The sequence below is a fragment of the Nonlabens ulvanivorans genome (assembly GCF_000732625.1).
Lineage (GTDB): Bacteria > Bacteroidota > Bacteroidia > Flavobacteriales > Flavobacteriaceae > Nonlabens > Nonlabens ulvanivorans.
Genome location: NZ_JPJI01000032.1, coordinates 1038084 through 1095754, shown reverse-complemented (window position 1 = coordinate 1095754; position 57671 = coordinate 1038084). Strand labels below are relative to the sequence as shown.

Below are 57671 nucleotides of genomic sequence, written 5' to 3'. Positions count from 1 at the left end.
CGTACAATATAATCGCCGTCAACCTATGGATTCTATACAAACCAGTGCAGACCGTGCTTTTGTAAATGACATCTACTGGCTATTACCAGAATTTAAATTCATCACAGATAGTGGTACAAAAATCGTTGAAAAAAGCAACGCTGTCGCGCCTATTTCAAAAGACACACTTGATATGTTTACCATTGTGTATAGCAATGATGGTGGTTACACACCTGGCGACGCATATGATGTTTACTATGATAAAAAACACAATTTGAGAGAATGGGTTTATAGACAGCAAAATGATACCACCATAGGTATGATGACCACATTTGAAAAATTTGATACCATCAACGGTATAAAAGTAGCAACAGATCATCGTACTCCAGACCGCATGACACGCATTCATTTAACTAACATAGAGTTCAACAAATAATGGAATTCAAAACTACCAGAGATTACGCATTACAATTAGATCAAGACGATTCTTTATCTCGCTTTCGCGAAAGCTTCCATATACCAAAACATACCGACGGAACAGACTCCATATATCTATGTGGTAATTCCTTAGGCTTACAACCTCGCCAGACCAAAACCTTTCTGAATCAAGAACTAGATGACTGGGCAAAATTAGGTGTAGAAGGACACTTTCATGCAGAGAATCCTTGGATGCCTTATCACGAGTTTCTTACAGAGACCACCGCACAAGTTGTAGGTGCAAAACCGCACGAAGTGGTGATTATGAATACGCTTACAACTAACCTTCATTTAATGATGGTCAGTTTTTACCAGCCTAAAGGCAAGCGCACTAAAATAATCATAGAGGCAGATGCTTTTCCTAGTGATCGCTATGCCGTTGCGTCCCAAGTCCAATTTCACGGACACGATGATAAAGAAAATATTATCGAGTGGTCACCTAGAACTGGCGAGCATACACCAAGATTAGAAGATCTAGAATCAATTCTTAAAGAACAAGGCGATACCATTGCCTTAATTATGGTAGGTGCTGTAAACTATTATACAGGCCAGTTTTTTGACTTAAAAAAAATTACAGAGTTAGGCCATGCTGCTGGAGCCATGGTAGGTTTTGACTGTGCGCATGGTGCTGGTAATGTAGATTTGCAGTTGCACGATTCTGGAGCCGACTTTGCCGTATGGTGCACTTATAAATATATGAATTCAGGTCCTGGAAGTTTAGGTGGTTGTTTTGTACATGAACGTCATGCGAGTAATAATGACTTACCACGATTTACAGGTTGGTGGGGACACAATAAAGACACACGATTTAAAATGCGTGACGACTTTGAACCTATGCACGGTGCCGAAGGCTGGCAATTATCCAATCCACCAATATTAAGTATGGTAGCCATAAGAGCAAGTCTGGATTTATTTGCTCAAGCAGGTTTTGAAAATTTGAGAAAAAAATCTATCCAATTAACCAACTATCTAGAATACCTAGTAGGCGAATTAGATGGTGACCGCATATCGATTATCACACCTAGCGAACCAAAAGATCGTGGTTGTCAATTATCCCTAGCCGTTAAAAATGCTGACAAATCATTGTTTGACGCCATTACCTCAAAAGGTGTGATTGCCGACTGGCGCGAACCAGACGTGATTCGTATCGCACCAGTGCCTCTATACAATAATTATGAGGATTGTTGGCGATTTGTGGATGTGTTGAGATCAGAGTTATGATAAAGTGTTCAAAGTTTAAAGTTCAAAGTTTTAGTTTCATAGTTGTAATGGTATTGACCAGTATAACTTTTATCGGTTGTCAACCTAATTCTGATAGAGTCTTTAATAAAGTTAAGCAATTGGCAGGATTTGAAAAAAATTATAAGCCAGAGTTGATTCAGTATGGAAAAGAAGAAGGTGTTATGGAAACTATTTTCGAATACTCTATTTTCACGATTGACTCTTTAAGTTTTAAAGAGTTAGAAAAATCCATTAATAGTAACTCAAAAATTACAAAAGGGAAGTATTATTTAAACATAGAATTAGATAATTACATCATAGAAAACAATTTAAAAATTTTGAATTTGAACAATTCTGTTATTTATGAAAATCTGTTCGATGAAATTTATCAAGTATACCTTCTATCAGACAGAAAATCTTTTGTCGTGTGTAGAATTGACTAAAGAATGAGATGTAAATATGTTTTTGGTTTTAGGCGAGACAAAGAAGGTCAGTTCTAGCGCAGTCGAGAACAGCTTCTAATCCTGATAAACCATGAAGAATCTCAATCAAAAAAAGCCCGACTTCAGTCGGCGTAATAAAAGAACGCCGCAGGCAACAGAACCATTTCATAGCGCAGACTTAAGTCTGCCAGCAATGAGAATAAATAGCAAGAAGATAAATGCAAATAAAGATAATAACCAAGAAATACAAACTGCTTCAAAGGCTTCAAAACGCAGCACTTCTAGGAATGGTTATATGTTTTTTGCTATTTATATTTAAAGAAATAGAATGGAAATATTCAATGTTTATTTTGATGTTTGCAGTGAGTAGTTTTGCTTTTCTGGCTTTTGTTTCATTATTCATTCAAATACTTAAGCTTAGATTCATTAAGAAAAGGCAGATTGATATGTCTATTGTTCAAGAAGTAACATGGAATGTTGATACCGAAACAACGAAGTCTGAAGTTCACTTAAACGACTTAACTTACACCAGAAATTACATCACATTAGACAATAACAATTTTGAAATAAAAGCCAAATCGGCTTTTATTCTAGGTAATAATAATCTTGAGTTAGTACGACTAACTCATTTAAAAACATCGACTTTTGAATCTAACCCAAAAGATTTATTGTCATTTTTCAATTAGGAATACAAATAATGAAAACAACTAACAAAAAAACCAAAATACTCATCACTGGAGCAGGACTTTGCGGTTCTTTATTAGGACTGCGTCTGGCACAACGAGGTTATCATGTAGATATACTCGAGAAACGTCCCGATATGCGCAAAGCAGTTGTTGATGGTGGTCGTTCTATTAACTTAGCACTTTCTGATCGTGGACTGGCTGGTTTAAAACTAGTAGGTCTGGAAGAAAAAGTTCGCGAGTTGTGTATTCCTATGCATGGTAGATTAATACATGATGTAGAGGGAAACACCTTTGCTTCTAACTATAGTGGTCGTGAAGGTGAGTACATCAATTCTATATCACGGGAAGAACTTAACAAACTGTTACTCGATGAAGCCGATAAGTACGAAGATGTTCAAATAGACTTTGATGACGCGGTAACATCTGTAGATTTAAAAAACGCATCAGTCACCTATCACGATTCTGAAACCGATACCGAGAAAGAATGGAAAGCAGATATCGTTCTAGGAACTGACGGTGCAGGATCTGTGGTACGCAAAGCGATGATGAAACAGCGAGACTTTTTGTTTTCGCATAGTATGAACTGGTTACCGCACGGTTATAAAGAATTGAACATTCCGCCTACAGAAAATGGGAAATGGCGTATCGAGAAAAATTTCTTGCACATATGGCCACGTGGTGGTTTTATGTTGATTGCTTTACCTAATCTCGATGGTAGTTTCACGCTTACTTTGTTCATGCAATATGACGGCGATGGACCAGCATTCAACAAGATTAAAACTGACCAAGAAATCACCGATTTCTTCACGACTTATTTTAAAGATGTGATGGAACACATTCCAGATTTGATAGAGCAATACCATACAAATCCAGCTCCGCCATTAGGAACAGTGCGTTGTTCACCATGGACGGCTTATGGAACTAGTTTGATTATGGGTGACGCTGCTCACGCCATTGTACCTTTTTATGGTCAAGGAATGAATGCGAGTTTTGAAGACGTAGTCGTTTTTGACGAGATGTTAGACCAACACGAGAATTGGTCAGACGCATTCGATGCCTTTTCAAAAACAAGAAAACCAGATGCCGATGCTATTGCAGATCTTGCTTTGGACAATTTTGTAGAGATGAGAGACAGCGTGGCAAATCCTAACTTCCAGTTGAAAAGGCAAATCGAGATGCGTTTAGAAGCAGCTTTCGCGAAAGCGGAATACCAATCTAAATACTCACTCGTAACTTTCCCTGAAGAAGGAATAAGCTATAGAGAGGCTATGCTTAAAGGACGAGCGCAAGACAAAGCAATTTTATGGTTGCTAGAAAACGACCAAATAAAAGTAGAAGACGATTTAAACGATTTATTAAAATCCATCCAGCAAAAGACCGAAGAGGTGTTGTGGCTGCGAGGATAATTTAAAATAACAATAATGGCAGTATTAAAAGATAAAGCAACACCTAGAGGAAAATATCCACATATCAAGCGCGTGGGCGATTTCTTATTTGTTTCAGGAACCAGCAGCCGTAGAAAAGACAATACTTTTGCAGGCGTAGAAGTGGACGAGATGGGAACGACTAACCTCGATATAAAAGCACAAACCGCAGCGGTTTTAGAAAACATAGATGCGATCTTACAAACGGAAGGAGCGTCGATAAAAGATGTCGTTGATGTGACTACATTTTTGGTGAATATGAACGACTTTGGTGGTTATAATACAACTTACGGTGAGTTCTTCGATTACGACGGACCTACTAGAACAACCGTTGCAGTGCATCAATTACCTCATCCGCATTTACTGATTGAGATTAAAGCGATGGCTTATAAGCCGATTTAAGTTTAAACCTAAGGATAAGTTTAAATTGAATAATTTTTATAAGCTGTAAAGCGCAAATAAACTATAGAAAATAGTGGTAAGGGCGAAATTAATTCCGTCCAAAATAGATGACGAATCCGCCCAAACCAAACCAAAAGAACATGGACATAAAAAACTTCATCAATAACAGTGAGCACATTCCATTAAGTGGATTGTGGTTGGATAATTATGAACCAGCAAGCGGTCAGGTTTATGGACAGATTCCTAATTCAAATGAAGATGATATTGAAAAAGCCTATCAAGCGGCAAACGCTGCTTTTAAAGATTGGTCCACTACCAGTATTGATGAACGTTCCAGAATCATGTTGCGCATCGCAGATCTAATAGAAGAAAACCTAGAACAACTCGCCGCAGCAGAATCTCGTGATAATGGAAAACCCTTATGGCTTGCTACAGCAGTAGATATTCCACGTGCTTCTTCAAACTTCCGTTTTTATGGAAACGCGATTACGCAGTATTCAAGTGATGCTCATGAAAGCGTAGGCAAAAACACGATGAATTTTACCATGCGCAAACCTATAGGCGTGGTAGGATGCATATCTCCATGGAATTTACCTTTGTATTTATTCAGCTGGAAAATTGCTCCGGCGATTGCAGCAGGAAATTGTGTGGTGTCAAAACCTAGTGAGGTCACGCCAGCAACGGCATACTTGCTTGGTGAGATTGTAAAAAAAGCAGGATTACCGGCTGGTGTCCTTAATATAGTACATGGTTTAGGCGGTAGTTGCGGTCAGGCCATTGTAGCTCATCCAGGCATTAAAGCCATTAGTTTTACAGGTGGAACCACTACTGGCGAGCACATCGCTAGAACGGCAGCGCCTATGTTTAAAAAATTATCGTTAGAATTAGGTGGTAAGAATCCTAACATCATTTTTGCCGACTGTGATTATGATAAAATGCTCACCACGACCCTACGATCTTCTTTTGCAAATCAAGGGCAGATCTGTTTGTGTGGTAGTAGGATCCTAGTGGAACAATCACTCTATGAGAAATTCAAGACAGACTTTGTTGCTCGTGTACAACAACTCAAAGTAGGTCCTCCTAATCAGCCTGACTCCAAAGTAGGTGCTGTAGTCAGTGCTGCTCATAGAGATAAGATTTTGGATTATATCGCTTTCGCGAAAGCGAATCCCGAAGAATACACCATAATATCTGGAGGAAATTCGATTCTTATAGAAGGTCACGAAGGTGGCTATTATCTAGAACCTACGGTCATAGAAGTCCAGTCTAATGATTGTAAATTGAACCAAGAAGAGATTTTTGGACCAGTGGTAACCATCATGCCGTTTAAGGATGAAGCGCATGCACTAGAACTCGCAAATGGTACTCGATATGGATTAAGCGCCACATTATGGACGAATGATTTGAGCCGCACCATGAGAATGAGCAATGAACTAGAAGCCGGTATCGTATGGGTAAATACCTGGTTAAATCGTGATTTACGCACACCTTTTGGCGGTGTTAAAGACAGCGGTGTAGGTCGTGAAGGCGGATTTGAAGCCTTGAACTTTTTTACTGAGCCTAAGAATATTTGTATTGAATACTAACTACCACACGATCATCATAGGCGGCGGCGCAGCAGGATTTTTTACAGCAATCAACCTTGCTGAGCGATTGCCTGAAGCTAAAATCGCAATTCTTGAACGAGGGAAAGATGTACTTCAAAAGGTACGTATTTCTGGTGGTGGACGCTGTAATGTCACTCATGCCGAATTTATTCCTAAAGAGCTATCGTTGAATTATCCGCGTGGTGAGAAAGAATTATTAGGTCCATTCCATAGTTTCATGACTGGAGATACTATTGCATGGTTTGAAGAACGTGGCGTGACATTGAAAATAGAAGAAGATGGACGTATGTTTCCTACTACAGATTCTTCACAAACGATCATTAACTGTTTTCTTGAGCTCGCACAAAAATTCAACATAGAAATTTTAACCAGCCATAATGTAACTTCCATAAATAAAGAAGAAAACTGGAACGTATATACTAAAGAAGAACAATTTGCTTGTAAAAACCTAATAATCACTGCTGGTAGTAGTCCTAAAGTTTGGGAGATGATGCGTGAATTAGGTCATTCCATAGAAAGAGCTGTTCCTTCTTTATTTACCTTTAATATAGTAGACAAAAAAATCACAGAGCTTGCAGGAATTGCGCTTGAAGCAACGGTAGAAATCCCACAATTGAAATTAGAATCTCAAGGTCCTTTATTAATAACGCATTGGGGCTTTTCTGGTCCAGCAATTTTAAAAATGAGCGCTTGGGGCGCACGAGAATTAAATGGATCTGATTATAAGTTTGATGTGGTTATAAACTGGCTCAATTATATTACTACACAAGAATGTTTTGAAACCTTAGTAGCTCAGCGTTCTAGCAAAAGACAGGTCGGGAACGAGTGGTTATTTGATGTTCCTAAAAGGCTTTGGAAGTTTCTAGTGGAAAGCATCAACCTCACAGAAAAAAACTGGGCAGACTGTTCAAACAAAGATTTACAAAACCTCGCAACAGTTTTGACCGCAAGCACTTTTTCTGTAAATGGTAAAAGTACTTTTAAAGAAGAGTTTGTCACCGCTGGTGGTGTGGATTTAAAAGAAATCAACTTTAAAACTTTTGCTTCTAAAAAACAGGAAAACCTTTATCTCGCTGGTGAGGTTCTCAACATAGATGCCATTACTGGTGGTTTTAATTTTCAAAATGCCTGGACTGGTGGATGGATCATTGCGCAATCGATTGATGATTAAATTTTTTACTCTAAATTCTACAATTCTTTGTTTTTTTAGGTACTTTAAGTCTCTAAAAGCATCTTATGATTTTAAAAGATATTCACCAATATATCTGCATCCTTTTGCTATTTGCTGGTAACTCATATTTCACTTATGGTCAAACCGATAATATTAAAGAACCTTTATCAGGAGAAGTAAAATCTATAAGAGTTACTATTGAATTTGTTAATGACTCCATTCAGAATTTAAAACTTTTTAGTATTGATAATGATTATGGACATACTGGTTTCATAAGTCCTACGGCTGTAAAAAGCAACTTTAATTCTATATGGCATGAAACTACAGCAACCCGTTATTTAAATTACTATCAAGAAAGAGATAGAAAAGACAGAATCATTAAAGAGTTATGGCTTAATAAAAAAGATGAACTTGTAGAAGATTATAGATATTTCTACAACGATAACTCCAACTTAAAACAAGAAGAGAATACTTCCGAATTTGAAAAAAAATTTGCGATTGAAAAATTTTGCGATTTTCAAAAATATTATTTTGAAGAAAATCTGTTAATCAAAAAAACAGAAGAGGATTATTGGAAGGATAAGGAAGATTTTGAGACATATATTTATGATAAAAATAAAAAGCTTATCAATAAATTCAGATATTACTCTGATCCTGGAAATAGAAATCTTATGGATGGAGAGCTTAATATTTATGAAGACACTTTACTAGTTAAAACTACTCCTTATGATTATAGTAATTCTCAATATGATCAAGGTCGTGAGTATACCTATGACGGTAAACACAGATTGACAGAAATCTATCAACTACTTTACTACAAATGGGTTAGCGTAGATGACACTTTGAAAAGAATATACTCCTCAATTCCTTTAAAAAAACTTTACTGTACGCATGAATATGATGACAAAAACAATATCGTTAAAGAGATTTTTTACAACGATGATAATAACAATAATGATTCTATAAACCATTTCAAAACAATAGAAAGGCAGTTCAAAAATAATCTAGAAGTAAACATTAAAACCACTTATTCTATTACGAAAGACGAGCTTTCGGTTTCTTTAATTGAAAAAGAATTTGATGATTCTAATCGCATCATCTCTTACCTCAGATATTTTAAAGATGTTCTCAATGCTGAAAGACATTATGCTTACAACTCACACAACGACGTGATATCAATTCAATTAGTACGTTATGATGAGTCAAATGCAATCACTAAAAATAAGATAGATTTTAAATTTGAGTACGATTCACATGGCAATTGGATTCAACAAGTAAAATCAGTTGATGGTCAACCACTTTTTATCTGGCATCGCAAAATCGAATATTATAATTAAGACATTACCGAAACCGATTGCGCAATCTTATTCAAAACTCATCATTTTAAAAAATCGCTTTTCTTAACTTTAGCTTTCAAAAGAAAGACATTGAACAAGAAAACGATATTAATGATTCTCGATGGATGGGGAATCACTCAAGACCCAAAAGTTAGCGCCATCGCTCAAGCACAGACTCCTTTTATAGATAGTCTATATGATAAATATCCACATGCAACACTGCGCACAGACGGCGAGCACGTTGGATTACCAGAAGGGCAAATGGGAAATAGTGAAGTAGGCCACATGAATCTAGGTGCTGGCCGTATTGTCTATCAAGATCTAGCCAAAATCAATAAAGCCATTAAAGAAGATACGCTTAAAGATGAGCAGGTTCTTGTTGATGCACTCGCTTTCGCGAAAGCGAATTCCAAAAAAGTTCACTTCTTAGGGTTATTATCTGATGGTGGAGTTCATGCGCATATAGACCATTTAAAAGCACTATTAGATGTAGCTGAAAGTCATGAAATAGAAGATGTTTTTATACATGCCTTTACTGATGGACGCGATGTAGACCCAAAGTCTGGCGCAGGTCACATTGCAAATCTGGAAAAACATATCTCAGGAACTAATGCACAACTGGCAACTGTTACAGGACGTTATTTTGCCATGGATAGAGACCAGCGATGGGATCGTGTTAAAAAAGCATATGATGTTATTGTTCACGGAATGGGACAACCATCACACGATGCTACTAATTCTATTAAAGAGTTTTATAATCAAGGTGTCACTGATGAATTTATTGAACCTATCGTGGTTCTTAATGGAACAGAACCTGTAGCTACTGTTGAAGATGGTGATGTTATCATATTCTTTAACTATCGTACGGATCGTGGTCGTGAGTTAACTCAAATGTTATCTCAGCAAGACTATCACGAGCAAAATACTCATGCGCTAAATTTATATTATGTGACCATGACAAAGTATGATGATAGTTATAAAAATGTAAAAGTCATCTTTGAAAAAGATAATTTAAAAAACACTCTAGGTGAGGTACTATCTGCTGCTGGTAAAACACAAATACGTATTGCCGAAACTGAGAAATATCCACATGTGACTTTCTTTTTTAATGGTGGTCAAGAAAAACCATTTAAAGGAGAAGAAAGAATTATGTGTAACTCTCCTAAAGTAGCAACCTATGACTTGCAACCCGAAATGTCCATCGATTGTGTTTCAAGTAGTATCATACCCGAAATTAACAGACAAGCTGCAGATTTTATATGTCTTAATTTTGCAAATCCTGATATGGTAGGCCATACAGGCTCTATGGAGGCTGCAGTAAAGGCGTGTGAAGCTGTTGATCAAGCAGCACATGATGTCATAACAGCTGCAATGGAACAAGATTACACCATTATTGTTATTGCTGATCATGGAAATTGCGAGGTAATGCTTAATCCTGATGGATCTGTAAATACTGCACACACGACCAATCCGGTACCTATTATTTTAGTAGATAAAGATTTAAAAGAAGTTAAGGACGGCATCTTGGGTGATATAGCTCCTACTATATTAAAGTTAATAGGTGTTAAACAACCTGAAGAAATGACTCAAAATTCGTTACTTTAACCCTATGAAAAAGATTATACTATTATTAACCGTAATACTGTTAGCTAGTTGTGGAACACAAAAAGCAACAACAGAAAAAGAAGCAAGTGTTGCTCAACCTGAAGTACCAGCAACACCAGAACCACCTAAAACACCAGTTTTAGTTAATGGGCATTTATCTGGTGTTCAAACTAAGGATGCTTTTATGCAAGAGCCATTTTCAACATGGTTCACACCACGTTATAGCGCATACAGTCTCGACGAAGAAACAAAAAACACGCTAGCCGATGCTATGAAAGATGTTGAAATCAGAGCTTATATGGGAACCTGGTGCGGCGATTCAAAACGTGAAACACCTATGTTTTATAAACTATTAGATGAAGTAGGTTTTAAAGAAAAAAATCTAACACTAATTACTGTAGATAGATCAAAATCAAAACCAGAAGAATTAGTGTCTGGTTATAATGTAGTAAGAGTACCAACTTTTATCTTTTATCGCGGTGGACAGGAAATAGGTCGATATGTAGAACGACCAAGAGAAAGTCTAGAAAAGGATATTTTAAAAATAGTAACTGGAGTGCCTTATAAACATTCTTACGATAATTAAATGACAACTTTAAACCCAGCAAATGCTGGGTTTCTTTTTAAGAAGAATTATGAGCGCGATAAATCTGAATGAAAAACTCACCTTATTTCAAGAAACCTGGACTCCTAAGATTATAGGCGAGCTTAATGGGCAACAAGTAAAACTTGCAAAACTTAAAGGTGAATTTGTATGGCATCAACATGAGAATGAAGATGAACTTTTCTATGTGGTGAAAGGTCAATTAATCATTGAACTAAGAGATCAAACGATTACTCTTAAAGAAGGAGAAATGTACATCGTACCACGCGGTGTAGAACATAAACCTATTGCGCATGAAGAAGTTCATGTCATGCTATTTGAACCTGCAAGCACAGCACATACTGGCGATATAGAACATGAGTTAACTAAAGATGAGTTAGACTGGATATGATTTCAAAAATCAGCCTTATTATTCTTTAGTGTTCTTTACGCTTACTAAAACAAGCTTTCCTATGTGTTTTTAATTTTGATTTTTAAAAGCATCGCGTTTGGAATTGCTATTTTTGCACTTTATTACAATCTATGATAGTTACTAAAACTCGAGAAGAATTAGAAATAATGCGTCGTGCTGCACTTATGGTAAGTAAAACACTTGCTATGGTTGCTGCCGAGATCAAACCTGGTGTTACTACTTTAAAATTAGACACCATGGCCGAAGAATTTATACGCGATCATGGAGCTATTCCAGGATTTAAAGGTTTATATGATTGTCCTAGTACACTACTTATTTCACCTAATGAAGAAGTAGTACACGGTATACCAAAAGATGTAGAAATAAAAGATGGTGATGTACTATCTGTGGACTGCGGTGCCATCGTAGACGGGTTTTATGGAGATCATGCTTATACATTTGCAGTAGGCGAAATTCCTCAAGAGACGCAAGATTTATTAGATCGCACTAAAAATTCTTTGTACTTGGGTATTGAGCAATTTCGTGTAGGGAATCGTGTAGGTGATGTAGGCTATGCCATCCAGAATTATTGTGAAGGATTTGGTTATGGTGTAGTACGTGAACTAGTAGGTCATGGACTAGGTCGCACCATGCATGAAGATCCACAAATGCCTAATTATGGAAAACGTGGGCGCGGGAAGAAATTTGTAGAAGGAATGACTGTTGCTATAGAACCTATGATTAATCTAGGTACTAAAGACATCAAGCACTATCCAGATGGATGGACTATTAAAACTCGTGACATGAAACCTAGTGCACACTTTGAGCACGATATCGCCATTGTAGATGGAGAACCTCGTTTATTAAGTACGTTTGATTATATCTATGAAGTACTAGGAATTACTTCAAACGAAGAAGATCCTTATCGCTGGAAAGATTAAGTAAGGAGTGATATAGGATCAACGATAAATGAAAAAACTCTTCAAATTCTTCCTCAACCTTATCCCAAGGCCATGGCTTATTAGCTTGAGCTATTGGGTGCGTCCGCTAATGGCGTGGTGGTATCGTGGTGATCGATATACAGATCCTATAGATGGGAAATCTTTTAAAAGCTTTTTACCTTATGGCTACGGAATCGTGAGAGAAAATGTCCTTTCTCCTTCTACTCTATCCTTAGAACGTCACCGTTTACTTTGGTTGTACCTTAATAGAGAAACAGACTTACTTACTCGTCCACAATCGCTATTGCATTTTGCACCGGAACAATGTTTTTATAAACGCTTCCGCGAAAGCGAAACTATAACATACACCACAACAGATTTACTTTCTCCACTGGCAGATGTCAAGGCAGATATTTGTAACCTACCGTTTGAAGATAACAGTTATGACTTCATACTATGTAATCATGTTTTAGAACATATTCCTGATGATGAGACTGCAATGAAAGAATTGTATCGCGTCTTAAAACCTGGTGGAAAAGCCATTTTACAAATTCCGTTAGAAAATGACCGAGACGTAACCTTTGAAGATGATTCTATAACAGATAAAGAAGAACGCGCTAAGATTTTTGGCCAGTATGATCACGTTAGGGTTTATGGAATGGATTATTTTGACCGTTTAAAATCCATTGGATTTCAAGTGGATGCCGTTGATTACACAGCACACCTGTCTACAGATGAAGTGGATAAATACAGACTAGCAAAAGGAGAATTAATCCCTGTAGTGACTAAATCTGTGGTTTAATATATTGATTAAAACCTGGCGTGAGTTCAAATCGCAGCATTCCATTATCATCAATATACATTATAATAACCTCGATTTCTGGTATGTTTTTGAGCAGTACTCTAGATTTTTCTAATGGCATTGCCATAAGAGCTGTCGCATAGCCATCTGCTAGTGTACAATTATTTGCAATGACATTAACACCTATGACCTGTGATGGTTGAGCTAGTCCGGTTATAGGATTTACGGTATGAACGTACTCGATTCCCGTCGCCTCATCAACTTTATACTTGCGATAATTTCCACTACCTGCCATGGCTTTATCTTCTAAATTAATAGCCATAAGAGTCTTAGTTCCTTGAGCGCCGCTTTTAGGGTCATTAATACCGACTAGAAATGGTGCATCCTTTTCTAGATTTTTACCTTTAGTAATTACCTCACCACCTACCTCTACAATATAATTCTCAACTCCTTTTTCATCCAGCATTCTAGCGATATAATCTACTAACGTACCTTTGGCAATGGCATTATACTCTAGAAACATTCCTGGCTGTGTAGTTGTCACGTGGTAACCTTCATCAATTGCAGTTTTTTGTATATCCATTTTATAAAAACCTACAAACTGTAATAGACTATCAATTTGTTTTTGTGATGGAATACTAGTTTGTTCACCATTTGCTCCAAATCCGTAAGCGTTTACTAAGTTTCCAACTGTAGGATCAAAGTATCCATCAGTCTTGCGATAGATCTCTTGAGCAGCATCAAAAACTTCTTTAAATGCCTTACCTACAACAACAGTAGAATCTCCATCATTAATTCTATTTATATCAGATCCAGGTACCCAAGTAGACATGCTTTGATTAAACATATCAATTATTGCGTCTATATCTTCTGTAAGCTCCAGCGGCACATCATGAAAAGCTTTAATTCCATAAGTGGTGCCTATCGCATTGCCTACAAAAGTTTGCGGTGCGGTTAGTTCCTGTTTTTTTTCACAAGAGATTACTATAAGGATAAGTAATAGAATTAGTTTTTTCATTTGATTTCAATTAGGCCTGCAAAATTAATGGTATAATCTTCTTCGTGATGTACTGGTATTTCGTAATTTTTTGAATTAGCTAGCCCTACACCAGCATAATAAGTTCGTGCTTTAAATTTAATGCCATGATCTTTAAGTTTATTCATAAATACTTGATCATACTCAACTGGGTTTGCAGGATAAGAAATCGCTCGTACTACTACAAAATGTAATGTTTTATCCTTGAGTGCCACAAACTGTGGATTCTTTTTAGGCTTAGAATTTATAGATATAAATTCAAAACCTAATTCTTCCATTTCCTTACCTACGATATTCATCGCTAGTTGATGCAGTTCTTGTTCTGTAAGTGGTGTCATACTACAAAAATAGTCACTAACTCATCAATAGACTATAAAGGTTTACTTAAAACCACGAGCGGCTTATTAAAAATCTAGATATGACTATATTTAGGCACAAACTGACTCTGCACCTATGAAAAGAATAGCACTATGCGCACTCTTTACAATTCTTATGTTTTCCTGTCAACAGAAAAATGAAACTATCATAACTGACAATTCTGTAGCAAAAACAGACAGACCACTTACAGAATACGTCAACACCTTCATAGGAACTGGTGGACATGGGCACACTTATCCTGGCGCGACGATGCCTTTTGGAATGATGCAATTGAGTCCAGACACTAGACTCGATGGTTGGGATGGATGTAGTGGTTATCATTATACAGACGATGTGATTTATGGATTCTCACATACTCATTTAAGCGGAACAGGAGTAAGCGATTACGGCGATATTCTTTTGATGCCTACTACAAAGCCTACTCTACACAACGGTGCCGATGGAAAAGAAGGCTACTCTTCAAAATTCTCTCACGATAATGAAAAAGCAAGTCCCGGATATTATGAAGTGCATCTGGACGATACTGATATAGACGTGCGATTAACAGTTACAGAACGTGCAGGAATGCATGAATATCGCTTTCGCGAAAGCAAGAACCAATACGTCATCCTAGACTTATTACATAGAGATAAATTACTAGAGCATGATGTACAATTCTTATCCGATACTGAGATTACTGGAAAACGATATTCCAGCGCATGGGCTACTAAGCAAATGCTCTATTTCTATATAAAAACATCGCATCCTATTAAAAACTGGAATCGTAAGTACATAACTACACCAGAAATTGAAGCCCTAGAACTGGACAATCCCGATAATGAACCAGTCACCATCAAAATAGGAATAAGTCCAGTAGATAAAGAAGGAGCAAAACGCAATCTTGAAGCTGAAATAGGTGAAAAAAAATTTGACACCATTAAAAAAGAGGCAAACGATGCTTGGGAAAAACAGTTAAATAAAATCGTTATTGAAGATGATAATCACGATAACAAAGTAAATTTCTACAGCGCTCTATATCACACCATGATTGCTCCAAATTTATATCAAGATGTAGATGGTCGTTACAGAGGAATGGATCTAGAAATTTACGAAACACAAGATTTTGATTACTACACAGTATTTTCATTGTGGGATACTTATCGAGCTGCTCATCCATTATATACCATTATTGAACAAGAACGAACTAATGATTTTATCAACACCTTTACTGCTAAATATAAGGAAGGTGGCATTATGCCCATCTGGGATTTGAGCGGTAATTACACCGGCTGTATGATAGGTTACCACGCCGTACCTGTAATAGCCGATGCTTACATGAAAGGAATACGCGACTATGATGTAGACCTAGCTTTTGAGGCTATGAAACACAGTGCAACTAGAGATAAATTAGGCTTAGATTCTTATAAATCATTAGGATTTATTCCCGTAGAATTGGAAAGTGAGTCTGTTTCTAAAACGCTAGAATATGCTTATGATGACTGGACCATTGCACAACTGGCTCAAGAATTAAAAAAACCTGACGATTACAAAACTTATATTCAAAGAGCACAGTATTACAAAAATCTATATAATCCAGCCACAGGTTTTCTTCAAGGTAGAATGCGCAATACCTGGTTTGCACCGTTCAAGCCTGAAGAGGTGAACTTTAATTACACTGAGGCAAACGCATGGCAGTATAGCTTATATACTCCACAGGACATCTCTGGCCATATTAAATTAATGGGAGGAAATGCGGCTTATGAAAAACATCTAGACGAAATGTTCAATGCATCCATGAAAACTTCAGGACGTCATCAAGCAGATATTACTGGTCTTATAGGTCAATATGCACATGGCAATGAACCTAGCCACCATATGGCTTATCTGTACAACTATGTAGGCAAACCGTATAAAACCCAAGAGAAAGTTTATGAAATATTAACCTCACTCTATCACAATGCGCCAGATGGAGTGTCTGGTAATGAAGACTGTGGACAGATGAGCGCTTGGTATGTACTCAGTTCGCTAGGGTTTTATCCGGTGACTCCAGGATCAAATGAATATGTGATAGGAACACCTCTTTTTGACAAAGCGACGATCAATCTGGAAAATGGAAAGCAATTCACTATAGAGAAGCATGGTGATGGTAAGTATATCGCTTCCGCGAAAGCGAATTCTCAACCACATTACAACTCTCACATAACTCACGATCTTATATTGAATGGTGGTACGCTAGCGTTTGAGATGAGTAACGAAGCAACCGATTGGGGAACAGTTCAAGAAAACTGGCCAGTATCTTCTATTAAAGATGAACTTATTATCACACCTCCATTTATAGAAAAAGGTAAAATCGCATTTGCAGACTCTACCGTCATTCATTTAAATCAGGTTAATGAAAATGCAACTATGTTCTACTCCAGAGATGAGTCTGCATGGCAAGAATATAAATCCCCTATTACTTTATATAATGCGGGAACATTATCTGTGATAGCTCGTATGGAAGATAAAAAAAGTCCAGTGGTTACCACCGCTTTTTATAAATATGATAAAAACATGAAGGTGACTCTTGAGCATTCTTATGCAAACGAGTATAGCGCTGGTGGTAATAATGCATTAATCGATGGCATGAGAGGAACTGAAGATTTCCGTTCTGGAGCCTGGCAAGGAACTCAGAATGAAGACTTAAATGTGACTATAGATTTAGGCAACCCTAGAACAATTAGTAGTATAGAAGTAGGTTTCTTAAAAGATCAACGCAGTTGGATTTTCTGGCCTAAGACTGTAACTTTTGAATTCTACAATGAAAATGGTGAAATGGTAAAAAACATAAATCGTAATTTACCAGAAACAGGAAAAGAAGAAGTGTCTAAAGTCTTTAGACCTCGCCTAGAAACTCCTGACATTCAGGATAAAATTAAGTTTATTAAAATGAAAGCCATCACATATGGAAAACTACCTGAATGGCATTTGGGATATCCTTTTGACGGTACCTCATGGATTTTCATAGATGAAATTAACGTAAACTAAACCAGATTGAAAAGAAGACAATTTATAAAAAAAACAGCTCAAGGTAGTGCTGCGTTTACGTTGGGCGCTACATTACTGTCGTGTGTAGAATCAACAAATAAATCGATTATGACAAATAAAACAGCACCTGTAGCTATTTGCACTTGGGGTTTTACAAAAGCAAATCAAGCTGCTGGTGAAGCATTAGAATCTGGTATGGCAGCACTTGATGCAGCAATCAAAGGTGTAGCTGTAGAAGAAGAAAACATAAAAAACACCACAGTAGGTAAAGGAGGCGCACCAGATCGAGAAGGTAACGTAACCTTAGATGCCTGTGTAATGAATTCAAACGGTGATTGTGGTGCTGTAGTTTGCGTTGAAAATATTACTAATGTTGCTGCATTGGCTAAAGTTGTCATGGAAGAAACTCCACACGTCATGTTAGCTGGTAAAGGCGCCGAAGAACTGGCGTATAAAAATGGCTTTCAAGCAGAGCAACTACTTACCGATTCTTCAGAGGCTGCTTATAGAGAATGGCTCAAAACTAGCGAATACAAACCTATTATTAACATAGAAAATCATGATACTATAGGAATGCTATGCATGGATCAACATGGTGATATCGCTGGAGCTTGTACCACATCTGGACTTTCATATAAAATGAAAGGTCGTGTAGGTGATTCTCCTATAATTGGGTCCGGTTTGTTTGTAGACAATGAGATAGGTGGCGCCGCTGCTACTGGAATGGGTGAGGAAATCATGAAAACCGTAGGTAGTTTTTTAATTGTTGAATTGATGAGACAAGGTAAAACACCACAAGAAGCTTGTGAAGAAGCTGTACAACGCATCGTTACCAAAAATAAAAACATAGAAAATTTTCAAGTAGCTTATATCGCTCTCAATAAGAAAGGGGAAACTGGCAGTTACTGTATTCATCCTGGATTTGCAATGATGCAGTATAAAGATGGTACTAATTCACGTATAACATCAGCAGCAACACTGGACTCATAGAAACATACCAATGAAATCAAAAGATAATTACAACACAGCATTTGCCTTTTTGGCGACCTTATTTTTTATGTGGGGTTTTATAACCGTTTTAGTGGATGCCTTAGTACCTAGATTGAAAGATGTATTTGAATTAAGTTATGGACAATCCATAATGGTACAACTAGCATTCTTTGGAGCATTCTTCTGCTTTGCCATACCATCAAGTTTTTTACTTGAAAGAATAGGATATCAACGTGGAATTGTGATAGGACTATGTATTATGGGAATAGCTTGTATACTATTTTATCCAGCTGCAAGCATGAGAGAGTTTTGGATATTTATTACCGCTTTTTTCACATTGGCAGCTGGGATTACCTTATTACAGGTAGCTGCAAATCCTTATGTCACACTACTAGGTGATGAGAAAACAGCTTCAAGCAGACTTAATCTATCACAAGCGTTCAATAGTTTCGGAACCTTATTAGCACCTATAATTGGAGCTTTATTTTTACTAAGTGATACCGTAATGGACAGTAAAGCGATTGAGAAACTCAATGAGTCAGATCGCTTAGATTATTATGCGAGTGAGGCATTAACGGTTCAAGAACCATTTATCATAATCGCACTCATACTATTTGCACTTGCCGCTATTTTTGGTTGGAAAAAACTACCTTCTTTAATTAAAGCAGCTCCAGTTGGTGGATACTCTCAACTATTAAGTAATAAAAAATTCCTATTTGGAATGTTGGGTATATTCATGTATGTAGGAGCTGAAGTTTCAATCGGCAGCTTTTTGGTCAATTATTTTCAAGAACTCGATGTAATAGAAAACATTAAAAACAACGAGTTTTTAAGAGGTCTATCTTCGTTTCTGTTAGTCGGTAAAGACATTGATAAATTAGATGCTAAAGCTGTATTAGGATCGTTTGTAACGCTATATTGGGGTGGAGCGATGATTGGTAGATTTATTGGAGCTTTTTTAATGCGTTTTATTAGTAGTGGCAGATTACTTATGATTTTCGGATTACTTGCTATAACAATGATAGTTATATCAGTGAGCAGTAACGGAACGACTGCCATGTTTACCATACTAGCGGTAGGACTATTTAACTCGATCATGTTTCCTACTATCTTCAGTCTAGCTTTAAATGGACTAGATAATTTAAAAGCACAAGCTTCAGGATTACTAGTAATGGCAATTGTCGGTGGAGCTATTATACCAAAGCTTATAGGAACAATAGCTGATGCCATGAGTACTGATGAAGATGGTAATCTAACCGGTCAAGGACTAGGAATTGCTTTTCTATGTCTCACATTTTGTTATGGTTATATCGCCTATTATGGCTTAACGAAAAGAAAAGTATAAAAACCGACTATAGATCATTATCTATAAATCAGTTTGACCTAGCACAAATAACATATTCACTGAACAATCTGTAGGTCAGAGACTCTTAATAATGAGGATATCTCGATTCTATAAAATAAAAAACCCGACTATAAAGTCGGGTTTTTTATGATTGAGATAAAATTGATTATTATCCTCCAAAGTCATCAAATCTGATGTTCTCATCTGGAATTCCAAAATCCTCACCCATTTTTTGAACCGCTTGATTCATCAATGGTGGACCACAGAAATATAACTCAATATCTTCTGGTGTATCATGATGATTTAAATAGTTTTCAATTACACAGTTGTGAATGAAACCTACAAATCCATCACCTTCACCATCTATACCGTCTTTTACTTTCCAATTATCTTCTTCTAATGGTTCAGACAATGCAAGGTAAAATTTGAAATTAGGAAAATCTTTTTCTAATGCTCTAAAGTGATCCAAGTAGAATAATTCTCGTTTAGATCGACCACCATACCAATAAGTCACTTTTCTACCAGTCTTCAAAGTACGGAATAAGTGATACAAGTGAGAACGCATAGGCGCCATTCCTGCTCCACCACCTACATAAAGCATTTCTGCTTCAGATTCGTTGATAAAGAACTCTCCATAAGGACCTGATACTACAACTTTATCACCAGGTTTCTGGTTGAATATGTAAGAACTAGCAACACCAGGATTTACATCCATCCATCCGTTCTTTGCTCTATCCCATGGCGGCGTAGCAATACGTACATTTAACATAATATCACGACCTTCTGCAGGGTAAGAAGCCATAGAATATGCTCTTTCAACAGTTTCCGGGTTTTTCATTACAAGTGGCCATAAGTTAAACTTATCCCATTCTGCTTGAAATTTGTCTGCTGTATCATGCTCTTCTGGGTGAGCTGTGATATCCATATCTTTAAAATTCACAGTACATTCTGGAATTTCGATTTGAATATATCCACCAGCTTCATAATGCATATCTTCTGGAAGACGCACTACAAATTCTTTAATAAAAGAAGCAACGTTATAATTACGAACTACTTCTGCTTCCCATTTCTTAATACCAAAAACCTCTTCAGGAATCTCAATCACCATGTCTTGTTTTACCTTAACCTGGCAACCTAATCTCCATCCTTCGGCGATTTCTTTACGTGAGAAATGTGGCTCTTCAGTAGGAAGTATTCCTCCACCACCTTCTTTTACTATACACTTACACTGGATACATGTCCCACCACCACCACATGCAGATGGTAAGAATAGTTTATTATCACCTAATGTACTTAATAAAGTACTACCAGATCCAGTCGTTAAATCTCTTTCTCCATTCACGTTAATGGTCACTGGACCAGATGGAGATAATTTTTGCTTTACTACTAAAAGAAGCGTTACTAATAACGAGGTTAATAGTAAAAACGCTGCTACTGTAGCAATAATCGTTCCCGTAGTTCCTGCTGCTAATATCATTCTATTACTGGTTTACTTGTGTTAGTTTGTCTTCTAATGCAGTCGCTTGTATAGTCAACTCATTACTTTCATCTACCGGCATTACAGATAACTCATTTGTATCTGATTTTTCCTCTTCATCACCGCCTGTTAACATTCCACCAAAGCTCATAAAACCGATGGCCATTAATCCAGTAATAATAAATGTAATCCCTAGTCCTCTTAACGGAGCTGGCACAGATGAATAGCGTATTTTTTCACGTATCGCTGCAATAGCTAATATTGCTAAAAACCATCCTATACCAGAACCTACACCATAAGTGGTAGCTAATCCTAAAGTAGCAATCTCTCTAGATTGCATAAATAATGATCCACCTAATATCGCACAGTTTACTGCAATAAGTGGTAAAAATATACCTAGTGAATTATATAGTGATGGCGAGAATTTCTCTACTATAATTTCTACTAATTGCACCATGGTAGCAATAGTTGCGATAAACATTATAAAAGATAAGAAACTTAAGTCATAAGAAGCGTACTCTGCCCCTAACCACTTTAAAGCTCCAGGCTGCAATATATACTGATCTAGCATCCAGTTTAACGGTACCGTAATCGCAAGTACAAAAATTACAGCAGCACCTAATCCAACTGCAGTAGATACTTTCTTAGATACAGCAAGGTATGAACACATCCCTAGGAATGTAGCAAACACCATATTATCTATAAAGATTGATTTGAAAAATAATTCTATATGTTCCATATTGTATGTTTTGAATACGCTTTCGCGAAAGCGTAATAACCTATATCTAGTCTTCTATTAAAGCTTTATTTCTACTACGTTGCACCCATATAATTAGACCTACAACAATTAACGCCATAGGAGATAATAGCATGAAACCATTATTCTCATATCCTATCGCATATAATCCAGTCTTCTCTATTGGATCTCCTAGCACTGCATAACCTAATAAAGTTCCTGAACCTAAAAGCTCTCTAAAGAAACCTACCAGAATTAGTATAAATCCATATCCAGCTGCATTACCTATTCCATCAAGGAAAGATCTCCATGGACCATTACCTAAAGCAAAAGCTTCAAAACGTCCCATGATAATACAGTTTGTAATAATCAATCCTACAAATACTGATAGCGTTTTACTTAACTCATAAGCATATGCCTTAAGTACCTGATCAACAATAATTACCAATGCTGCTACAACTACTAGCTGTACAATAATTCTAATTTTAGAAGGAATAATGTTTCTCATTAAAGAGATCACCACGTTACCTACACCTAATACAAAAAGTACTGAAATAGACATTACAATCGATGCCTGCAACTCTGCAGTAATCGCAAGAGCAGAACAGATCCCTAATACCTGAATAGTAATCGGGTTATTATCTAATAATGGATCTGATATTAGCTTACTATCTTTTTTTGATAAAAGTCCCATATATCTATTTCTTTAAAGTTTTAAAATAAGGTACATAAAGACCTAAGTCTTTTTTAATCATAGCAGTTACACCATCACCAGTTATGGTTGCGCCGGCTATCGCATCTACCTCATAATCGTTTTTATCATTATTCTTAGGATCTGCGTTACCTTTTGCTACGGTAATTCCTTTAAAAACACCGGAGTCGTTCAATAAATGTTCGCCAGTGAAGTCATCCATAAAATAAGTTTGCTTGATATTAGCACCTAGACCAGGTGTTTCTCCTTTATGATCAAAGTAAGCGCCTTGAACAACCATATCTTCATCAACAGCTACATAACCCCATATGGCATCCCATAGACCTTTACCTCTAATAGGTGCTACATATAAGGTTTTACCTTCTGGGTTTTTACCAACAAACAATGGCAACAAACGTGTACCTTCGGTCTTTTGAAGATTTTGTTGTTTTTTTACGTCTATTAAATAAGGCTCTTGGTTAGCCTCATCCATGTATTCTTGACGAGTTTGCGTTTTAACAATGCTACCATCTTTAAAAGTAAGTACTAATTGCTCAGTCACATTCTTTTTAAATTCTTCTGGAGCTTCACTAGCATCAATAAATACAGCAGAGCTACCTTCGTTATTATTAATACCTAGAGCATAAAGTATATTTTGCTGCTTTTCTATTTTCTCGTTTTGAGCTATTGCAGGGCTTAAGCTAGATGCTAAAAAGGCCAATATTCCACCTACCACGATTACCATTCCTACGGCAAAGAGTAAGGTATATGAATTTTTATCAGTTCTATTTTCCATAATTAAGCTGCTTTAACTTTTAAACGCTTCATTCTTTTCTTTACGTTACCTTGAACTACATAGTGATCAATTGTAGGCGCAAAAACATTCATCAATAAAATGGCAAGGAATACTCCTTCTGGATAAGCTGGATTAAACACGCGTATCATAATTGAAATGAACCCAATTAAGAAACCATAAATCCATTTACCCTTATTAGTTTGTGAAGCGGTTACTGGATCTGTCGCCATAAATACAGCACCAAAAAGGATAGAACCTATGATTAAGTGTTGCCAGAATGGAACACTCATTAATCCATAAAATTTACTAGAATCTGTTATGATTCCTGCATCAACCACACCGTTAAAGATCAATCCCATCACTAGTGCACCAACAACAGTACTCAACATAATTCTCCAGCTTCCTATCTTAGTAAAGATTAAGAACAATGCTCCGATAATTATTAAGAATTTAGAAGTCTCACCAACTGATCCTGGGATTAATCCCCAGAACATATCCCAGTAATCGTAAGCAACTGTGCTATTTTGAGCATAAGATCCTAGAATCGTTTCTCCAGATATTGCATCTAAGTTACTTTGTCCAGCAGCAATCATTTGATCGCGTTCTACTGCACCATGCACCCAAACTTTATCTCCAGACATCCAAGTAGGATAAGCAAAGAATAAGAAAGCTCTTATAGTTAATGCTGGATTCAAGATATTCATTCCTGTTCCACCAAAAACTTCTTTACCTATTACTACTCCAAATATTACTGCTACCGCTAACATCCATAACGGAATATCAACAGGAACTATTAATGGAACTAGCATACCTGTTACTAGATATCCTTCTTCAACCTCGTGACCTTTGATAACTGCAAATAAAAATTCTACTGCCAGACCTACTCCATAAGAAACAGCTACAAGTGGTAAAATTGTCCAGGCTCCAATTAGTAAGTTATCAATCGTCCAAAATGATGCTCCTAGGAAACCATTTGCACTTTCAATCATTCCTTGAGCAAGGTAATGCTGGTAACCAGCGTTATACATACCAAAAATCAAACATGGCACTAGAGCCATGATCACTGTATTCATAGTACGTTTTAAATCATCTGCCGCTTTGATATGTGTCCCATTGTGGGTCACCTCATTAGGCAAGTATAGAAAAGTATGGAGTGCGTTAAACGCAGGAGCCATCTTCTTCCCTTTATACTTTTCTTTTAAGTCGTGTAATTTGCTTTTTAAACTCATTATCCTATCTCTTTAAGCATTAAGTCTAATCCTTCTCTAATTATCTTTTGATGCGGTTGTTTAGACACACAAATAAATTCTGTCACCGCAAAATCTTCTGGCGCTACTTCGTACATACCCAAAGCCTCCATTTCATCAAGATCTTTATACATACAAGCCTTTAAGATTTGCATAGGATAAATATCTAAAGGAAATACTTCTTCATAATTACCAGTAACCACAAACGCTCTGTGTTCACCATTTGTATTGGTATCTAGGTCGTATTTCTTCTTAGGATTTAACCATGAGAAAGTTAAAGCTCTAGATGGAGAAATTTTATCAAAAACAGGTTTATTCCAACCAAATAATTCATAATCATCACCTTCTGGAATTACCGTAACAACATTGCTGTAATAATCTAAAACACCAGACTCACCGACCTGCTTACCTGAAAGAACATTTCCAGAAATCACACGGTGATTAGCTCCTTTTTCAATACCATTTTTATAAATAAAAGTATCTAAAGTAGCTCCTATTTTTGTTGTAAAGTATCTTGGGTTTTCAACAGAAGATCCTGCTAGAGCAACAACACGCTCTGCGTTGAACTTACCCGTTAAAAGCAACTCACCGATAATCACCAAATCCTGTGCTGCTACAGTATAAACCGTCTCACCTTTGTTAATAGGATCAATTTTATTGATAAGAGTACCTACATTACCACTAGGATGTGGTCCAGAAACCTTATGCAGTTCAACACCACTTAATCCAGTAAAGATAGAATCAGAGTTTTTTGCAACTCCTACATGAACCTTACCATCAGTAAGCATTCCTAAGGCAGTAATAGCTGTCTGTAGTTCTTTTTCCTTACCTAAAAGCGCAAAATTTAAATCTGCTGCAAGCGGTGCGCTAGCGTGACCAGAAATAAAAATAGCTTTAGGAGTAAGTGTTGGATTTGCAACCACGTCATAAGGACGCTGCTTTACAAATGACCAACAACCTGACGCGAGCAAGTGATTTTTAACCTCTTCAGCTTTTTTACCAGACAAGTTAAATGTGCCATGATTGACGTAGTCTTGGTTAACATCTGCTTTGATCTTAAAGGCATCGATACGTCTTTTAGGACCACGTTGCACTTCTACGATCTCACCAGATACTGGAGATACAAATTTCATTGACTCGACAGACTTGTTGTAAAACAAAGTCTCACCGGCTTTTACGTGAGTACCTTCTCTAGCTACTAGCTTTGGAATGATACTGTGAAAATCTTCAGGTCGTACATAATAAAAAGATGAAGCAGCAGCATTATCAAGCTCTTTTTGAGCAGCTCCTACTAACTTAATATCGAGACCTTTTTTAATTCTAATGTCTTTTGACATAGGATGATGGATTTAGTCCTTTTAAAAATCGTGCAAATTTACGCGATAATGCGCAGATTATTGGATGCTGATTTTATTTAGAATAATTCTTAATAGAATAACTCCGTAAGTTTGGCATCGCTTTCGCGAAAGTATTAACAACATACACAATAAACGTTATATTTATCACGTATTTAACCATCTATGAAGTCGTTTTTTATTTTAGTCTTTACAACACTATCCGTTGTTTTTATCGCTCAGTCACAAACTTTAGAGGATCTTGTTAATGATCCCGACTATATAAAGTCAGTAACATTCAACAAAGAACCAGAATATATGCTTCCCGTGTTTCAAATGGGAGAAACCGTGGCGTTAGAATTTGATGACGTCATAGGTGATGAGGCAGATTATTACTATCAGTTTGAACACTATGATTATAACTGGCAACCTAGTCGTTTATTTAAAAATGAGTTTCTAGACGGTATTGATGACATGCGCATCTTTGACTACCGTAATTCTTTTACCACTTTACAATCTTTCTCACATTACACTTTATCGATACCAAATCAATTTACGCGTGGTTTTAAGGTAAGTGGCAATTACATGATTCACATTTACAATGATAACAGAGAACTCGTTTTTTCAAGAAAATTTATGATCATGGAAGAAAAAGCTCAAGTAGGTGTAGAAATTAAAAGAGCAAGAGATATTAAATATATTAACACTCAACAAAGAGTACAATATACTGTAGACTCTCAAGAAATTAACTTCATTAATCCAGCTGATAATTTGAAAACAGTTATCATACAAAATTCGGATATTCAGACCGCTCTCTATGACATTAAACCACAATTTAATCTAGGAAACAGGCAGGAATACAGGTACGATACAGAAACCTCTTTCTGGGCAGGAAACGAATATTTAAATTTTGAAAATAGAGACTTTAGGTCTCCTAACCAGAATATAGATTATGTGCGCAAGAAAGATTTATATGAAGCATATCTATTTGTGCACAAACCTCGTTACGGTAATGAATATACTTTTTTCCCAGATATTAATGGAAACTATCTAGTGACCACATTAGATAATGAAGACAACGCTGTTCAAGCAGAATATGTAAACATTCACTTCTCGCTTTTACCGACTTTTAATCTACCGCCAGATGCCAGTATTTACGTAATGGGAAATTATAATGCTTTTCAATTGCAGCCAGAAAACATGATGATTTACAATGAGAAACGTGGCATGTATGAAGCAAAGATTTTACTTAAACAAGGATTTTATAATTACCGTTACACGGTAGTTTATAATAATGGAGAACAGGATCCTGGATTTATATCAGGAAATCTATGGCAAACTGAAAACATCTACACTGTGCTGGCATATTATCGCGAGCCAGGCGGACGATATGATCGTCTTATAGGTCAAGGCGCAGCGAGTAGTGAAGAGATTAGGAATTAGTATTATTTATAATAGGTAAATTGATAATTAAGGAAGAAGTTTTTGTCTAAATCATTCTGACCAAAAACTTGTGCGTAATTCAGGTGATTTGTTATATCCATTTGTCCATTAACTGACAAATTATAGGATTCAATTTTGTAATCTTTAGATTCCTTATCTGATATTTTTGCTCTCGCCATAAATAATCCACTATTACAATCTAAAAACTCACCTTCGTCATCAACAGCTCCTAAACTTTCTAGCTGAATATAAAATCCATCTTTTAAAAATCTTAGTTCCTTATTTTTTAGTGAAACTGACAAATCTTTATTATCACCAGTAATTATATTAAAAGTTTCCGAAGAATAAATTAGTTCCCCTAAACTATCGCCATCTACCTTGAAAAAATTAAGTCGAATAAGCAATTTGGAATTCTTATAAATTTCTTTTTGTTTCTTTGACATTCCTGAATGTCTATCAAAAGGTAACTTAATTGAAGAAATTCGTTTATTTAAAAGTTGTTCATTAGGCACAACTTTAGTGAACACATTAGTATGACATGGTAGAATTTGACTTCCTAATTTCTTAGAATCTTTCAATCCTTTGGTAGTTTCAACTATTCTTTCGTCAGATACAATTACTATTGGTGATAAAACATAATCTACAGGTTCTAAATACAATACTTCTTGAATCTCATTCTTTTTAACTTTCTTCGATTGGTATCCTATTGATGAAATTGTAATCATAGTTTCCAAATTAAACTCTTTGAGATCTATCATTCCATTTTCATTACTATAAACAGCTATAGAGTCTGCTACAAAGTTTGCAAATGGGATAATTTGCTTTGAATTTTTGTCTATAACTGTGGACTTTTGAGAAGTCCCTATGCTTATATAAAACAAAAAAAATAGTAAAACGTATGATTTCATAATTTGATAGTTTAAAAAAGGCGCATTTTACTGCGCCTTATTAATAAATTAATAATTCTTAACGATTAGCACTAATGATTCTTGGATTACGTCCTGGAAGTGCACCTGTACCGTATTGATCGCAAGGCTGAGTTCTTCTCCAAAACAACCTATGACAACAAGTCCTGTAATTTCCTCCTGGACTTTCTACTATAGGTCCACACGTCCAACCGAAACCACGTACTCTAGAATTTGTTGTATAATTTTGTTGTTCAGCAGCACTATTAATTTCTGCTATACTTATTAAATCATCACCTTGGTTAATTTCGAATCCATCTGCATCTAATAATCCTGATTCAATTTCATTCCAGTATACATCTGTCATGCTCCACGTGTTAGCTGACCAATCAATTTCAATTGCATGAATTATATTACCTGAAGTTAAATTAATTGTTGCAAACAACTCTAGTTGAGTGTTTTCACCAATTTGAAATTTAGATAATCCAATGGCTCCTCTTTCAACTTCTATTATCTCAGTAGTTTCGAGCAGAGTCGGAACAACACCATGTGAATTTTCAAAATACTGCATTGCAGTTATTTCAGAATCCTCACTGATACTTTTTGTTAAAATCTGAGAATCAGCGCGTGAATTGGAATCCATATTATCTTGAGTGCAAGAATATAATGATATCACAGTTAGTAATAGTAATAAACCTTTTTGTAAGTTTTTCATAATTTTAAAGTTTTAATGATTAATGATATCCTTGCAAAGACAACTCAAAAATGAAAAAAAAAAAAAAAGAAACTCAAGAGTTTTTTCTTTCATTTATTAAATAATTAACAAGAATATATCTATATATTAATTTATATTATCAAAACGTTGAATTCTAAATGTATATGAATTTGCATTTAATTAAACAAACCTTTTAGAGTTTTACAATACCTTTACATCGACCAACCATCGATATGAAACCTACCGTACGATCACTAGCAAAATACAGAGGCAATAAATGCCTTAACTGCGGGACGCCACTAGATATCGTAGATAAGTACTGTCATCAATGTGGTCAACTCAATACAACTAAGCGACTGGCTTTAAAGGATTTTTTTACTGAGTTCTTTGCAAATTTTATCGCATACGACTCTAGAGTATGGCGTACTATAACGCACATTCTCATAAAACCAGGATATGTTACAGAGCAATATTGTAACGGTAAACGAACTGAGTATGCAAATCCATTTCGGTTTTTTCTAACCGTAAGTATTGTTTTCTTTTTACTTCTTCAATTAGCCATTCAATTTTCTGACACCTCGCATCTTAAAAGTCAAAAAAGTAATAATGCAGGGATTTTTAATATTAGTATAGATTCTACGACACAAAACAAAGCAGAGCTGATTGAGCTCATTAAAAATCAGCAAGACAGCTTAGGTGACAATCAAAATTTTTATCAAAAATTAGCGATTGACAAAGCTATCGAAGAAATTGAAAAGGACACAACCACTTTAAACATAGGTCGCACCTATTACACACAAGAAAAACTTGATAACCAAAGCTACCTTTCAAAATACTTCAGTCAAGTAACTGATTATGCAAACTTCTATGGTAATCATCCATCAAAGAGTACCAGTGAAGCATTAAATGAATTAGGACATCGACTAGATAATCAAAACATCACAAGATATAACAAAGCAAAAAAATTCAGTGACTTAACAGATCAACCTATTGAGATGATCAACATCATACTTCCTAAGGTACCGTTGTTTCTATTTTTCTTTGCCCCTTTTATGAGTCTATTCTTTTGGTTGATTTATGTAAGAGGTAAGTGGAATTATATGGAACACATGGTTTTTAATTTTCATCTTTTAACCTTTGTCTTCCTGATACTTTATCTGATCATCGCAGAAAAATCTTTTACAGGTACTAACATTATCGCATCACTATTTTTTGGCATTATAGGACCTTTATATCTTTACAAAGCCATGCGCAAGTTTTACAAACAAGGTAGATTTAAGACTATTATAAAGTTTCTATTTATAAATTTTGTATTTTTCGCATTATTATTGGTAAGCAGCACATTGTTTATGTTAGGAAGTATTTTTCTAAGTATTTAATCTATGATTCAACAAGTTACAAGAGGAATTAAAATCTCTGTACAAACCAGTTTTGAAGGCACATTTTATAAAAATTATAAGATGCACTTTGCTTTTGGCTATGTCATAACAATTGAGAATCAAAGCAAAAACTCTGTTCAACTAACTTCCCGCCATTGGAAAATCAAAGATAGTCTCAGCAAAACTGAACATGTTGATGGCGAAGGTGTTATAGGTCAGAAACCAGTCATCAAGCCTGGCGAGTCGCACACTTATCAGAGCGGCTGCCTTCTATCATCACCATTTGGCAATATGAGTGGTTATTATTCCATGGTAGATTTTGCTACGACTAAAAAGTTTGGCGTTGTAATACCTGCGTTTAAACTCAGTGCGCCTTTTGCACTTAATTAATTCTAATTCCGCTTTCGCGAAAGCGGAATCAAATTTCTCATTTACTAGATTAAGAATTCTTTAGGTTATAATACAACCGTAAAGCAAGCTATTATTTGTAATTTCACGCCGAAATTATAAAATAAATCATATCATGGGAAAAGGATTTTTCAAAGTCCCAGTTGCTGTAAATGAGCCTATTAAAACATATGCTCCAGGAACTGTAGAAAGAGATCAAGTGCTAGCAGCTTACAAAGAATTGTGGAATGCAAACACAGAAGTACCGCTATATATTAATGGAAAAGAGGTTAAAACTGGCGATACTGCAGCTATAAGACCACCACATGATCACCAACATGTTGTAGGTAATTATCATAGAGGTGGAAAGAAAGAAGTACAAGAAGCAATTGCCACAGCCATAGAGGCACGTAAAACATGGTCACAACTACCGTGGGAACAGCGCGCTGGTATCTTTTTAAAAGCAGCAGAACTTATCGCAGGCCCTTATAGAGCTCGTATTAACGCTGCTACAATGATTAATCAATCTAAAACCATTTTCCAAGCAGAGATTGATTCGGCTTGTGAATTAATAGATTTTTTAAGGTTTAATGTACAGTATATGACTGAAATATATGCTGAGCAACCAGAATCTACATCGGGCGCATGGAATAGATTAGAATACAGACCTCTAGAAGGTTTTGTTTACTGTATCTCTCCTTTTAACTTTACCGCTATTGCAGGTAATTTACCAGCAAGTGCTGCTTTAATGGGTAATGTATGTGTGTGGAAACCTAGCGATCATCAAATGTTGAGTGCTCAAGTAATTGTTGAAGTATTTAGAGAAGCTGGTGTACCTGATGGCGTTATCAACATGGTAAATGCTGATCCAGTAATGATGACTGATGAAGTAATGACGCATCCAGACTTTTCTGGTGTTCACTTTACAGGTTCAACATCTGTCTTCAGAAGTCTTTGGACTAAAGTAGGTGAGAATATTAATAACTATAAGACTTATCCTAAGATTGTAGGAGAAACTGGCGGTAAAGACTTTATAGTAGCTCACAGTAGTGCTGTACCTGCACAAGTTGCAACAGCCATTGTAAGAGGTGCATTTGAATTTCAAGGTCAAAAATGTAGTGCAGCATCTCGTGCCTACATACCGCAAAGTATGTGGCCAGAAGTTGAGAAACTAATTAGAACTGATGTAGAAAGTTTTAAAATGGGATCTCCAGAAGACATGAGTAATTTTATTACAGCAGTGATTCACGAAGGCTCATTTGATAAACTTGCTAAGTATATTGACGGAGCAAAAAACGATTCTAATGCAGATGTAGTTATCGGTGGAAATTACGATAAATCTAAAGGATGGTTTGTAGACCCAACCGTTATCGTGACTACTGATCCTAAATACGTTACTATGGAGACTGAACTATTTGGTCCTGTAATTACTATTTATGTATACGAGGATGATAAATATACAGAAATGCTGAAGTTAGTTGATGAAACTAGTGAATATGCATTAACTGGTGCTATTTTAGGTCAAGATCGCTATGCCGTATCTCAAGCAACTACAGCTTTAGAAAATTGTGCAGGTAACTTCTATATCAACGATAAATGTACAGGTGCTGTGGTTGGTCAACAACCTTTTGGTGGTGCGCGTGCATCTGGAACTAATGATAAAGCAGGCTCTAAATTGAATCTATTACGCTGGGTTTCTCCACGTATGATTAAAGAAACTTTTGTAACTCCTACAGATTACAGATACCCTTTCCTAGGGGAATAATCATTAAAAGTTTTAAATAGTAAAAGCCACGTCAGTTGACGTGGCTTTTTTATTCTATGAACATTCTTTAAACCTATTATGATTAATCATAAAATTTGAGGCATAAAAAAAGCGCTCAACATAGAGCGCTTTTTAAATACATTTAATAGAATTTATTACTAATCAAAATCTTTATTAGTTCCAACAGCAGCCTTCTGTACATTTACAACTTCACCAGTTGCATCTACAACAAATGCAACCACATCCCAGTCAGTAGAATTTGCAGAGGCACTAGCTGATAAATCAACACTATAAACTCCACCACCTACTTGCTGATCTGCTGGTATAGCATCTCCAAAAATATCTGTAAAAGAAGCTCTCAAGATATCATTATGAACAAAGTTAGGAATCGAACTTCCACCGCCAAAATTACTTGTATAGTTAGTTTGTGCTGCAACCACTCCATTTTCCAATAGCACTACAACTAATTTCATACCTGTTTGATCTAAATCAAAACCAACTTTTACAGTTGCGTTAACAGTAGATCCAGATACAGAAGAGTTAATAGCAAGACCTACCGGCGTAACTGTATTTAATAATTGCATAGGCTGGCCTATATTCATTGCATCACCACTAACAGATGCCCAACGAGCATCTCTATTTAGGATACCTGTAGGGAATCCTGTAACACCAAATTGAGATCTCATGCTAGCTTCTAACGGGAATGCCATAGCATCACCATTATGTACAGCGACTGCTATAACATCCTCACCACCAGACATGTTGTGTACATCTATAATTCCCTGAGAAATACGTGGACACCATCCACACCAAGCTCCTGTATAATCTTCGATCAAGGCTTTAGTTGAATAAGATGGATTGATCACATTCACGCTTACCGTATTTGAAGTATCACTACCTAAGGTTGCTTGAACACTCTTAGTTCCCACTCCTGTTAAAATAGCTGAAGTCCCAGTAATAGGAGTTCCATCAACTGTTATAACAGCTTGAGAGCTCACTATTGCGCCAGAAGCATCTCTTACTGTAAAGTTTACTAAAGTATTATCATAAACTCTAGTCTTACTAGACTCTAAAGTAACGCCATTGGTACCACCACCTCCGGTTCCGCCACCATCATCGGTTGAATTTGTAGAACATGATGCAATTCCTATAGCAAGGAATAACATCATCGTCTTTAAAAAATTTGCTGTTTTCATTGGTTTGTTATTTAAATTTATATTATGGATGCTCAAATATAATGTTTTCATAATATTATCCTAATTTTTGTTAAAGATTTTGTAAATGAAGATTTAGAGAAAAATAGCTTTGGCATGATTATTACAATGATTCTTTATATCATTGTAAACCTTAACTATACTTATTATTATGAAAAACTTATTATTTGTAACCTTGATTTTCAGTTTCGCTTTTGCAAAAGCACAAACATCTTTACCTGAAATTACCCTAAAAAATCTAGATGGTAAAGAAATTTCTTTAGCTACCTTAAGCGATGACAAAACTGTCGTTGTTTCCCTTTGGGCAACATGGTGCGTACCTTGTATAAGAGAATTAGATACAATTGCCGAGGTTTATGAAGAAATGCAAGAGGAAATTAATTTTGAACTTGTTGCCATATCTGTAGATGATTCCCGTTCAACACGCAGAGTTAAACCAGCAGTAATGGGTAAAGGCTGGGAATATACAGTGCTTCTAGACCCTAATAATGATGTAAGAAGACATTTGGGCAACCCTAATGTACCACTAACCCTTATCATTAAAAATGGTGTCATAGTATATCGTCACTCAAGCTTCACACCTGGTGCTGAAGACGAATTATTTGATAAGTTTAAAGAACTTGCAGGATAAAACAATTCAAACAGCCAATATTAACCAACCAATTTGACAATGAAAAAAATATTGATAGCCATAGTAGCTCTAACTACTATGCAAATAACTATAGCCCAAGAAAATAGAGGAACATTCTCTGGAGGCTTTGAATCTAATAGTCAATGGTACCAAGATGATGAAGGTCTAGGTACAATTGCACCACAGGATCAATTGCGTTCTAATAATTACTTTACTCTTAGATATTCTTATGATAAATTCACTGCAGGTATTCAATATGAATTATTTGCACCCAATCCATTGCTAGGATATTTTGAAGGCTTTAAGGGAAATGGTATTGGAACTTACTACCTTAATTTTAAACATGAAGGTTTAGATATTACCGGAGGTCATTTTTACGACCAATTTGGTAGTGGACTTATCTATCGTTCATGGGAAGACAGACAATTAGGAATAGACAACTCGATTAGAGGAGTACGCATTAATTATGAATTCACAGATTACTTAGTAGCTACAGCCTTTACCGGTAATCAACGAGTAGGCTTTGAGGTTTCTGAAGGAACGATCACGGGTCTAAATGCGGAATTAGATTTATCAAACGCCCTAGATTTAGAAACTGGAATACAAATAGGAGCTAGTTATGTAAACCGTTATCAAACCTCTACCAGTCCAGACTTAAACTTTCCTGCAGACGTTGGTGCATATAGTGCTCGTGCAGATATAACTTTTAGTAAATTCTTCTTGGGTGCTGAGTACGTTTATAAGGAACAAGATGCTTTTGTTCTTGACGGATTTGTAAGCAATAATAATTATCAAGATGGTAGAGCTCTCTTATTAAATACTGGGTATGCTACGAAAGGACTTGGAATTAATGCCACATTTAGAGCCGTAGAAAATATGGGCTTCTATTCGGACAGAGAAGCTAGTGGTAACGCATTTCTAACAAACACTATTAATTACGTTCCTGGATATACAAAACAACAAGATTATGCCGTTTCAAATATCTACGTCTACGCTCCACAACCAATTGTATCACCTGGTGAAGGAAAAGCTGGTGAAATAGGTGGTCAGATCGATGTTTATTACACGGCAAAAAAAGGAAGTACATTAGGTGGGAAATACGGTACTAAATTTGAATTTAATTATGCTAATTGGAGTGGATTAGACGCAACATTTGATGTCACAAATAACACTTATCAAGCATCTTTACTGAGCAGAAATGAAAAATATTTTGAAGAAGCTAGTGTTGCAGTCAAAAAACGATTCAGCAGAAACTTCTCAACCATATTTACTGCTGTACACACAGAATATAACACAACAATAATTGAAGGTAGTGGAGATTTCTTAAGAGGTGACGCCTTCATTATAGATGCTCTTTATAAATTAGACGGTGGTCGTAGTGTTAGAATGGATTTACAACATTTAAGTGCCGATGCTGATCGTGGAAACTGGGCTGCTGCAACAGCAGAGTATGCTTTTAGCCCCTACCTATCCATGTACGTAACTGATTTATATAATTATGACGAGACTGACATACATTACTATTCTGTTGGTGGTAGTTATACTAGAGGAAGAACTCGTGTCGCTATGAACTATGGCCGACAGCGCGGTGGATTAGTTTGTGTAGGTGGTGTATGTAGATTTGTTCCAGAAAACACTGGGCTTACTTTAAATATCTCAACAAACTTCTAGTTTTCAAAAATTAGATCAAAAAAAAGACCTCGTCACAGAGGTCTTTTTTTATTTATCAAAGTGGCAGATGAACTACTTTTTTAGTTTCAAAAAATTCATCATCAAAATAATCTGGTAATTCATAAATATAAGTATCTGGAAATGGCTTTAACTCTTCAGTTAAATCACCACCTTTAAGATATAGAATACCATTCTCAATCTCGTGATAGCTATCTTTTCTTATTTTATTACGTGTCCAACTCACAAAGTCAGGCATGTTAGTGACCGCACGACTTACTATAAAATCGAACTTGCCTTTCACCTTTTCGGCTCTTCCATGCTGTGTAGTGACATTTTTTAATTGTAAAGCTTCTACAACAGCATCTACAACCTTAATCTTCTTCCCGATAGCGTCTATAAGGTGAAAATTCGTTTTAGGAAACATAATAGCAAGAGGTATACCTGGAAAACCTCCACCGGTTCCTACATCCATTACTCTGGTGCCACCTGGCGTATTAGGCAAGCTTTCGCGAAAGCGTACTACACAAGCTATACCCAGAGAATGGAGTACATGTCTAGTATACAATTGATCGATATCTTTTCTAGAAATCACATTGATTTGTGAGTTCCACTCTGCATATAAATCACCTAACTGGGCAAATTGCTCCATTTGATGATCTGATAAATGCGGAAAATAATTTTTTATGATTTGATGCACTGTCAATATTTTGTGCAAAAATAACGCATTAATAATCTAGTGAAATGAAAGCTAGGAATTAATGAAATGATATTTTTGTAAATCTAATATCATATCCTATGAAAAACAATCTATCTGATCGCATCAATAATTTACCAGTAAGCGCCACACTCGCAATGGCTGCAAAAGCACGCGAATTGAGAGAGCAAGGTAAAGACATCATAGGGCTTAGTCTAGGAGAACCTGATTTTAACACACCAGAATTTGTAAAAGAAGCTGCTATACAAGCAATTAACGATAACTACAATTCATACACACCTGTGGATGGGTATGCAGAATTGAAAGATGCAGTTATATTAAAGTTTAAAAGAGATAATAATCTAGAATACACAAGAGATCAGATTGTAGTATCAACAGGTGCAAAGCAATCGATTGCAAATGTAGCAATGGTATTACTTAATAAAGGTGATGAATGTATTTTACCAGCACCGTATTGGGTAAGCTATGCCGCTATTGTTCAACTAGCAGAAGGTGTTCCCGTAGAAGTAAGAGCTGGCGTAGAACAAAATTTTAAAATTACTCCAGATCAATTGCGTGCGGCTATAACGCCTCGCACAAAAATGATCTTATTTTCTTCTCCTAATAATCCAAGCGGTAGCGTTTATAGCCAAGCAGAACTAGAAGGACTGGCTGCTGTACTTAAAGACTATCCAGAAATTATTGTAGTAAGCGATGAAATCTATGAGCATATCAATTATGGTAGTGGGCATGCAAGTATAGCTAGCGTGGATGGAATGTATGACCGTACCGTTACGATAAATGGTGTTAGTAAAGCATTTGCCATGACAGGTTGGAGAGTTGGTTACATAGGAGCTCCAGCATGGATAGCGCGTGCTTGTAACAAAATGCAAGGACAAATCACTAGCGGAACCAATTGTATAGCACAACGTGCCGTCATTACCGCATTAGAAGCTCCAGTTTCCAAAATTCAATATATGGTAGACGCATTTCATAAGCGTCGTGATTTAATACTTGAATTATTATCGAAAATTGATGGGTTTGTTACAGACATCCCTGAAGGTGCTTTCTACGTATTCCCAGATATTTCTTCATTTTTTGGAAAAACGATTAAAGGTCATAAAATTGAAAATGCGACAGATTTCTCTTTATTATTATTAGAAGAAGCACTTGTAGCCACAGTTACGGGCGATGCTTTTGGCGCACCTAATTGTATAAGACTCTCTTATGCAGCGAGCGAAGATATGATTACTGAGGCGATTAAGAGGATTGAAAAGGTGTTGTCTTAAATCTTATAGTAATATCTATAATAAAAAAGCTGGTTACAAAGTATTGTAACCAGCTTTTTTAATTCATTCCCTACCTATTCCTCCAAAAGAATGGAGTTAATAATATCAATACGGTAAACAGTTCCAATCGTCCAATCAACATTAAAAAAGAACACCACCATTTCCCCAGTGCTGGTAGATTTGCAAAATTATCAACCGGTGATAGAGATCCAAATGCTGGACCTACATTTCCTAGGGAACTTAAAGCTCCACCTATAGCCGTTTCAAAATCCAGCCCAAGTGCCGCAAGTACTGTCGCTCCTATGATAAACGACAACATATACAGAATAAAGAATCCCAGGATATTGAAAACGATACCACTCTGTAATGCTTTACCGTTATAACGCACAGGTAAAATAGCATTAGGATGCAGTGTGCGTTTGAATTCCATAATACCATTACGTATTAATATGATGTGACGCATCACTTTTACTCCACCAGATGTAGATCCTGCACTACCACCTAAGAAAAACAACCCAAAACACATAATTGTTAAAAAAGGCGTCCATAACGTATAGTCTGCACTCACAAATCCTGTCGTTGTAATAATCGCTAACACTTGAAAACTTGCGTGTCGCATAGCACTTTCAAACTCGCCCCATACCATAGGATGATCAATAGTTGATAAACTTACATCTGCTTGAAAATAAATAAGCAATCCCGCAATAACACTAAACCCAATTACAAATCCACTATACCATTTAAACTCTGTATCTCTTATAATTTTGCTGAATTTCCCTTTGAATGCAAAATAGCTCAAGACAAAGTTCATCCCAGCAATGAACATGAATATGATGATAATCCATTGTATCACGGGTGCATCATTCCAATAAGCTACACTTGCATTTTTAGTAGAAAAACCTCCGGTAGATAGGGTGCTTAAAGCGTGGTTTACTGCGTCAAACCATCCCATTCCAGCGATACGTAGCAATACTGCTTCTATAGCTGTATAACTAACATAGATAAGCCACAATCTTTTTGCGGTATCAGTAATTCGTGGATGTAGTTTATCTGCACTAGGGCCTGGTGCCTCGGCCGCAAATAGTTGCATTCCTCCTATTCCTAAAAGCGGTAGTATGGCGACTGCTAACACTATAATCCCCATTCCTCCTATCCAATGCGTTAAACTGCGCCAGAAAAGAATCCCTTTTGGCATCGCCTCAATATCGTTAACAACACTAGCACCAGTAGTAGTAAAACCACTCATAGTTTCAAAAAACGCGTCTGTGTAGTTACCTATGGAACCAGTAAATATATAAGGCATCGTACCTGCAAATGCCATGATTAACCAACCTAGAGTAACTATTAAATAACCTTCTTTTTTATGTAAAACCTTCACATGGTTTCTCGTTAGATACATCACGATAGCACCTAATAAAATAGCAACAGCACTAGCTGCTAATATCTCATAACCTTCTGTTTCACGATATATAGCACTCACCAAAGCACATATCAACATAAAACCGCCATTAAATAGCAGCAATAACCCCATTATATAGGCGATGATCTGATAATTGAGTTTAGTCATTGTCATTTATAAAAATAACTTTTCTACCTTACTAATAGAGCGCGGTAATGAACAAACTACAACTCGATCTCCTTCTCTAACTTTAAAACTACCTAAGACAATATTACCTATTCCATCTCTTATTACACCACCTATAATAGCACTACGTGGTATATTAACATCTTTAATAAACTTATCACACATAGGACTTCCGGCTTTAACAATAAACTCCAGCAGTTCTGCATTCATGTTATTGAGTTTGGTCATCGCAACAACATCACCTTTTCTTATAAATCTGAAAATATTATTTGCTGCGAGCAGTTTTTTATTAATTAAAGTATCGATTCCTATACTATGTGAAAGCTGGAAGTAATCCATATTCTCCACTAAAGATATCGTTTTATTGACACTTTTAGATCGAGCCATAAGACACGATAAAATATTAGTTTCACTATTCCCTGTTACAGCAATAAAAGCATCCATCTCGTGGATACTTTCTTCTTGTAACAATTCAACATTACGTCCATCTCCATTAATAACTAGAGTTTCTGATAATTCATCTGCAAGATCAAAAGCCTTTTCTGCGTTTTGTTCAATAAGTTTAACATTGACTCCATTTGCAGATAAATGCTTTGCCGTTTGCTTCCCTATATTACTACCACCTAAGATCATGACGTTTTTCATCACATGCTTCGTCTTTCCTGTTAGCTTGTATAATTCTGCAACGCCATCAGTTGTAGTGATAAAATATACTTGATCACCTTCTTTAAACTGCGTATCACCACGAGGTATTAAAGTATATTGAGTGCCAAATCGTTGTATTGCAATAGGCATAAAATGTACTTCTGGGAATATCTCACCAGCTTCCTGAACTGTCTTACCTACAAATTGTGCTGTACGTTGCAAACTAACACCAACCATAGTAAGCGCACCATTTTCAAATTCGTAACTATCATTGAAGGCGCTTTGATTAAGCAATAATTCAATCTCTTTACTAGCTAAAGATTCAGGAGAGATTAATTCATCAATACCAAATTGCTGAAAACCTATTTCATCCTGAAAATCTAAAAACTCAGTATTGGTAATACGTGCAATGGTACGTTTTGCACCTAACTGTTTTGCCAGTACACATACGGTAATATTGGTAGTCTCGCTACTGGTTACGGAAATAACAAGGTCTGCGTCGTGAATATTAGCCTCTTGTAATATTTTAATAGAAGTAGCATCACCTCTCAACGCTCTAATATCCAAATGCGTATCTGCATAATGCAGATTTTCTTTAACTGGATCTATTAAGGTAATATTTTGCGACTCATAAGAAAGGAGTTTTGCAAGGTGGAAACCTACCTCTCCAGCTCCGGCGATAATGATCTTCATAAAATCTAATCTATAATTCAAAGATACTGGAAAGCTATAAAATCCAATGAGATAAGCTGATTTTTAGTAAGGTGTTGTTAATATTTTGCTTTCGCGAAAGCGTAATTACTCAAACCTCACTGCTCTACCTTATCTTTGTAACAAATTACTAGAATCGTGGCTCAAGAGGTTAAACCATATAACGAAGAAGATAGCAGTAAAAAGGAACAGGTGACTAAAATGTTTGACACTATAAGTGGAGAATATGATGGCCTTAATCGTATGATATCATTAGGTCTAGACCAAAAATGGCGTGCTAACGTGGTAGACATGATTGCTGCGACTAACCCAGATACGATCATGGATATCGCGACTGGGACTGGTGATCTAGTAATACAAATGGCGCAAAAGACGAATGCTTCTAAACTTATAGGGTTAGATATATCTAGTGGTATGCTTGAAGTTGGCAAGATAAAAGTTAAAAAGGAAGATCTAGACAATCGTATCGAGATGGTTTTAGGAGATTCTGAAGATTTACCTTTTGAAAATGATTCTATTGATGCTGTCACTGTTTCCTACGGTGTACGCAACTTTGAGGATTTAGAAAAAGGGTTATCAGAAATAAGACGTGTTCTTAAACCTCAAGGTATACTTGTGATACTTGAGACTAGTGTCCCTACTAAATTCCCATTTAAGCAAGGTTACTATGTATTTTCTAAATTAGTCGTTCCCACTATAGGTAAATTATTTTCCAAGGATAAGATAGCCTATGGATATCTTCAAAAAAGCGCCTCGACTTTTCCTTATGGTGAACGTTTCAACAATATTTTAAAGAAAGTTGGGTTTAATAATGTGGAACATTTTTTACAATTCCATGGTGCATCAACTATTTACAAAGCAATTAAATAATCATATGAGGTCAATTCTTATCCTTATTAGCCTGATGATAGGCTTTCAAGTCGCTAGTGCGCAATCTGTAAAGGAAAAAATATCTAATGATGCTACTGGTGGACAAGGTCAGATTGATGAGAAAAGATATACCTGGGGATATTTTTTAGGGCTTAATTCTTATGATTATAAATTTGATTATAATGAAGTTACAGATGATATCTTTGTAGAAACATCGATGGGTTTTAATGTAGGGCTAATTGGTGATTTAAAAATCAACAATTATATAAACCTAAGATTAGAACCAGGAATAAGTTTTGTTACTAGAACTTTGAACTTTGAAGACCCTTCATTTACAATGCCTGGTGATTTTGAAAGAGAAGTAACCTCTACTTACATCAACGTCCCTTTACTAGTCAAGTTTTCAACTAAAAGATTAAATAACTGGAAACCTTTTATTGTAGGTGGCGCCTCGTGGTCACGTAATCTATCCAGTAATGAAGAGAATCCTAATGATAATAGTGCAAATCAGTTCCGTCAGGTGACTAATGTGTTTAATTATGAATTAGGTTTCGGGATTGACTTTTACTTGTATTATTTTAAATTCACTCCTTCAATAAGAGGAGTGTTTGCTATTAATGACGAGTTAGTAAGAGACGTGGATCCTAACAGTCCGTATACTGGAAACATTTCTAGTATGCAATCTAGAGGGATTTTCTTAAACTTTACTTTTCAGTAGAGCGTCTCCATTCTCCTAAAACTACGGCTGTAGCCATTGCTACATTAAGACTTTCAGTACTAGGTTGAGAGCCGTATTGTGGAATACTTATTTTACTACCCAAGCTCATAATTTCTTCAGAAATACCAGCAGATTCATTTCCCATTACAAGAATACCATTTTCAGGCAGGCTCATATTGTAAATAGACGTGCCGTCCATAGCTGTTGTATAGATATCAAGCTGTGCGTCTTTAAGAAACTCTTCTAAGTTTACATAATCCACTTGCACTCTACCTAATGAAGCCATCGAGGCCTGAACACATTTAGGATTAAAAACATCCACAGTTTCTTCAGAACAAATTATTTGTTTGATATCAAACCAATCGCACAACCTTATGATAGTCCCTAGGTTACCTGGATCTTTAACATCATCAAGCGCTACAACTAGCCCATCCACATTAATTTCTTTTTTTACAGGCATCTCAAATACTGCGAGGTAACCTGGAGGCGTTTTCAATGTAGAGACACCTGACATATCTTTTTTTGAGATAATATCAGTAGGTAAAGAATCTAATGCATGATGACCTTCAGTCACGAGAACTTGTTGACGTACTAAATCTGTTTGAGATAATTCTAGAATAGACTTATAACCTTCTACTAGAAAAAGCTGATGATCATCACGATTCTTTTTACGTGAGAGACTTTTGAGAAGCTTTAATCTGCTTTTTGTAACCATTTATAATTGTATTTTTGACTATCCATATGAAGAAATCGAGTCTACTTGCAAAAATAGGTTTAATTATCACGGTTATCATAGTCCTAACTTCTTGTAATGCTATAAAACGTGTGCCTGAAGGTAAAAAACTATTGGTAGACAATACTATTCTTGTTGATAGTGTTGCCCCTAAAGACCCTAGAGTTAAAACTTTACTGGTCCAGCAGCCTAATAACCGAATTCTTACCGTTCCTGTTGGACTTCACTTTTACAATTTAGCAAGACCACACAGAGATTCTATCTATTTAAAATGGATGCAAGAAAACCCAAACGGTCTCAAACGCCGCAATAAAATCTTATCAGAAAAACAAACGATTCAGTTAGGTCAAAGTTTAGTGGACTTTAATAGCTGGATAAAACGTACCGGAGAAGAACCAGCAATACTGGAATTAGATGACATCACGAAATCTAAAGAAAGACTTAGAGCCTGGTACTGGAATCAAGGATGGTTCAATACCGAGGTAACCCATGAAATAATTGATAGTGATAAAAAACAACGTGCTGAAGTTGTTTACACCATTAAAAAACACCAGTCCTATAAGGTTGATAGTATTAAAACTCGCATATCATCTCCACTAGTAGATTCTTTGTATCAAGCAAATACTGGAGGACAACTTATCACTGCCGGCGAGCAATATTACACTCCAGATTTTAATGCAGAACGAGATCGATTAATGACCTTATTCCGCAACAACGGGATTTTTTACATGGAAAAAGAATTCATCAAATTTGAAGGAGACACTGTAAACACAAAGCATAAAGCAAACATTGCTGTAATTATAGATGACAGAGAAATTAAGGATGGTGATTCTATTATTAAAAAACCTTTTCTTATTCATAAAATAAGTAAAATCAATGTCTACCCAGATTATGAAGAAGCATTAGCCAGCAGTATACCAGACACTACTAGATATAAAAACATTAACATTATAAGATATGGGGAAAAGAAGTATCGCAATTTTGTCCTTGCAGACGCTATTTTCTTTCATGAAGGTGATATCTATAGAGATATTGACAGAGACAGAACTTTTAATAGAATTACAGAATTAAAAAGTTTTTATACTCCTTCCATAAGATTAGAACCGGACCCAGCAGATTCTACCGGCGTTAGCTTAATCGCAAACATTCTTCTAACATCAAAAAAGAAATTCTTCTTAAAAAATAGTGCAGAAACTACACATAGTAATATTCAAGCTTTAGGAATAGGACTAAACAGCTCATTAGTCATTAGAAACCTTTTCCAAGGCAGTGAATTATTAGACATCAATTTTAGAGGAAGTATAGGCGCTAGTGCAGATGGTGCTTCAGGTGATTCTCGATTTTTTGATTTACAAGAATATGGAGCAGATGCACGTTTAAGCTTCCCTAGACTCTTCTTTCCTATTAAAACAGAAAAATTAATTCCTAAATACATGTCACCTAGCACTAACCTATCTATAGGTTTTGTAAGCCAGACCAATATAGGATTAGATAAGACTAGTTTTAATAGTATTTTGAGTTATCGATGGAAACCCAAACCTACTAACACTAGTAGATTTGATTTAATTAACGCTCAATATGTGCGCAATCTTGATCCTGGAGATTTCTTTAATGTATACAACAGTACTTATAATAGTCTCAATGCCGTTGCTGAAGATTTGAACATCAACAACCCTATATACTTGAATGATGATAATGATTTAAGTATTCCACAAGGGACATCCTTATTTACTAGAGATGTCTTGAATGGCAGTATCGCTACTACTAGTGACCAAAGAGAAACAGTGCGTAATATAGAAGAGCGCAGGGATCGATTAACACAAAACAACCTTATTGTATCAACTAGTTATAACTGGATTAGAAACACACAAAAAGGAATCTATGACGATGACTACTCCTTGTTCAGTATAAGAGTAGAGTCTGCAGGAAACGTATTAGCAGGAATCACTTCTTTAGTCGGAGAACCTACTAATAGTGATGGAAACAGAACTGCATTTGGAGTAGAATACTCTCAATATGCAAAAACAGAAATCGACTATATAAAACACTGGCAGCTTTTTAGTAATAACGTATTTGCTATAAGAGCCTTCGGTGGAATAGCGATTCCATATGGCAATTCTGACAACATACCTTTTACTCGATCTTTCTTTGGTGGTGGCCCTAACGACAACAGAGCATGGCAGGCATATGAACTAGGACCTGGTAGTACTGGTGGAATTAATGACTTTAATGAAGCAAATATGAAACTTGCTTTTAACGGTGAGTATCGCTTTACTATTAATGGTAGCTTTAAAGGAGCCCTATTTGTAGACGCAGGAAATATCTGGAACGTGTTAGATAATGAAGATAACCCAGACGCACAGTTTAAAGGAATTGCAGACCTATCTACTATATCCGTAGGATCAGGATTCGGTATTAGATATGACTTTGGATTTTTTGTTTTGAGATTAGATACAGGTTTTAAAACTTTCAACCCAGCACTAGAAGAAGGTCGCAGGTGGTTTAAAGAGATAAAAATACCTAAAGCAGTATTTAATGTAGGTATCAATTATCCATTCTAGTATCAGGTTTATCGAGCCTATATTTTCCTTACTTTTGTAATCCAACTTTAAGAAATATCATGAGTCATAATATCAAACCAGGTGTTGCCACAGGTAACCAAGTTCAAGAAATATTCAACCATGCAAAGGCAAATGGTTATGCCCTACCAGCCGTTAACGTAGTAGGATCAAATACTGTTAACGCTGTGATGGAAACCGCTGCAGAGTTGAACTCACCAGTGATTATACAGTACTCAAATGGAGGAAGTGTATTCAACGCTGGTAAAGGACTTAACAATGATGGTCATCGTGCTGCTATTCTTGGAGGAATCGCTGGAGCAGAACATGTTCACAGACTAGCAGAAGCATATGGAGCTACTGTAATACTTCACACAGACCACTGTGCAAAAAAATTACTTCCTTGGATCGATGGATTACTAGATGCTAGTGAAACTCGCTTTCGCGAAAGCGGTAAATCACTATACTCTTCTCACATGATTGACCTTAGTGAAGAACCACTTGAAGAGAATATCGAAATATGTAAAAGATATCTAGAACGCATGTCTAAAATGGACATGACTCTAGAAATAGAGTTAGGTATTACCGGTGGTGAGGAAGATGGTGTAGACAATAGTGATGTTGATGAATCAAAATTATACACTCAACCAGAAGAGGTAGCATATGCTTATGAAGAGCTAAAAAAAGTAAGTGACCGTTTTACCATCGCAGCAGCATTTGGTAACGTACACGGTGTATATAAACCTGGGAATGTAAAATTAACTCCTAAGATTTTAAAGAATTCACAAGAATATATCACCCAAAAGTATGGCGTTGAGCACAATCATATCGACTTTGTATTTCATGGCGGATCAGGTTCAACACTAGAAGAAATTAGAGAAGCAATAGGTTATGGTGTTGTAAAAATGAACATCGATACCGATTTACAATGGGCTTTTGCTACAGGTGTAAAAGGTTATATGGATACAAACAATGATTTTTTACTATCACAAATAGGAAATCCGACTGGAGCAGATGCTCCAAATAAAAAATACTATGATCCACGCAAATGGTTACGCGTAGGTGAAGAAAGTTTTAAAGCACGCTTAAAAGCTGCCTTTGAAGACTTAAACAACATCAATACATTATAGAACAACCCGAGCATTTAAATCATTAATGATTTAAATGCTTTTTTTATGGAAAAAGATATGGCTTGGTTTAAAAGAGATAAAAAAGGAATCACTACGCCTACTGAGGCAAAGAAAGATACTCCTAAAGGTCTGTGGTATAAATCACCGACTGGTAAAATTGTAGACGCAGAGCAATTAAAGAATAATTACTACGTAAGTCCAGAAGATGGATACCACGTGCGCATAGGTAGTAATGAATATTTTGAAATCCTTTTTGACGATAATAAGTTCAAAGAACTTAATGCAAAAATGACTTCAAAGGACCCATTAAAATTTGAGGACTCAAAAAAATATGTGGATCGTCTAGAAGACGCAAAGAAAAAATCAGGATTAAAAGATGCAGTAAGAACTGCTGTAGGTAAATCTGGTGGACATGACCTAGTTGTTGCCTGTATGGATTTTGGATTCATAGGTGGATCAATGGGTAGTGTTGTAGGAGAAAAAATCGCTCGTGCAGCAGACTATTCTTTAAAAAACAACATTCCATTTATGATCATATCAAAGTCTGGTGGTGCTCGTATGATGGAAGCCGCATTATCATTAATGCAATTAGCAAAAACTAGTTCCAAACTCGCACAACTGGCAGATGCAGGAATACCTTATGTATCACTTTGTACAGACCCTACTACTGGTGGTACCACAGCATCATTTGCTATGTTAGGTGATATCAATATAGGAGAACCTGGTGCACTAATCGCATTTGCAGGACCACGTGTAGTAAGAGACACTACCGGTAAGGAATTACCAGAAGGTTTTCAAACTGCAGAGTTCTTACTAGAAAAAGGGTTCCTAGACTTTATCGTACCTAGACATGAGTTGAAAGAGAAAGTGAATCTTTACTTGAACTTGATACTTAATAGAGAGGTACCAATCGTTTAGCACTGAAAATTTAAATTTATAAAACGCCTGTAATTTTAAATCACAGGCGTTTTTAATTTAAAGATATTTATAGAGTAATTGGATTTAATTAAAAGTGTATCTTTGCAGCCACTTTAAGAACAAGTCTTATCGTGAAGTCAGATCATCTGACGTACATAATATTCATTATAAAATAATTTTGGCATGTATTTAGCTCCAGAAAAAAAAGCAGAGATTTTCGCAAAGTACGGAAAAGACGCAAACGACACAGGTAACACTGATGCGCAAATCGCATTATTCACTTACCGTATTAACTATTTAACAGGACACCTTAAAAACAACCGTCATGACTACAATACAGAGCGTAGTCTAGTGAAACTGGTAGGTAAAAGACGTTCTCTTCTTGATTACAAAATGAAGAAAGATATCGTTGCTTATCGTGAGTTGATTAAGGACTTAGGTATTAGAAAGTAAAGAATTGGGGACCTTGTGTCCCCTTTTTTATTTTATATAAGTAGGAGAGCTTATCTCTATTCCGCTTTCGCGAAAGCAGAATTAAAACAAATCATCGCGACATTACAAAAGCTGGTTTCTCACAAAGTAAACGCCTTCTCTACTCACAACTTGAGATTAACGTTTAACTATAATTATGAAACCACAAGTTTTTAAACAAGTGATTAAAATGGCTAATGGGCCAGATATCACTATCGAAACTGGAGCGCTTGCAAAACAAGCACATGGATCTGTTGTGATCACATGTGGTAAAGCAATGCTTCTAGGAACTGTAGTGTCCAGCTACAAATCTACTGGACTAGATTTTCTTCCACTTACTGTAGATTACCGTGAGAAATTTGCCGCTGCCGGTAAATATCCTGGTGGATTCTTCAAGCGTGAGGCACGTCCTAATGATGGAGAAGTACTTACTATGCGTCTAGTGGACCGTGTATTACGTCCATTATTTCCTAAAGATTACCATGCAGAGGTTCAGGTAATGATTCAGTTGATGTCTCATGACCCAGAAGTAATGCCAGACGCTATGGCTGGTCTTGCGGCGAGTGCTGCCATACAATTATCTGATTTACCATTTGAATGTCCTATTTCTGAAGTACGCGTTGCACGTGTAGATGGTGAATTTGTAATCAACCCTAGTTATGCTGAATTAGAAGCTGCAGACCTAGAGATGATGATAGGTGCTAGTGCAGACTCTGTAATGATGGTAGAAGGTGAAATGGAAGAGATCTCTGAAGAAGAAATGATCGCTGCCATTAAAGCCGCTCACGAAGCTATCAAGGATCAATGTGCTGCTCAAGTTGCCCTTGCAGAGCAAGTAGGTAAAAAAGAAGTACGTGAGTACGAAGGAGAAAAAGAAGATGCGGATATCGAGGCTAAGGTTGCAGAATTAGCTTACCAAAAAGTGTACGATGTTGCTAAAAAAGGAAGTGCAAAGCACGAACGTAGCGCAGCATTCTCTGAAATTAAAGAAGAAATCAAAGCAACTTTCTCAGAAGAGGATCAAGCTGAAAATGGAGATCTAATCTCTAAATATTTCAACAAAACACACAAAAAGGCAGTACGTGATGTACTACTTAATGAAGGTATACGTTTAGATGGTCGTAAGACTACAGACATACGTGATATATGGTGTGAGGTAGATTACCTTCCATCTACACACGGTAGTGCAATTTTCTCTCGTGGAGAAACTCAAGCGCTTGCTACAGTAACTTTAGGAACTTCTAGAGATGCAAATGTTATAGACATGGCGTCACAAGAAGGAGAAGAGCGCTTCTACTTACACTACAACTTCCCACCATTTTCAACTGGAGAAGCTCGCCCATTAAGAGGTACTTCTAGAAGAGAGATAGGTCACGGTAACCTTGCACAACGTGCGTTAAAGAAAATGTTACCAGAAGACCTTCCTTATACAGTAAGAGTAGTATCTGAAGTACTAGAATCTAACGGTTCCTCTTCTATGGCAACAGTTTGTGCTGGTACAATGGCTCTTATGGATGCTGGTTTACCTATGAAAAAGCCAGTTTCTGGAATCGCTATGGGATTGATTACTGATGGTAGTAACTATGCCGTACTTTCCGATATTTTAGGTGATGAAGATCACTTAGGAGACATGGACTTTAAAGTTACAGGTACTGAAGATGGTATCACAGCTTGTCAAATGGATATTAAAGTAAAAGGTCTTTCTTATGAAATCCTTACTAATGCTTTAATGCAGGCTAGAGATGGTCGTATGCACATATTAGGAAAACTAACGGACACTATCCCTGCACCTGCTGCAGATGTGAAACCACATGCTCCTAAAATGGAATCTTTAGAGATCGAAGGTAAATTCATCGGTGCTGTAATAGGACCTGGTGGAAAAGTTATTCAAGAGATGCAAAAAGAAACAGAAACTGTCATCAACATCAAGGAAGATGGTGATATGGGTGTTATCGAGATTGCTGGTACAGATCGTGCTAAGATTGACGCTGCTCTAGAAAAAATCAGAAATATTATTTTTGAGCCAACAGTTGGTGAAGTATACAGTGTTAAAGTTGTGAAAATGCTAGACTTTGGTGCTGTAGTAGAATTACGTCCTGGTAAAGAAACTTTACTTCACGTAAGTGAATTTGATTACAAGCGTATTGAAGATCCATCTACAGTTCTTAAAGTAGGAGATGTTCTTGATGTAAAATACATGGGTGTAGATCCACGTACTAAAAAGCAAAAAGTATCTCGTAAAGAATGTATGCCAAAACCAGAAGGTTGGGTAGAGCGTCCACCACGCAAGCGTGATGACAGTCGTTCTAACGATCGCCGTGGAGGAAGACGTGACGACCGTCGTAGAGATGATAGACCACGTCGTGATAATGACTCTAAATCTGAGTAATTAGATTTTTGTTTTGCTTTTGCGAAAAAAAATAAATTTAAAATGCCTCTTGAAATTTCAAGAGGCATTTTTTTTAAAAAATAGTAATATTAACAAAGAATATGCCATTTTCTATAATATTTTATCGCTTTTATATAATCTTTAGTTTCAGGAAAACGATTTTGTAATTTCTTTTTGAACTTCTTTACCATCCAAAAATAATAACAAATACCAACACCTATCGTTGCAACAAACATTGGTATCGAATCACCGTAAGAAAACCTTAAAACAATCCAGATAATTAAGGAAATATAAAGAGGCAATGTAATTGTTAATAACGCTTGATTTCTTGTTTTTTTGTCCATCGCTAAATCTTTTAACATTTTTTACATTCTACCGAACATACACCAACATCAAAACATTTATCCTCACCTCTACATGCATTAGTTCCTGTCACAATTATACTATCACAATGATCAGCTAAAGAGTCTACAACGAGATACACTACCAGAACAACACATGGAGGACATGCCATAGTTTGATAAGATCCAGCACTATTAAAAGAACCTATTGCTCTTATATCATCCAAGTAATTACTTATATTACTATAACCTGAATTGAAAACGAAATGCTCTTTAGTCACGTTATTAAATGTTGCATTGAAAGAATCTAAACTTGAATTTTCTTCAATAGTAATATCATACGGGAGGTTTTCACTAGAAAGAGAAATCGATCCATCCGGCTGATTAATCACGTTTATTAAGCCAATTGATTCGGAAAGAAATATTCCCGTTCCCTCTTCAATGATAAAATTAGGATTTGAATAATTCTCATTAAAAACATATAATCTATTATTATTGGTGAAAGTGAGATTTCCAGTTGTGATTTTTAATTCAGAATTAAGCGATACTCTTTCATTATTTACATCTTCCTTACTGCAAGAATTTAATATTGAACAAAATCCTAAAAATAGAAATGGTAAAAATTTAAAATACTTTTTCATTTTTATAAATTTAATATGTAACGCCTACTCTTAACGTTTTTCGGCTTACCTCGTTTTTAGGGGATTTTCATTGAGATTTGCAAATCTTGTACAAATCAAAAAAAAAACATTCGTAGTCAAGCTGTTAAGAACTCATTAATAGGCTTTTTGCATATTTTTAACTCGTTGTAAATATTATATTTAATAAAGATTCAAATACTTTATTCTTACAATTAAACGTATTGAACTTTCTTTATAATCAGCCTGATTTTGCTTACTATTCAACAAGCAATTAATCTGAAAAACTCATCACAAAAACCTAAATTTGCAAAACCTTAAAACACACAAGATGTCTAAACTTATCGCACCATCAGTACTTGCCGCAGATTTTGCTAACCTACAACGTGATGTAGAAATGATCAATCGTTCTGAGGCTGACTGGTTTCACATTGATATTATGGACGGTGTTTTTGTTCCTAATATTTCTTTTGGGATGCCGGTTTTAAGAGATATCGCAAAGCACGCGACCAAAACTATAGATTGTCATTTAATGATCGTTGATCCTGATCGTTATGTAAAGACCTTTGCAGATTTAGGTTGTGATATTCTTACAGTACATTATGAAGCGTGTACACATTTACATAGAACACTACAATTGATTAAATCTCATGGAATGAAGGCTGGTGTAGCGTTGAATCCTCATACTTCTGTGGGTTTATTGAAAGACACTATCAAAGATATAGACATGGTATGTATCATGAGTGTGAATCCAGGTTTCGGTGGTCAAAGCTTTATTGAAAATACTTATGATAAAGTAAAGGAGCTTAAAAACATGATTACTGAAAAAGGTGCCGATACTCTTATAGAAATAGATGGTGGTGTTACGGATAAAAATGCAAAACAACTTGTAGATGCTGGTGCAGATGTGCTAGTAGCAGGTAGTTATGTATTTAAATCAAGTGATCAAGTCGCTACCATAGCTGGACTTAAAAGCATGGTTAATCCTGCCATCTAGAGTAATGATATCGACTAACATCGACTTATATATTAATGGATAGCAAAATCATTTATGATGTTATAATTATAGGTGCTGGTCCTATAGGTTTAGCCTGTGGACTAGAGGCACAAAAAGCTGGTTTACGCTATCTTATTATAGAAAAAGGTGCACTGGTAAACTCGCTATATCATTATCCAGTAAACATGAATTTCTTCTCCACTAGTGAAAAGCTTGAAATTGATGAAGTCCCATTTATATCTAAAGAGTCTAAACCTAGTAAACAAGAATCGTTAGAATATTATCGTCGTATAGCAACATCTAAAAAGCTAGAGATACGCCTTTATGAAAAAGTAATGGCTGTTTCTAAAGACGTAGAGTTTACGATTACAACCTCAAAAGATGAATATTTTAGTAAGCATATCATCATCGCCACTGGGTTCTATGACATTCCGGTAAAATTAAATATACCAGGAGAAGATCTAGATAAATTAAACCATTATTACCACGATCCACACGCATATGCGTTTTTAGAAACAGTAGTTATAGGTGCTAGTAATAGTGCAGTAGATGCGGCGTTAGAAATTTACAGAAAAGGTGGAAAAGTCACCATGATTGTACGTGGAGAACAGATAGGTGATCGAGTTAAATATTGGGTACGCCCAGATATTATTAACCGTATTGAGGAAGGCAGTATTAAAGCACATTTTAATGCCACACTTACACGTATTGATGAAACCACTGTAACGTTTACAAAAGATGGTAAAACTCACACTATTGCAAATGATCAAGTACTAGCCCTTACCGGTTATCAACCTAACTTTGAGTTTTTAAAATCAATAGGCATACAACTTTCTGGACCTCATAAAATTCCAGTATATGATTCCCATACTATGGAAACTAATGTAAAAGGTATTTATCTAGCTGGTGTTATATGCGGTGGACTGGAGACTCATAAATGGTTTATAGAGAACAGTCGCGTGCATGCACCGATGATTATAAAAGCTATTGTATCAGAAAGATAGTTAGGTTATTACGCTTTCGCGAAAGCGTAAAACTGTCAATCTTATTTCTTATTATTACTTAATAACTCCATCAAATCTGGCTCTTGCCCTAGAAGAACTGCTTCACTATTAATACGACCTTCTAACGGCCCATTCTCTAGTTTTAATACACCACGTGGACACACGGCACTACAAATTCCACATCCTACACAACTAGCACGAACGATGTTTTCACCTTTTTGGGCATAACTGCGCACGTCAATTCCCATTTCACAATAAGTAGAACAGTTACCGCATGAGATACACTGACCACCATTAGTAGTAATTCTAAATTTAGAAAACAAACGCTGTTGCAGCCCTAATATCGCCGCCATAGGACAACCGAAACGACACCAAGCTCTATTACCTAAAATAGGATAAAAACCAGTCCCTATAACACCTGAGAACACTGCACCTATTAAAAATCCATATGCAGATTTTACTGCTCCATGATTAAAGAAAAACAGATTTTCTGTCCCAGCCATAAAGTGAATCCCTATAAAGGCTAGAATGGTAAATAGAAACCCTATAGCACCATAACGAGCATCTTGTTTTAACTCGTTTCTTCTGAATATCCATATCAAAGCAAATATTACAGTAAGCCCTACACCTACCAATATCAAAAAATTAGATTGAGTAAAAAAGGTCTCGTATTGTTTAACGACTGTACCATCTTCCCATATTTTATAGATATTGTTTTTAGGCAAATAGGAGTGAACAATCCCAACAGTAGAGATCACTGCAAAGACTAAAACGCTATGCACTAACCAACGTTCAATTTTCCAAGCACTGGTAGATTTATCAGACAGTTGACGGAAAGAATCTCCGGCAGTTTCTGCCAGACCACCACAACCACAAACCCAGCTACAATACCATCTTTTACCAAATTTGTAGGTTAGTATAGGAGTTATTACTAGTATAGAAGCAACACCAAATAATAACATCGTCATCCCAAGACTGCCATTTACTAATAATGCATTTACATTCCACTGTTCAAATAAATAATAATTAAGAGGCCAGACATTTTTCAAATCGTAGTATGGTAAATCTTTGGTGCTATTTAATCCAGCCATAATCTCTGGAATTAGAAATGCAAATGTGGTTTGAAAAAACATCACACTACCAGTACGAATCACCTCGTAACTATTATGACGATATTTTAAAATAAACTTGATACCAAATGATAAAATAGCGACCGTATACAAGGTTCCATAAACAAACCACTGACTCGCTGCTTGTCCTTTTAGCAAATACGATAATGGATCAAATAAGCCTATAAGACCAGTATTTGCCGCTCCATCGGTCCCTTGACCTAGAGTTGCAGGAAAGAAATATAAAACGATATAAAAAGAGGTGAGGAAGATAGCGAGTACCCAACCCCAAAAACCACGACTAGACAAGTCTTTAAACCACACACCATCATTTTTTATACCAGCCTGTTTATGAGCATACTGAGCTCTGGCAAAAGCGATAATACCACCAGAGATAAGTACTAGCGCAGCAGTTAACCAGGCACCTTTCCATGGTAGGTTAACATTAAAGAAGGCAAGTATTAGAATAAATAGACCTACCATACCTATAGCACTAGCTATCTTTTCTGTAGTATTTAATGCTTTAGGCGGCTCACCAGTTAAAGACATATTTCTTTGATATACACTCATAGTTATATAGTTTTCAATACTTAAAAACAAATGAATTTAAGATTGTGATATTATTAATTAAATTAGGCTTTAACGTGTTGACTAGATGAGAAAGCCTGTTTTATTTCTTGGAAAGGTCTCTTAAAAAACTCTGGATTAAAACAAGCTTTATTAAGATTTGCTACTACCTCATCTACTGTTTTAGATTCAGTTAACCATTGATCAAAAACTTGGTGTTTCATACGTATACCAAAGGTGTTAATACCTATAAATTTTCTCGTACCGAGGTCATATTCGATAGTAACTGCTCTTTTATTATCAGCATGCTGCCAGTGAAAATGATCATGTCCTTCTTTAGGCTTACTCCATACCCAACCATAGGTCTGATATTCAATATCAAAAAACTTTGCACTATTAAACCAGTGTCCTGGATTCCATTCTGTTGGGTTACCACATAAGGTTTGTGCAAGTGCTTCTCCCATCATTCTACCAGTATACCAAACAGCTTCAATAGGCTTACGCTCACCTACTGGATCTCTTTGCTGCGCACAATCACCTATCGCATAAACGTCTTTTACACTAGTTTCTAAATGACGATCAACCATGATACCACGTTGCAACTCAATACCCGAGTTTTCTAAGAAACTTATACGTGGCCTTACACCAGCGCACAGTCCTACGAAACCGCAGGGAATAGTTTCTCCTTTTTTAGTAATAACAGCCTTTACTTTACCAGCATCATCGGCTATGATCTCTGCCATTTCCTCTTCTTCTCTCAAATCAATGTGGTGTGATCTTACGTGACGCGAAATCATTTCGGCATTAGACATAGGTAAGACACCGCTCCAAAAGCCTTTTTCTCTTATTAAAAAAGTGACAGGTATTTGTCTAGATGCCATCATCTCTGCGAGCTCTACTCCTATTAATCCACCACCTATAATCACAGCTCTTTTACATACTTTATTGTTAGGAGCACTTATTTCTAGTTGTTCTAGATCTTGTCTAGACACCAGCCCTTGCACACCTTCTAAGTCCTGACCTGGCCATCCAAATTTATTAGAAATAGAACCTGTGGCAAGAATAAGCTTATCATACATAATATCTCTACCAGAGTTGAGATGAACTTTTTTTGCATCTGTTTCTACCGTGTGTACATAGTCATGCACTAATTCGATACGATTTTTTGCCCAAAAATCATTCTCATAAGGTTGAGTATGCTCAAATTTCATATGCCCCATGTAGACATACATCAATGCTGTACGAGAAAAGAAAAACTCAGACTCGGCACTGATGATTGTTATTCTTTTATCAGACAATTTACGGATATGTCTAGCTGCAGTAACTCCAGCGATACCATTTCCTATAATGACGATATGTTCCATAAGTGGTGATTTTAGTTGGTGACGACAAATTAAAGATTTGTTATCAGTTGTTGCTTTATGCATTTACCCTAGATAGTAGTACATAATTCCCTTTTAAGAGTCTTTGCATACTTTTTAGGATTATAAACCTCTTAAAGTGTAACTTTAACTAGTTGGCTCAATTATTGATTTTTGCCTACATGTACATTTGATAAATAGAATCTCAATTTAAACAATAATGCATAAAAGAGTTCACATAAACATCACATTTCTCATTTTACTGACATCATTAATGATGAGTGCACAACTAGATGTGTTTCAGCAACGTTCTCAATATGTTCTCAATTCATATGTGCGTGGTGGTCTAGTAGATTATAAAAATCTTAAAGAGGACACGAAAACTATTGATATTTTAAAAGAAAGTCTCTCAAAAACTAAGCTCGATGAGCTAAGCCCACAAGAACTTAAAGCCTTTTTAATTAATGCTTATAACATGACTGTCATTATTTCTATTGTAGAAAACTACCCTACATCATCAGTTATGGATATCAATGGCTTTTTTGATAAAATTAAACATCAGATAGCTGGAAAGTCTTTAACGCTCAATGATTTGGAAAAAAATTGGCTTTTTAAAAAATTTCCAGATGCAAGATTACATTTTGCTTTAGTGTGTGGTGCTATTTCTTGCCCACCACTTAAAGATACTATTTTTAACGGTCAGAATA

General features: G+C 36.1%; 54 protein-coding genes (2 of these 54 cut by a window edge). 35 read left to right on the top strand and 19 right to left on the bottom strand.

Features of this window, described 5'->3' with window-relative positions:
* The 15 genes from IL45_RS12060 to IL45_RS11995 all read left to right on the top strand — a co-directional run.
* On the top strand, positions 1-415 hold the 3' portion of the coding sequence (locus IL45_RS12060; protein WP_036585340.1) for a hypothetical protein. It extends 254 nt beyond the left edge of the window; the window shows 415 of its 669 coding nt (coding positions 255-669); its start codon lies off the left edge, out of view; it ends in the stop codon at positions 413-415.
* Positions 415-1677 (top strand): kynureninase, encoded by a 1263-nt coding sequence (kynU, locus tag IL45_RS12055; RefSeq protein ID WP_036584292.1) that lies wholly within the window; start codon positions 415-417, stop codon positions 1675-1677. The genes IL45_RS12060 and kynU overlap by 1 nt, the downstream gene beginning before the upstream one ends.
* 119 nt (positions 1678-1796) lie before the next feature.
* Entirely contained in the window at positions 1797-2120 is a 324-nt protein-coding gene (locus IL45_RS12050) for a glycerol-3-phosphate responsive antiterminator (RefSeq protein ID WP_146128648.1), read from the top strand.
* A 91-nt stretch (positions 2121-2211) separates the two neighbouring features.
* A complete protein-coding gene (locus tag IL45_RS15025) occupies positions 2212-2439 on the top strand; it encodes a hypothetical protein (RefSeq protein WP_146128647.1) in 228 nt (75 codons plus the stop codon).
* Between the two features lie 127 nt (positions 2440-2566).
* Complete coding sequence (locus IL45_RS15020) at positions 2567-2806, top strand: hypothetical protein (RefSeq protein ID WP_146128646.1); 240 nt, start codon at positions 2567-2569, stop codon at positions 2804-2806.
* Positions 2807-2817: 11 nt separating this feature from the next.
* Entirely contained in the window at positions 2818-4212 is a 1395-nt protein-coding gene (locus IL45_RS12040) for an FAD-dependent oxidoreductase (protein WP_036584285.1), read from the top strand.
* A 15-nt stretch (positions 4213-4227) separates the two neighbouring features.
* The gene (locus tag IL45_RS12035; protein ID WP_036584284.1) at positions 4228-4632 is read left to right on the top strand and encodes a RidA family protein; all 405 of its coding nucleotides are present in this window, start codon (positions 4228-4230) and stop codon (positions 4630-4632) included.
* Positions 4633-4772: 140 nt separating this feature from the next.
* Positions 4773-6218, top strand: coding sequence for an aldehyde dehydrogenase (locus IL45_RS12030; RefSeq protein WP_036585337.1), 1446 nt, complete (start codon positions 4773-4775; stop codon positions 6216-6218).
* Positions 6208-7410 carry a BaiN/RdsA family NAD(P)/FAD-dependent oxidoreductase gene (locus IL45_RS12025; RefSeq protein ID WP_036584282.1) on the top strand — a complete coding sequence of 401 codons (1203 nt, stop codon included), beginning with the start codon at positions 6208-6210 and terminating at the stop codon, positions 7408-7410. The genes IL45_RS12030 and IL45_RS12025 overlap by 11 nt, the downstream gene beginning before the upstream one ends.
* A gap of 65 nt (positions 7411-7475) precedes the next feature.
* Positions 7476-8747, top strand: coding sequence for a hypothetical protein (locus IL45_RS12020; protein ID WP_036584280.1), 1272 nt, complete (start codon positions 7476-7478; stop codon positions 8745-8747).
* 90 nt (positions 8748-8837) lie between these two features.
* Positions 8838-10352 (top strand): 2,3-bisphosphoglycerate-independent phosphoglycerate mutase, encoded by a 1515-nt coding sequence (gene gpmI, locus IL45_RS12015; RefSeq protein ID WP_036584277.1) that lies wholly within the window; start codon positions 8838-8840, stop codon positions 10350-10352.
* Between the two features lie 4 nt (positions 10353-10356).
* Positions 10357-10938: a thioredoxin family protein gene (locus tag IL45_RS12010; protein ID WP_036584275.1), complete on the top strand. Its 582-nt coding sequence runs from the start codon at positions 10357-10359 to the stop codon at positions 10936-10938.
* A gap of 49 nt (positions 10939-10987) precedes the next feature.
* Positions 10988-11347, top strand: coding sequence for a cupin domain-containing protein (locus IL45_RS12005; protein WP_036584272.1), 360 nt, complete (start codon positions 10988-10990; stop codon positions 11345-11347).
* Positions 11348-11478: 131 nt separating this feature from the next.
* Positions 11479-12288: a type I methionyl aminopeptidase gene (gene map, locus IL45_RS12000; RefSeq protein ID WP_006796011.1), complete on the top strand. Its 810-nt coding sequence runs from the start codon at positions 11479-11481 to the stop codon at positions 12286-12288.
* 28 nt (positions 12289-12316) lie between these two features.
* Positions 12317-13090 (top strand): class I SAM-dependent methyltransferase, encoded by a 774-nt coding sequence (locus IL45_RS11995; RefSeq protein WP_036584269.1) that lies wholly within the window; start codon positions 12317-12319, stop codon positions 13088-13090.
* On the opposite strand, the gene IL45_RS11990 is transcribed toward IL45_RS11995, so the two are convergent.
* On the bottom strand, positions 13074-14108 hold the full coding sequence (locus IL45_RS11990; RefSeq protein ID WP_036584266.1) for an FAD:protein FMN transferase: 1035 nt from the start codon (positions 14106-14108) through the stop codon (positions 13074-13076). The genes IL45_RS11995 and IL45_RS11990 overlap by 17 nt on opposite strands.
* Positions 14105-14464: a hypothetical protein gene (locus IL45_RS11985; protein ID WP_036584263.1), complete on the bottom strand. Its 360-nt coding sequence runs from the start codon at positions 14462-14464 to the stop codon at positions 14105-14107. The genes IL45_RS11990 and IL45_RS11985 overlap by 4 nt, the downstream gene beginning before the upstream one ends.
* Before the next feature lie 115 nt (positions 14465-14579).
* Between IL45_RS11985 and IL45_RS11980 the strand changes: the two genes are divergently transcribed.
* Genes IL45_RS11980 through IL45_RS11970 form a run of 3 tightly spaced genes read left to right on the top strand, consistent with a single transcriptional unit; the run spans position 14580 to position 19845 of the window.
* On the top strand, positions 14580-17510 hold the full coding sequence (locus tag IL45_RS11980; RefSeq protein ID WP_036584261.1) for a GH92 family glycosyl hydrolase: 2931 nt from the start codon (positions 14580-14582) through the stop codon (positions 17508-17510).
* 6 nt (positions 17511-17516) lie between these two features.
* The gene (locus tag IL45_RS11975; RefSeq protein WP_036584259.1) at positions 17517-18500 is read left to right on the top strand and encodes an isoaspartyl peptidase/L-asparaginase family protein; all 984 of its coding nucleotides are present in this window, start codon (positions 17517-17519) and stop codon (positions 18498-18500) included.
* A 10-nt stretch (positions 18501-18510) separates the two neighbouring features.
* A complete protein-coding gene (locus tag IL45_RS11970; protein WP_036584256.1) occupies positions 18511-19845 on the top strand; it encodes a sugar MFS transporter in 1335 nt (444 codons plus the stop codon).
* 169 nt (positions 19846-20014) lie between these two features.
* Here the strand turns inward: IL45_RS11970 and nqrF are convergent, their stop codons facing one another.
* Genes nqrF through IL45_RS11940 form a run of 6 tightly spaced genes read right to left on the bottom strand, consistent with a single transcriptional unit; the run spans position 20015 to position 26129 of the window.
* Positions 20015-21322: an NADH:ubiquinone reductase (Na(+)-transporting) subunit F gene (nqrF, locus tag IL45_RS11965; protein WP_036584253.1), complete on the bottom strand. Its 1308-nt coding sequence runs from the start codon at positions 21320-21322 to the stop codon at positions 20015-20017.
* 4 nt (positions 21323-21326) lie between these two features.
* A complete protein-coding gene (nqrE, locus tag IL45_RS11960; protein ID WP_006796019.1) occupies positions 21327-22061 on the bottom strand; it encodes an NADH:ubiquinone reductase (Na(+)-transporting) subunit E in 735 nt (244 codons plus the stop codon).
* A 46-nt stretch (positions 22062-22107) separates the two neighbouring features.
* Positions 22108-22752, bottom strand: coding sequence for an NADH:ubiquinone reductase (Na(+)-transporting) subunit D (locus tag IL45_RS11955; RefSeq protein ID WP_036584251.1), 645 nt, complete (start codon positions 22750-22752; stop codon positions 22108-22110).
* A 4-nt stretch (positions 22753-22756) separates the two neighbouring features.
* Positions 22757-23545, bottom strand: a complete 789-nt coding sequence (locus IL45_RS11950; protein WP_036584249.1) for a Na(+)-translocating NADH-quinone reductase subunit C — start codon at positions 23543-23545, stop codon at positions 22757-22759.
* Between the two features lie 2 nt (positions 23546-23547).
* Positions 23548-24774: an NADH:ubiquinone reductase (Na(+)-transporting) subunit B gene (locus IL45_RS11945; RefSeq protein ID WP_036584246.1), complete on the bottom strand. Its 1227-nt coding sequence runs from the start codon at positions 24772-24774 to the stop codon at positions 23548-23550.
* On the bottom strand, positions 24774-26129 hold the full coding sequence (locus IL45_RS11940) for a Na(+)-translocating NADH-quinone reductase subunit A (protein WP_036584244.1): 1356 nt from the start codon (positions 26127-26129) through the stop codon (positions 24774-24776). Before IL45_RS11940 ends, IL45_RS11945 begins: the two co-directional genes overlap by 1 nt.
* Positions 26130-26312: 183 nt before the next feature.
* Here IL45_RS11940 and IL45_RS11935 point away from each other — a divergent pair, with 183 nt between their 5' ends.
* Positions 26313-27569 carry a type IX secretion system plug protein gene (locus IL45_RS11935; protein ID WP_036584241.1) on the top strand — a complete coding sequence of 419 codons (1257 nt, stop codon included), beginning with the start codon at positions 26313-26315 and terminating at the stop codon, positions 27567-27569.
* A gap of 2 nt (positions 27570-27571) precedes the next feature.
* Here IL45_RS11935 and IL45_RS11930 read toward each other — a convergent pair whose 3' ends face one another.
* Together IL45_RS11930 and IL45_RS11925 are read right to left on the bottom strand one after the other, a co-directional pair.
* Positions 27572-28477, bottom strand: coding sequence for a peptidase associated/transthyretin-like domain-containing protein (locus IL45_RS11930; RefSeq protein ID WP_036584238.1), 906 nt, complete (start codon positions 28475-28477; stop codon positions 27572-27574).
* A 58-nt stretch (positions 28478-28535) separates the two neighbouring features.
* The gene (locus IL45_RS11925) at positions 28536-29189 is read right to left on the bottom strand and encodes a hypothetical protein (protein WP_036584235.1); all 654 of its coding nucleotides are present in this window, start codon (positions 29187-29189) and stop codon (positions 28536-28538) included.
* Positions 29190-29422: 233 nt separating this feature from the next.
* Here IL45_RS11925 and IL45_RS11920 point away from each other — a divergent pair, with 233 nt between their 5' ends.
* From IL45_RS11920 to pruA, 3 genes are all read left to right on the top strand, one after another.
* Positions 29423-30568, top strand: a complete 1146-nt coding sequence (locus IL45_RS11920; protein ID WP_036584233.1) for a DUF3667 domain-containing protein — start codon at positions 29423-29425, stop codon at positions 30566-30568.
* 3 nt (positions 30569-30571) lie between these two features.
* Complete coding sequence (apaG, locus tag IL45_RS11915; protein ID WP_036584231.1) at positions 30572-30958, top strand: Co2+/Mg2+ efflux protein ApaG; 387 nt, start codon at positions 30572-30574, stop codon at positions 30956-30958.
* A gap of 133 nt (positions 30959-31091) precedes the next feature.
* On the top strand, positions 31092-32720 hold the full coding sequence (pruA, locus tag IL45_RS11910) for an L-glutamate gamma-semialdehyde dehydrogenase (RefSeq protein ID WP_036584228.1): 1629 nt from the start codon (positions 31092-31094) through the stop codon (positions 32718-32720).
* A gap of 158 nt (positions 32721-32878) precedes the next feature.
* Here the strand turns inward: pruA and IL45_RS11905 are convergent, their stop codons facing one another.
* Positions 32879-33916: an Omp28-related outer membrane protein gene (locus tag IL45_RS11905; protein ID WP_036585334.1), complete on the bottom strand. Its 1038-nt coding sequence runs from the start codon at positions 33914-33916 to the stop codon at positions 32879-32881.
* Positions 33917-34085: 169 nt separating this feature from the next.
* On the opposite strand from IL45_RS11905, the gene IL45_RS11900 reads away from it, so the two are divergent.
* Positions 34086-34565, top strand: coding sequence for a TlpA family protein disulfide reductase (locus IL45_RS11900; protein ID WP_036584227.1), 480 nt, complete (start codon positions 34086-34088; stop codon positions 34563-34565).
* A 39-nt stretch (positions 34566-34604) separates the two neighbouring features.
* Positions 34605-36236 (top strand): DUF6029 family protein, encoded by a 1632-nt coding sequence (locus IL45_RS11895; RefSeq protein WP_036584226.1) that lies wholly within the window; start codon positions 34605-34607, stop codon positions 36234-36236.
* A gap of 55 nt (positions 36237-36291) precedes the next feature.
* Here the strand turns inward: IL45_RS11895 and rsmG are convergent, their stop codons facing one another.
* Positions 36292-36933: a 16S rRNA (guanine(527)-N(7))-methyltransferase RsmG gene (gene rsmG, locus IL45_RS11890; RefSeq protein WP_036584224.1), complete on the bottom strand. Its 642-nt coding sequence runs from the start codon at positions 36931-36933 to the stop codon at positions 36292-36294.
* Positions 36934-37031: 98 nt separating this feature from the next.
* On the opposite strand from rsmG, the gene IL45_RS11885 reads away from it, so the two are divergent.
* A complete protein-coding gene (locus IL45_RS11885; protein ID WP_036584221.1) occupies positions 37032-38219 on the top strand; it encodes a pyridoxal phosphate-dependent aminotransferase in 1188 nt (395 codons plus the stop codon).
* Between the two features lie 70 nt (positions 38220-38289).
* Here IL45_RS11885 and IL45_RS11880 read toward each other — a convergent pair whose 3' ends face one another.
* Together IL45_RS11880 and trkA are read right to left on the bottom strand one after the other, a co-directional pair.
* Positions 38290-39786 carry a TrkH family potassium uptake protein gene (locus tag IL45_RS11880; protein ID WP_036585331.1) on the bottom strand — a complete coding sequence of 499 codons (1497 nt, stop codon included), beginning with the start codon at positions 39784-39786 and terminating at the stop codon, positions 38290-38292.
* Between the two features lie 6 nt (positions 39787-39792).
* Entirely contained in the window at positions 39793-41142 is a 1350-nt protein-coding gene (gene trkA / locus IL45_RS11875) for a Trk system potassium transporter TrkA (protein WP_036584218.1), read from the bottom strand.
* Positions 41143-41298: 156 nt separating this feature from the next.
* On the opposite strand from trkA, the gene ubiE reads away from it, so the two are divergent.
* The gene (gene ubiE / locus IL45_RS11870) at positions 41299-42030 is read left to right on the top strand and encodes a bifunctional demethylmenaquinone methyltransferase/2-methoxy-6-polyprenyl-1,4-benzoquinol methylase UbiE (protein ID WP_036584215.1); all 732 of its coding nucleotides are present in this window, start codon (positions 41299-41301) and stop codon (positions 42028-42030) included.
* Between the two features lie 4 nt (positions 42031-42034).
* Positions 42035-42748: a type IX secretion/gliding motility protein PorT/SprT gene (porT, locus tag IL45_RS11865; protein WP_036585329.1), complete on the top strand. Its 714-nt coding sequence runs from the start codon at positions 42035-42037 to the stop codon at positions 42746-42748.
* On the opposite strand, the gene IL45_RS11860 is transcribed toward porT, so the two are convergent.
* Positions 42735-43463, bottom strand: a complete 729-nt coding sequence (locus tag IL45_RS11860) for a TrmH family RNA methyltransferase (RefSeq protein ID WP_036584211.1) — start codon at positions 43461-43463, stop codon at positions 42735-42737. The two genes, porT and IL45_RS11860, sit on opposite strands and share 14 nt — an antisense overlap.
* A gap of 26 nt (positions 43464-43489) precedes the next feature.
* On the opposite strand from IL45_RS11860, the gene tamL reads away from it, so the two are divergent.
* The 5 genes from tamL to IL45_RS11835 all read left to right on the top strand — a co-directional run bounded on the left by tamL (position 43490) and on the right by IL45_RS11835 (position 50947).
* Positions 43490-46042, top strand: a complete 2553-nt coding sequence (gene tamL / locus IL45_RS11855) for a translocation and assembly module lipoprotein TamL (protein WP_036584208.1) — start codon at positions 43490-43492, stop codon at positions 46040-46042.
* A 59-nt stretch (positions 46043-46101) separates the two neighbouring features.
* Entirely contained in the window at positions 46102-47169 is a 1068-nt protein-coding gene (fbaA, locus tag IL45_RS11850; protein WP_036584206.1) for a class II fructose-bisphosphate aldolase, read from the top strand.
* Between the two features lie 57 nt (positions 47170-47226).
* Positions 47227-48087 (top strand): acetyl-CoA carboxylase, carboxyltransferase subunit beta, encoded by an 861-nt coding sequence (gene accD, locus IL45_RS11845; RefSeq protein ID WP_006796041.1) that lies wholly within the window; start codon positions 47227-47229, stop codon positions 48085-48087.
* Positions 48088-48270: 183 nt separating this feature from the next.
* The gene (rpsO, locus tag IL45_RS11840; RefSeq protein WP_036584203.1) at positions 48271-48540 is read left to right on the top strand and encodes a 30S ribosomal protein S15; all 270 of its coding nucleotides are present in this window, start codon (positions 48271-48273) and stop codon (positions 48538-48540) included.
* A gap of 175 nt (positions 48541-48715) precedes the next feature.
* Positions 48716-50947, top strand: a complete 2232-nt coding sequence (locus tag IL45_RS11835) for a polyribonucleotide nucleotidyltransferase (protein ID WP_036584201.1) — start codon at positions 48716-48718, stop codon at positions 50945-50947.
* Positions 50948-51036: 89 nt separating this feature from the next.
* Here the strand turns inward: IL45_RS11835 and IL45_RS11830 are convergent, their stop codons facing one another.
* Complete coding sequence (locus IL45_RS11830; protein WP_036584198.1) at positions 51037-51309, bottom strand: hypothetical protein; 273 nt, start codon at positions 51307-51309, stop codon at positions 51037-51039.
* The gene (locus IL45_RS11825; RefSeq protein WP_036584195.1) at positions 51303-51929 is read right to left on the bottom strand and encodes a hypothetical protein; all 627 of its coding nucleotides are present in this window, start codon (positions 51927-51929) and stop codon (positions 51303-51305) included. The genes IL45_RS11830 and IL45_RS11825 overlap by 7 nt, the downstream gene beginning before the upstream one ends.
* Positions 51930-52257: 328 nt before the next feature.
* On the opposite strand from IL45_RS11825, the gene rpe reads away from it, so the two are divergent.
* Complete coding sequence (gene rpe / locus IL45_RS11820) at positions 52258-52923, top strand: ribulose-phosphate 3-epimerase (protein ID WP_036584192.1); 666 nt, start codon at positions 52258-52260, stop codon at positions 52921-52923.
* A 35-nt stretch (positions 52924-52958) separates the two neighbouring features.
* The gene (locus IL45_RS11815; protein ID WP_036584190.1) at positions 52959-53927 is read left to right on the top strand and encodes a YpdA family putative bacillithiol disulfide reductase; all 969 of its coding nucleotides are present in this window, start codon (positions 52959-52961) and stop codon (positions 53925-53927) included.
* A gap of 41 nt (positions 53928-53968) precedes the next feature.
* Here the strand turns inward: IL45_RS11815 and IL45_RS11810 are convergent, their stop codons facing one another.
* Together IL45_RS11810 and IL45_RS11805 are read right to left on the bottom strand one after the other, a co-directional pair.
* Entirely contained in the window at positions 53969-55606 is a 1638-nt protein-coding gene (locus IL45_RS11810; protein WP_036584188.1) for a 4Fe-4S binding protein, read from the bottom strand.
* Between the two features lie 62 nt (positions 55607-55668).
* Positions 55669-56967, bottom strand: coding sequence for an NAD(P)/FAD-dependent oxidoreductase (locus IL45_RS11805; protein WP_036584186.1), 1299 nt, complete (start codon positions 56965-56967; stop codon positions 55669-55671).
* Positions 56968-57184: 217 nt separating this feature from the next.
* On the opposite strand from IL45_RS11805, the gene IL45_RS11800 reads away from it, so the two are divergent.
* On the top strand, positions 57185-57671 hold the 5' portion of the coding sequence (locus tag IL45_RS11800) for a DUF547 domain-containing protein (RefSeq protein WP_036584183.1). It continues 233 nt past the right edge of the window; the window shows 487 of its 720 coding nt (coding positions 1-487); its start codon is at positions 57185-57187; its stop codon lies off the right edge, out of view.

What these genes read in the sequence shown, in the direction of transcription:
- kynU (WP_036584292.1), top strand. Translation starts at nt 415, where the DNA reads ATGGAATTCAAAACTACCAGAGATTACGCATTACAATTAGATCAAGAC.
- IL45_RS15025 (WP_146128647.1), top strand. Translation starts at nt 2,212, where the DNA reads ATGAAGAATCTCAATCAAAAAAAGCCCGACTTCAGTCGGCGTAATAAA.
- IL45_RS15020 (WP_146128646.1), top strand. Translation starts at nt 2,567, where the DNA reads ATGTCTATTGTTCAAGAAGTAACATGGAATGTTGATACCGAAACAACG.
- IL45_RS12040 (WP_036584285.1), top strand. Translation starts at nt 2,818, where the DNA reads ATGAAAACAACTAACAAAAAAACCAAAATACTCATCACTGGAGCAGGA.
- IL45_RS12035 (WP_036584284.1), top strand. Translation starts at nt 4,228, where the DNA reads ATGGCAGTATTAAAAGATAAAGCAACACCTAGAGGAAAATATCCACAT.
- IL45_RS12030 (WP_036585337.1), top strand. Translation starts at nt 4,773, where the DNA reads ATGGACATAAAAAACTTCATCAATAACAGTGAGCACATTCCATTAAGT.
- IL45_RS12020 (WP_036584280.1), top strand. Translation starts at nt 7,476, where the DNA reads ATGATTTTAAAAGATATTCACCAATATATCTGCATCCTTTTGCTATTT.
- IL45_RS12010 (WP_036584275.1), top strand. Translation starts at nt 10,357, where the DNA reads ATGAAAAAGATTATACTATTATTAACCGTAATACTGTTAGCTAGTTGT.
- IL45_RS12005 (WP_036584272.1), top strand. Translation starts at nt 10,988, where the DNA reads ATGAGCGCGATAAATCTGAATGAAAAACTCACCTTATTTCAAGAAACC.
- map (WP_006796011.1), top strand. Translation starts at nt 11,479, where the DNA reads ATGATAGTTACTAAAACTCGAGAAGAATTAGAAATAATGCGTCGTGCT.
- IL45_RS11995 (WP_036584269.1), top strand. Translation starts at nt 12,317, where the DNA reads ATGAAAAAACTCTTCAAATTCTTCCTCAACCTTATCCCAAGGCCATGG.
- IL45_RS11990 (WP_036584266.1), bottom strand. Translation starts at nt 14,108, where the DNA reads ATGAAAAAACTAATTCTATTACTTATCCTTATAGTAATCTCTTGTGAA.
- IL45_RS11985 (WP_036584263.1), bottom strand. Translation starts at nt 14,464, where the DNA reads ATGACACCACTTACAGAACAAGAACTGCATCAACTAGCGATGAATATC.
- IL45_RS11980 (WP_036584261.1), top strand. Translation starts at nt 14,580, where the DNA reads ATGAAAAGAATAGCACTATGCGCACTCTTTACAATTCTTATGTTTTCC.
- IL45_RS11970 (WP_036584256.1), top strand. Translation starts at nt 18,511, where the DNA reads ATGAAATCAAAAGATAATTACAACACAGCATTTGCCTTTTTGGCGACC.
- nqrF (WP_036584253.1), bottom strand. Translation starts at nt 21,322, where the DNA reads ATGATATTAGCAGCAGGAACTACGGGAACGATTATTGCTACAGTAGCA.
- nqrE (WP_006796019.1), bottom strand. Translation starts at nt 22,061, where the DNA reads ATGGAACATATAGAATTATTTTTCAAATCAATCTTTATAGATAATATG.
- IL45_RS11955 (WP_036584251.1), bottom strand. Translation starts at nt 22,752, where the DNA reads ATGGGACTTTTATCAAAAAAAGATAGTAAGCTAATATCAGATCCATTA.
- IL45_RS11950 (WP_036584249.1), bottom strand. Translation starts at nt 23,545, where the DNA reads ATGGAAAATAGAACTGATAAAAATTCATATACCTTACTCTTTGCCGTA.
- IL45_RS11945 (WP_036584246.1), bottom strand. Translation starts at nt 24,774, where the DNA reads ATGAGTTTAAAAAGCAAATTACACGACTTAAAAGAAAAGTATAAAGGG.
- IL45_RS11940 (WP_036584244.1), bottom strand. Translation starts at nt 26,129, where the DNA reads ATGTCAAAAGACATTAGAATTAAAAAAGGTCTCGATATTAAGTTAGTA.
- IL45_RS11935 (WP_036584241.1), top strand. Translation starts at nt 26,313, where the DNA reads ATGAAGTCGTTTTTTATTTTAGTCTTTACAACACTATCCGTTGTTTTT.
- IL45_RS11930 (WP_036584238.1), bottom strand. Translation starts at nt 28,477, where the DNA reads ATGAAATCATACGTTTTACTATTTTTTTTGTTTTATATAAGCATAGGG.
- IL45_RS11925 (WP_036584235.1), bottom strand. Translation starts at nt 29,189, where the DNA reads ATGAAAAACTTACAAAAAGGTTTATTACTATTACTAACTGTGATATCA.
- IL45_RS11920 (WP_036584233.1), top strand. Translation starts at nt 29,423, where the DNA reads ATGAAACCTACCGTACGATCACTAGCAAAATACAGAGGCAATAAATGC.
- apaG (WP_036584231.1), top strand. Translation starts at nt 30,572, where the DNA reads ATGATTCAACAAGTTACAAGAGGAATTAAAATCTCTGTACAAACCAGT.
- pruA (WP_036584228.1), top strand. Translation starts at nt 31,092, where the DNA reads ATGGGAAAAGGATTTTTCAAAGTCCCAGTTGCTGTAAATGAGCCTATT.
- IL45_RS11905 (WP_036585334.1), bottom strand. Translation starts at nt 33,916, where the DNA reads ATGAAAACAGCAAATTTTTTAAAGACGATGATGTTATTCCTTGCTATA.
- IL45_RS11900 (WP_036584227.1), top strand. Translation starts at nt 34,086, where the DNA reads ATGAAAAACTTATTATTTGTAACCTTGATTTTCAGTTTCGCTTTTGCA.
- IL45_RS11895 (WP_036584226.1), top strand. Translation starts at nt 34,605, where the DNA reads ATGAAAAAAATATTGATAGCCATAGTAGCTCTAACTACTATGCAAATA.
- IL45_RS11885 (WP_036584221.1), top strand. Translation starts at nt 37,032, where the DNA reads ATGAAAAACAATCTATCTGATCGCATCAATAATTTACCAGTAAGCGCC.
- IL45_RS11880 (WP_036585331.1), bottom strand. Translation starts at nt 39,786, where the DNA reads ATGACTAAACTCAATTATCAGATCATCGCCTATATAATGGGGTTATTG.
- trkA (WP_036584218.1), bottom strand. Translation starts at nt 41,142, where the DNA reads ATGAAGATCATTATCGCCGGAGCTGGAGAGGTAGGTTTCCACCTTGCA.
- porT (WP_036585329.1), top strand. Translation starts at nt 42,035, where the DNA reads ATGAGGTCAATTCTTATCCTTATTAGCCTGATGATAGGCTTTCAAGTC.
- IL45_RS11860 (WP_036584211.1), bottom strand. Translation starts at nt 43,463, where the DNA reads ATGGTTACAAAAAGCAGATTAAAGCTTCTCAAAAGTCTCTCACGTAAA.
- tamL (WP_036584208.1), top strand. Translation starts at nt 43,490, where the DNA reads ATGAAGAAATCGAGTCTACTTGCAAAAATAGGTTTAATTATCACGGTT.
- fbaA (WP_036584206.1), top strand. Translation starts at nt 46,102, where the DNA reads ATGAGTCATAATATCAAACCAGGTGTTGCCACAGGTAACCAAGTTCAA.
- accD (WP_006796041.1), top strand. Translation starts at nt 47,227, where the DNA reads ATGGCTTGGTTTAAAAGAGATAAAAAAGGAATCACTACGCCTACTGAG.
- rpsO (WP_036584203.1), top strand. Translation starts at nt 48,271, where the DNA reads ATGTATTTAGCTCCAGAAAAAAAAGCAGAGATTTTCGCAAAGTACGGA.
- IL45_RS11835 (WP_036584201.1), top strand. Translation starts at nt 48,716, where the DNA reads ATGAAACCACAAGTTTTTAAACAAGTGATTAAAATGGCTAATGGGCCA.
- IL45_RS11830 (WP_036584198.1), bottom strand. Translation starts at nt 51,309, where the DNA reads ATGTTAAAAGATTTAGCGATGGACAAAAAAACAAGAAATCAAGCGTTA.
- IL45_RS11825 (WP_036584195.1), bottom strand. Translation starts at nt 51,929, where the DNA reads ATGAAAAAGTATTTTAAATTTTTACCATTTCTATTTTTAGGATTTTGT.
- rpe (WP_036584192.1), top strand. Translation starts at nt 52,258, where the DNA reads ATGTCTAAACTTATCGCACCATCAGTACTTGCCGCAGATTTTGCTAAC.
- IL45_RS11815 (WP_036584190.1), top strand. Translation starts at nt 52,959, where the DNA reads ATGGATAGCAAAATCATTTATGATGTTATAATTATAGGTGCTGGTCCT.
- IL45_RS11810 (WP_036584188.1), bottom strand. Translation starts at nt 55,606, where the DNA reads ATGAGTGTATATCAAAGAAATATGTCTTTAACTGGTGAGCCGCCTAAA.
- IL45_RS11805 (WP_036584186.1), bottom strand. Translation starts at nt 56,967, where the DNA reads ATGGAACATATCGTCATTATAGGAAATGGTATCGCTGGAGTTACTGCA.